Source organism: Micromonospora sp. NPDC023869 (genome assembly GCF_055559695.1).
The window spans coordinates 57,672-114,608 of the sequence record NZ_JBVHKD010000015.1; the positions used below are offsets into that span (position 1 = coordinate 57,672).

Sequence of the window (56,937 nt, forward strand, 5' to 3'; positions counted from 1 at the left end):
GCGCCGCTCAAGGAGTCGGCCGACGCGATCGGCGCCCGGCTGGCCGCGTCCGGCATGACGCCGCTCGCGATCGAGGTGCCGGACGCCGAGGCCGGCAAGCACATCGACGTGGCGGCAGACTGCTGGGACCGGCTCGGCGAGGCCGGCTTCACGCGTACCGACGCGGTGGTCGGGCTGGGCGGCGGCGCCGTCACCGACCTGGCCGGTTTCGTGGCCGCCTGCTGGCTGCGCGGGGTCCGCTGGGTGCCGGTGGCCACCTCGCTGCTCGGCATGGTCGACGCGGCGGTCGGCGGCAAGACGGGCATCAACACCGCCGCCGGCAAGAACCTGGTGGGCGCCTTCCACCCGCCGGTCGGGGTGCTCGCGGACCTGACCACGCTGGACAGCCTGCCCCAGGTTGAGCTGGCCGCCGGCATGGCCGAGGTGGTCAAGTGCGGCTTCATCGCCGACCCGGCCATCCTCGACCTGGTCGAGCGGGCACCGGCGGCGGCCACCGACCCGACCGGCCCGGTCGTGCGGGAACTCATCGAACGCGCGATCCGGGTGAAGGCCGACGTGGTCGCCGGAGACCTGCGCGAGTCGGGCGTACGCGAGGTGCTCAACTACGGGCACACCCTCGCCCACGCGATCGAGAAGGTCGAGGAGTACCGCTGGCGGCACGGTCACGCGGTCGCGGTCGGCCTGGTGTACGCCGCCGAACTGGCCCGGCTCGCCGGCCGCCTGGACGAGCCCACCGCCCGCCGGCACCGTGACGTGGTGACCGCACTCGGCCTGCCCACCGACTACCCGGCCGACGCCTGGCCCCGGCTGTTGGCCACCATGCGGGTGGACAAGAAGGCGCGGGGCAGCCGACTGCGTTTCGTTGTCCTCGACGGGCTGGCCCGCCCCGCCATCCTCGAAGGCCCCGACGACGACCTGCTCTTCGAGGCCTACCGCGCGGTGTCCCAGTGAGTGCGAGGAGTGAGCCGGGTTTGCGAGCCCCGCAGTCGCGAACGAAAGCAGGCTCCTCATGAAGGTCTACGTGCTGAACGGGCCGAACCTGGGCCGGCTGGGCACCCGCCAGGTCGACGTCTACGGCGTGACCAGCTACGCCGACCTGGTCGAACTCTGCGAGTCGACCGGACGGGAACTCGGACTCAGCGTCACCGTCCGGCAGACCGACGCCGAGCACGAACTGCTCGGCTGGCTGCACGACGCCGCGGACGAGGGTGCCGCCGTGGTGCTCAACCCGGCCGCGTGGTCGCACTACTCGATCGCCGTCCGGGACGCCTGCGCGCTGCTGCGCGCCCCGCTGGTCGAGGTGCACATCTCCAACATCCACGCCCGGGAGGAGTTCCGGCACCACTCGGTCGTCTCCGCGGTGGCCACCGGGGTCATCTGCGGGCTGGGCGTGGACGGCTACCGCCTGGCTCTGCACCACCTGGCCACCCACCTCGACCAGGACGGCTGACCCACCAGGGTGCTGTTGCGCCGAGCCCGGCTCGGCCCGGGCCGGCTCGGCCGGGCCGGACAAGCTCGGGCTGCGCCGAGGTGGCCGAGCTGGTTGCTTGCGTCGGCGTTGACGATTCGACCGTGACGATAACCGTGCGTGATGGTCGCACTGGGTGATCGCGTCGGGGTGGCGCCCCTGTTGTCCGGCTGGCCTTTGCTCTGCTTCAACCCACGCAATAGCTCCTGAACAGGGATGATGTGGGGTGCTGTTCCCGGATGCTTGGGCCGATCGACGCGGACTGTGACTGTTGCGTGGGTTGAAGCAGAGCAAAGGCGGCGTAGGGGTGATCTGTGGGCAGCGGTGACGACACTTTCCGTAACCATTGAGCGGTGGAGTGGTCCCTGACCTCGCCCGATCGGCGGGTCCTGATGGCCGCCGGATCGGGGTCGCGGGGTGGGCGGGACGGCGGCGGACAGCGGGTCGGCCGGCGGCTAGTAGACTTGTCAGGTCTGTCCGCCAGCTGATGATCAAGGCAGGAAATGGCCACCACCAACGACCTGAAGAACGGCCTGGTACTCAACCTCGACGGGGAGCTCTGGGCCGTCGTCGAGTTCCAGCACGTCAAGCCCGGTAAGGGTGGTGCGTTCGTGCGTACCACGCTGAAGAACGTGCTCTCCGGCAAGGTCGTCGACAAGACCTTCAACGCGGGCACCAAGGTCGAGACCGCGACCGTGGACAAGCGCACCATGCAGTATCTCTATGCCGACGGCGAGGACTTCGTCTTCATGGACATGGAGACGTTCGACCAGATCACGGTGCCCGGCGGGACGGTCGGCGAGGCCGCCAACTACCTGCTCCCCGAGGCCGAGGCGATCGTGGCCACGCACGAGGGCGTCCCGCTGTACATCGAGCTGTCGACCTCGGTCGTGCTCGAGGTCACCTACACCGAGCCCGGCCTGCAGGGCGACCGTTCGACCGGTGGTAACAAGCCGGCGACCGTGGAGACCGGCGCGACCGTGAACGTGCCGCTCTTCATCACCACCGGTGAGAAGATCAAGGTCGACACCCGCGACGGTCGTTACCTCGGCCGCGCCTCCTGATGGCCGAGGGTCCCAAACAGCAGATGCCGGCGCGCCGCAAGGCGCGCAAGCGGGCGCTGGACGTGCTCTTCGAGGCCGACCTGCGTGATCGTCCGCCGGTGGAGGTGCTCGCCGGTTACATCGAGCGGCTCGACAAGCCGCATCCCGAGCATCTCGGGTACGCGGTCGGTCTGGTCGAGGGCGTGGCCGGGAACCTGGACCGGATCGACGAGCTGATCGCCAGCTACGCCGAGGGTTGGACGCTGGACCGGATGCCGACGGTCGACCGGAACCTGGCCCGGATCGCGGTCTATGAGCTGCTCTACATCGACGAGATCGACGACGCGGTGGCGATCAGCGAGGCGGTGGAGCTGGCCCGGCAGATGTCGACGGACGACTCGCCGCGCTTCCTCAACGGCCTGCTCGGCCGGATCGCCGAGTACGCGACGCGTTGAGCGCCCGGCCGGGCGGCGGCGAAGCCGAGTCGGCCTGCCGGACTACGACAAAGGGGCCCATGCCGGATGGCAGGGCCCCTTTGTCGTCAGGGGTCAGGAGGCGAAGAACGCCCGCGGGTCGGCGACCAGCACGCCGTGCTCGGTCAGGCGCTCGATCAGGCCCGACGGGGAGGCGTCGTAGACGATGGCGAGGGCGCGCAGGTCGTCGGCGCGGATCGACAGCACCCGACCGTTGTAGTCGCCCCGCTGCTGCTGGATGGCGCGGGCGTACCGGGCTACGTAGGCGAGCTCCTCGCTGGCCTCGTCGTAGAGCCGCTCCAGGTCCAGCACGATCTTGCTGGTGGGCTCGTGCCGCACTCCGCTGCCGTCGGGCAGCAACTCCGAGACGGGAACGCGGTAGAACTCGGCCAGCTCGGCCAGGCGGGACACGGTGACGGCACGGTCGCCGCGCTCGTACGAGCCGACCACCACCGCCTTCCAGCGCCCGTTCGACTTCTCCTCCACGCCCTGCAGGGACAGGCCCTGCTGCTGGCGGATGGAGCGCAGGCGGGCGCCCAGAGACTTGGCGTATTCAGAGGGCATTCGGACACTCCCAGTGCTGCTCGGGGTTCTCCCAGCGATCGCTACGGAGCGTGACGGTACGGGGATTCGTACACCCGGTCAAGTGGTCCAGACCTACCGGTTGGAAGCTCCGGGTGAGTTGTCCCGTTCTGCCCGCTGAACCGATACTCGTGCAGTCACGCCGTGCGTGGCCGGGACCACTCGCTCCCGAGGGTGGTCGCGGCGACGACCACTGGTAACGTGGCCGAAGCCCCTCCGCCGGCCGATCTTGACCGGTCCGGAGTACCCGACGTCCTTTAACGACCCGTCCCGTGAGGCGGGGAAGGAGGTCCGCCGTGGCCTACCCATCGGCCGCCCAATCGTCGCCGCCGCGACAACCCTCGGTGAAGGTGATCCTGACCAGCGCCGACGTGCAACGCGTCGTCGACCGGATCGCACACCAGATCCTCGAGAAGACCCAGGGCGCCGCCGACACCGTGTTGTTGGGCATCCCGACCCGTGGCGCACCGCTCGCCCGGCGTCTCGCCGCACGGATCAGCGCCTTCGAGGACGTCTCCGTCCCGGTCGGCGTGCTGGACATCACGCTCTACCGCGACGACCTGCGCCGCAACGCGACCCGGGCGGTCGGCCCGACCCAGCTCCCCGCCGGTGGCATCGACGGCATGCGGGTGGTCCTCGTCGACGACGTGCTCTTCTCCGGCCGGACGGTCCGCGCCGCGCTGGACGCGCTCGGCGATCTCGGCCGCCCGTCGTCGGTGCAGCTCGCCGTGCTGGTCGACCGGGGTCACCGGCAGTTGCCGATCCGCGCCGACTACGTGGGCAAGAACATCCCGACGGCCCTCGCCGAGAGCGTCAAGGTCACCCTCGCCGAGACCGACGGCACCGACGAGGTCCGCCTCTACGGGGAGGTGACCCACTCGTGATCAGGCACCTGCTCTCCGGCGCCGACCTGGACGCCGAGACCGCGACCCAGATCCTGGACACCGCCGAGGAGATGGCCGCGGTGGCCGGGCGTGAGGTGAAGAAGCTGCCCGCGCTGCGCGGCCGGACGGTGGTGAACCTCTTCTACGAGGACTCCACCCGGACCCGGATCTCCTTCGAGGCGGCGGCGAAGCGGCTCAGCGCCGACGTGATCAACTTTTCCGCCAAGGGCTCCAGCGTCGCCAAGGGCGAGAGCCTGAAGGACACCGCGCTGACCCTCCAGGCCATGGGGGCCGACGCGGTGGTGGTCCGCCATCCCGCCTCCGGCGCCCCGCACCGGCTCGCCGACTGGGTCGACGGTTCGGTGGTCAACGCCGGTGACGGCACCCACGAGCACCCCACCCAGGCGCTGCTCGACGCGTACACGATGCGCTCCCGGCTGGGTCGGCTGGCCGGCCTGTCGGTCGCGGTGGTGGGCGACGTGCTGCACTCCCGGGTGGCCCGCTCGAACGTGCTGCTGCTCTCCACGCTCGGCGCGAAGGTGACCCTGGTCGGGCCGCCGACGCTCATCCCGCGTGACATCGCCGCCGCCCTCGCCCCCGGCACCGGCGTCTGCTACGACCTGGACGCGGTGCTGCCGTCGTCGGACGTGGTGATGATGCTGCGGGTGCAGCGGGAGCGGATGGGCGACTCCTACTTCCCGTCCGCCCGCGAGTACGCGCGCCGCTACGGCCTGGACGGCCCACGGATGCGCCGGCTTCCGGAGCACGCGATCGTCATGCACCCCGGTCCGATGAACCGGGGCATGGAGATCACGCCCGAGGTCGCCGACTCGCCCCGCTCCACCATCGTCGAACAGGTCGCCAACGGGGTCTCCGTCCGGATGGCCGTCCTCTATCTGCTGCTCGGGGGGAACAACCGGTGAACTCGTACCTGATCAGGAACGTCAGCGTGCTCGGTGCCGCACCGACCGACCTGCTGATCCGCGACGGCGTGGTCGCCGAAGCCGGCGCGGGGCTCTCCGCGCCGGACGCGACCGTGGTAGACGCCGCCGGGCTGGTCGCCCTGCCCGGCCTGGTCGACCTGCACACCCACCTGCGCGAGCCCGGCCGGGAGGACGCCGAGACCGTCGAGACCGGGTCGCGGTCGGCGGCGCTGGGCGGGTACACGGCGGTCTGCGCGATGGCGAACACCTCGCCGGTGGCGGACACCGCCGGGGTGGTCGAGCAGGTGTGGCGGCTCGGTCGGGAGGCCGGACTGGTCGACGTGCAGCCGATCGGCGCCGTCACCGTCGGGCTGGCCGGTGAGCGCCTGGCCGAGCTGGGCGCGATGGCCGACTCCGCCGCCCGGGTGCGGATCTTCTCCGACGACGGGCACTGCGTCGCCGACCCCCGGCTGATGCGCCGCGCCCTGGAGTACGTCAAGGCGTTCGACGGGATCATCGCCCAGCACGCCGAGGAGCCCCGGCTCACCGAGGGCGCGCAGATGCACGAGGGCGAGGTCTCCACCCGGCTGGGCCTGACCGGCTGGCCGGCGGTGGCCGAGGAGGCCATCATCGCCCGGGACGTGCTGCTGGCCGAGCACGTCGGCAGCCGGCTGCACGTCTGCCACGTCTCCACCGCCGGCAGCGTCGAGGTGCTGCGCCAGGCGAAGGCCCGGGGGGTACGGGTCACCGCCGAGGTGACTCCGCACCACCTGCTGCTCACCGATGTCCGGGCCGAGACGTACGACCCGGTCTTCAAGGTGAACCCGCCGCTGCGGACCGCCACCGACATCGCCGCCCTGCGGGCCGCCCTGGTCGACGGGGTGATCGACATCGTGGCCACCGACCACGCCCCGCACGCGGTGGAGGACAAGGAGTGCGAGTGGGCGTACGCCCGGCCCGGGATGCTCGGGCTGGAGACGGCGCTGTCGATCGCGCTCGACGTGCTCGGCCCGGAGTGGGACCTGATCGCCGAGCGGATGTCCCGTACCCCGGCGCGGATCGCCGGCCTGACCGAGCACGGACACGACCCGGCGCCGGGCGTGCCGGCCAACCTGACCCTGGTCGACCCGGCGGTCCGCCGGGTGATCGAGCCGGCCGAGATGGCCAGTCGTAGCCGCAACACCCCGTACGCCCGGATGACGCTGCCGGGTCGCATCGTGGCGACCTTCCTGCGTGGCGAGGCGACGGTCCTGGACGGAAAGGCTGTCAAGTGAAACGCAGGTCCGCGATTCTCGTCCTGGAGGACGGTCGCACGTTCCACGGCGAGGCGTACGGCAGCGTCGGGGAGACCTTCGGCGAGGCGGTCTTCAACACCGGGATGACCGGTTACCAGGAGACGCTGACCGACCCGTCGTACCACCGTCAGGTCGTCGTGCAGACCGCCCCGCACATCGGCAACACCGGCGTCAACGGCGAAGACGACGAGTCGCGACGCATCTGGGTGGCCGGGTACGTGGTGCGTGACCCGGCCCGGGCCAGCTCGAACTGGCGGGCCACCGGTGGCCTGGAGGACCGGCTGGCGACCGAGGGCATCGTCGGCATCAGCGGGGTGGACACCCGGGCGCTGACCCGGCACCTGCGCGAGCGCGGCGCGATGCGGGTCGGTATCTCCAGCGTCGACGACGACCCACGGGCGTTGCTGGCCCGGGTACGCGAGGCGCCGCAGATGCTCGGCGCGGACCTCTCCGCCGAGGTGACCACGGCGGAGCCGTACGTGGTCAAGGCCGAGGGCGAGCACCGGTTCACGGTGGCCGCGCTCGACCTGGGCATCAAGCGCAACGTGCCGCGTCGGCTCGCCGCGCGTGGGGTGACCACGCACGTCATGTCGGCGCACTCGACCATCGAGGACCTGCTGGCCACCGGGGCGGACGCGGTCTTCTTCTCGCCGGGTCCGGGTGACCCGGCCACCGCCGACGGGCCGGTCGGGCTGGCCCGGGAGGTACTGCGGCGGCGGTTGCCGCTGTTCGGCATCTGCTTCGGTAGCCAGATCCTGGGGCGGGCGCTCGGCTTCGGCACCTACAAGCTCGGCTACGGCCACCGGGGCATCAACCAGCCGGTCCTCGACCGGGTCACCGGCAAGGTGGAGGTGACCAGCCACAACCACGGCTTCGCGGTGGAGGTGCCCGGCGTGACGCCGGGTGCGGTGGTGCCGGACCAGGTGATCGAGACCGAGTTCGGCGGCGTGCAGGTGAGCCATCTCTGCCTCAACGACAACGTGGTCGAGGGGCTGCGGGCCCGCGACGTGCCCGCCTTCACCGTCCAGTACCACCCGGAGGCGGCAGCCGGTCCGCACGACGCGGACTACCTCTTCGACCGCTTCGCCGAGTTGATCGAGGGCCGGACCCACAGCGAGGGGCGTACGAATGCCTAAGCGGACCGATCTCAAGCATATCCTGGTGATCGGCTCCGGGCCGATCATCATCGGGCAGGCCTGCGAGTTCGACTACTCCGGCACCCAGGCGTGCCGGGTGCTGCGCAGCGAGGGGATCCGGGTCAGCCTGGTCAACTCGAACCCGGCCACCATCATGACCGACCCGGAGTTCGCCGACGCCACCTACGTCGAGCCGATCACTCCGGAGTTCGTGGAGCTGGTCATCGCCAAGGAGCGGCCGGACGCCGTGCTGCCCACGCTGGGCGGGCAGACCGCGCTGAACACCGCCGTGGCGCTGCACGAGGCCGGTGTGCTCGACAAGTACGGCGTCGAGCTGATCGGCGCGGACGTCGAGGCGATCCGGCGCGGCGAGGACCGGCAGCTCTTCAAGGACATCGTGGCCAAGGCCGGCGTCCGCATCGGGATCGAGGATCCGGCGGGCCTGGTGCCACGCTCGCGGGTCTGCCACTCGATGGACGAGGTCCGCGAGACGGTCGGTGAGTTGGGCCTGCCGGTGGTGATCCGGCCGTCGTTCACGATGGGTGGCCTCGGCTCGGGCATGGCGCACACCGACGCGGACCTGGAGCGCATCGCCGGTGCCGGGCTGGACGCGAGCCCGGTGCACGAGGTGCTGATCGAGGAGAGCGTGCTCGGCTGGAAGGAGTACGAGCTCGAACTGATGCGGGACCGCCACGACAACGTGGTGGTGGTCTGCTCGATCGAGAACCTCGACCCGATGGGCGTGCACACCGGCGACAGCGTGACCGTGGCACCGGCCATGACGCTGACCGACCGGGAGTACCAGGATCTGCGCGACCTGGGCATTGCGGTGCTGCGTGAGGTCGGCGTGGACACCGGCGGCTGCAACATCCAGTTCGCCATCAACCCGGCCGACGGCCGGATCGTGGTCATCGAGATGAACCCCCGGGTGTCGCGTTCCTCGGCGCTGGCCTCGAAGGCGACCGGGTTCCCGATCGCGAAGATCGCCGCGAAGCTGGCCATCGGCTACACGCTGGACGAGATCCCCAACGACATCACCCTCAAGACGCCGGCCGCGTTCGAGCCGACGCTCGACTACGTGGTGGTGAAGATCCCCCGGTTCGCGTTCGAGAAGTTCCCCGGCGCGGACCCGGAGCTGACCACCACGATGAAGTCGGTCGGCGAGGCGATGAGCCTCGGGCGCAACTTCAGCGAGGCGCTGAACAAGGCGATGCGTTCGCTGGAGACCAAGGCGGCGGGTTTCTGGACCCTGCCCGACCCGGCGGACGCGACCAAGGAGAACACGCTCGCCGCGCTGGGCGTGCCGCACGACGGCCGCCTCTACACGGTGGAGCGGGCGCTGCGGCTGGGCGCCTCGATCGCCGAGGTCAGCGCCGCCTCCGGCGGAATCGACCCGTGGTTCCTGGACCAGATCGCCGGGCTGGTCGAGCTGCGTGCCGAGATCGTGGCCGCGCCGGTGCTCGACGTCGGGCTGCTGCGGCGGGCCAAGCGGGCCGGGCTGTCCGACCGGCAGCTGGCCGCGCTGCGTCCGGAGCTGGCCGCCGAGGACGGGGTACGCCGGCTGCGGCACCGGCTGGACGTGCGGCCGGTCTACAAGACGGTGGACACCTGCGCCGCCGAGTTCGAGGCGAGCACCCCGTACCACTACTCCTCGTACGACTCCGAGACCGAGGTGGTCGGCTCGGTGCGACCAAAGGTGCTGATCCTCGGCTCCGGACCGAACCGGATCGGGCAGGGCATCGAGTTCGACTACTCCTGCGTGCACGCGGTCCAGGCGTTGCGGGAGGCGCCGGCCGGCCCGGCCGGTGGCGGCGGGTTCGAGACCGTCATGGTCAACTGCAACCCGGAGACGGTCTCCACCGACTACGACACCGCCGACCGGCTCTACTTCGAGCCGCTCACCTTCGAGGACGTGCTGGAGGTCTGGCACGCCGAGGACACCTCCGGCCGGGAGGCCGGCGGACCGGGCGTGATCGGCGTGATCGTGCAGCTCGGCGGGCAGACCCCGCTCGGCCTGGCGCAGCGGCTCAAGGACGCCGGGGTACCGGTGGTGGGCACCTCCCCGGAGTCGATCCACCTGGCCGAGGAGCGCGGCGCGTTCGGGTCGTTGCTGGCTCGGGCCGGTCTGCGGGCACCCGCGCACGGCACCGCCACCTCGTACGAGGAGGCGAAGGAGATCGCCGACGAGATCGGCTACCCGGTGCTGGTCCGCCCCTCGTACGTGCTGGGCGGGCGGGGCATGGAGATCGTCTACGACGACGTGACGCTGCGCGACTACATCGGGCGGGCCACCGACATCTCGCCGGACCACCCGGTGCTGGTGGACCGGTTCCTGGACGACGCCATCGAGATCGACGTGGACGCGCTCTGCGACGCCGACGGCGAGGTCTACCTCGGCGGGATCATGGAGCACATCGAGGAGGCCGGCATCCACTCCGGCGACTCCTCGTGCGCGCTGCCGCCGATCACCCTGGCCAGCTCGCACGTGGCCCAGGTCCGCGGGTACACCGAGGCGATCGCCCGGGGCATCGGCGTACGCGGCCTGCTCAACGTGCAGTACGCGCTCAAGGACGACGCGCTGTACGTCCTGGAGGCCAACCCGCGTGCCTCGCGGACGGTGCCGTTCGTCTCCAAGGCCACGGCGGTGCCGCTGGCCAAGGCGGCGGCCCGGATCGCGCTCGGCGCCACCGTCGCGGAGCTGCGCGCCGAGGGGATGCTGCCGGCGAACGGGGACGGTGGCACCCTGCCGCCGGACGCCCCGATCGCGGTGAAGGAGGCGGTGCTGCCGTTCAAGCGGTTCCGCACCCCGGCCGGCAAGGGAGTGGACTCGCTGCTCGGCCCGGAGATGAAGTCGACCGGCGAGGTGATGGGCATCGACACCGCCTTCGGGCACGCCTTCGCCAAGTCCCAGTCGGCCGCGTACGGCTCGCTGCCCACCCAGGGCAAGATCTTCGTGTCGGTGGCGAACCGCGACAAGCGCGGCATGATCTTCCCGGTGAAGCGCCTGGCCGACCTGGGCTTCGAGATCGTCGCGACCAGCGGCACCGCCGAGGTGCTGCGCCGGCACGGCATCGACTGCGAGCTGGCCGCCAAGCACTACGAGGCCGGTGCCGACGACGACGCGGTCTCGCTGATCCGCAGCGGCCGGGTGGCCCTGGTGATCAACACTCCGCAGGGCTCCGGAGCCAGCGCCCGCTCCGACGGGTACGAGATCCGCAGCGCGGCGGTCACCGCGGACATCCCGTGCATCACCACCGTGCCGGGTGCCGCCGCGGCGGTGATGGGCATCGAAGCCCTGATCCGGGGTGACATGCAGGTGCGCCCGTTGCAGGATCTGCACGCCACCCTGCGGGCCAGCCGGTGATCTTCGAGCGGACGCTTCGGCGCGGGCTGTTCCGTATCGGCGGCGGTGACGCCGAGGCGGCACACGAGTGGACGCTGCGCCGACTGGCCGCCCTGTCCGGGCGGCCGGTCGCGCTGGCGGCCCTGCGGGCCCGGTACGCCGTGGCCGCGCCCCGCACGGTCTTCGGGGTGCGGTTCCCCAACCCGGTCGGCCTGGCCGCCGGGATGGACAAGGACGGCGCCGCGCTGCCGGCGTGGCCGGCGCTCGGCTTCGGCTTCGTCGAGGTCGGCACGGTCACCGCGCACCCGCAGCCGGGCAACCCCCGACCGAGGCTGTTCCGGCTACCGGACAGCGAAGCGGTGATCAACCGGATGGGCTTCAACAACGCCGGGGCCGAGGCGCTGGCCGCCCGGCTCGCGGCGCTGGCCCGTCCGCTCGGCGTACCGCTGGGGATCTCGCTGGGCAAGTCGAAGGTGACGCCGCTCGACGAGGCGGTGGAGGACTACCGGGCCTCGTACCGCGCGCTGCGCGGGCACGGCGACTACTTCGCGGTCAACGTCTCCTCGCCGAACACCCCCGGACTGCGCGAGTTGCAGGACCGCGCCCACCTGGACGCGCTGCTGGCCGCGCTGGTGGGGGAGAAGCCGGTGCTGGTGAAGATCGCCCCGGACCTGACCGACGCGGCCATCGCCGAGCTGCTGGAGGTCTGCCTGGCCCGGGGCGCGTCCGGGGTGATCGCCACCAACACCACCCTCGGCCGCGCCGGGCTCGCCCCGGCCGACCAGGCCCGGTCCGCCGAGGCCGGGGGGCTCTCCGGCCGCCCGCTGGCCGACCGGGCCCGGCAGGTGGTCTCCTTCGTGCACGCCGAGACCGGTGGCCGGCTGCCGATCATCGGCGTGGGTGGCATCGTCGACCCCGACGACGCCGCCCGGATGTTCGACGCGGGCGCCAGCCTGGTCCAGCTCTACACCGGTTTCATCTACCGGGGGCCGGCCCTGCCCCGCGCGGTCGCCCGCGCGGCGGCGGCCGCCCCGGCTCCGGCCACGACCGGGTCGTGAATCGGATGAGGCGGCGGCGCCACCCCCGCTCCCGTTCCCGCCGGAGTGGGGGGCCACGAACACCAGGCGCCGCCGCCCCCGCCACGTCGACCTCGGTGCCCTCGCCTCGTCCGGGGCTCTCGCCTATCCCCGGACGCCCGCCTATCCCCGGACACCGCCGTGCCTTCCCGCCCCGGAGTCCGTCCGCGCGCTCGCTGGGCCCGTCCGGTCGCCCGGAGGAGTGCCTCCGCGTGGCCTTTGCTCTGCTTCAACGGACGCATCGGTGGGGCCTGGCCGGTCGGCCGACGGGGTGCCTGCGCGTGGCCTTTGCTCTGCTTCAACCCACGCATCGGTTTCGGCCGAGAACCAGTGCGTGGGTTGAAGCAGAGCAAAGGGGCCACAGGGGAGTGCGGCGCGGGCGCGCGGACGGCGAGTTCCCGCTACCGGAGGCGGGAGCGGGCATGGGCATGGGCAGCGTGGAGAGGGAGGGCGGATGACGCCGGAGGAGATCCTCGCCGCCGACGCGGCGCACGTCTGGCACCCGTACGCGACACTGCCGCCGGCGGTGTCGCCGTACGTGGTGGCGGAGGCCGAGGGCGTACGGCTGCGACTGGCCGACGGGCGCTCGCTCGTCGACGGCATGTCGTCCTGGTGGTCGGCGATCCACGGGTACCGGCACCCGGTGCTGGACGCGGCGGTTACCGACCAGCTCGGCCGGATGAGCCACGTGATGTTCGGCGGGCTGACCCACGAGCCCGCCGTGCAGTTGGCCCGGACGCTGGTCGAGGTGGCGCCGGAGGGGTTGGCGCACGTGTTCCTGGCCGACTCCGGGTCGGTCAGCGTCGAGGTCGCGGTGAAGATGTGCCTGCAGTACCAGCGGGCCGTCGGTCGGCCGGAGCGCCGCCGGCTGGGCACCTGGCGGGGCGGGTACCACGGCGACACGTTCCACCCGATGAGCGTCTGTGACCCCGAGGGCGGCATGCACCACCTCTGGGGCGACGTGCTGCCCCGGCAGGTGTTCGCTCCGGTGCCGCCCGGTGGCTTCGCGTCCGAGCCCGACCCGGCGTACGAGGCGGCGTTGGTGGAGGCGGTCGAGCGGCACGCCCACGAACTGGCGGCGGTGATCGTGGAGCCGGTGGTCCAGGGGGCCGGCGGGATGCGTTTCCACCACCCGCACTATCTGCGGGTGTTGCGCGAGGTGACCCGGGCGCACGGGGTGCTGCTGATCTTCGACGAGATCGCCACCGGATTCGGCCGGACCGGGACGATGTTCGCCGCCGAGCACGCCGGGGTCAGTCCGGACGTGATGTGCGTCGGCAAGGCGCTCACCGGCGGCTACCTGACGCTGGCCGCCGCGCTCTGCACGGCGGAGGTGGCGCGGGGCATCCGCAGCGGCGGAGTTCTGGCGCACGGCCCGACGTTCATGGGCAATCCGCTCGCCTGCGCGGTCGCCAACGCCTCGCTGGGTCTGCTGCGGGCCGGGGACTGGGCCGGTGAGGTGGCGCGGCTCCAGCGGGGCCTGCGTGCCGGCCTGGAGCCGCTGCGGGGCGCGCCGGGCGTGGTGGACGTGCGGGTGCTCGGCGGAATCGGCGTGGTGCAGCTCGACCACGAGGTGGACATCGGTGCCGCCACGGCCGCCGCGGTGGCCGAGGGGGTGTGGCTGCGGCCGTTCCGGGACCTGGTCTACACGATGCCGCCGTACGTCACCTCGGACGCCGATCTGGCACTGGTCGCGACCGGTGTCGCGGCAGCTATCAGGGCGGGCTGAGTAGATCGGCGCGGATCAGGGACACAGGTTGAGTAGACGAGCGCGACAGGTTGAGGACGAGAGGAAAGCTGGCTGATGGAGAGCTTCGGCGCGCGGTTGCACCGGGCGGTCGACGAGCGGGGTCCGCTCTGCGTCGGGATCGACCCCCACCCGGAACTGCTGGCCGCATGGGGGTTGGACGACGATGTCGACGGGCTGCGGCGCTTCGCCGGGACCGTGGTGGACGCCCTCGGTGACCGGGTTGCGGTGGTCAAGCCCCAGTCGGCCTTCTTCGAGCGATTCGGGTCTCAAGGGGTGGCGGTACTTGAGTCAACTATCCGACAGTTACGAGATTCCGGATCGCTCGTTCTGCTGGACGTCAAGCGCGGCGACATCGGCTCGACCGTCCGCGCGTACGCCTCGGCGTACCTGGACCCATCCAGTCCCATGTATGTCGACGCGGTGACCGCGAGCCCCTTCCTGGGCGTCGGCTCGCTCGCCCCGATGTTCGAGCTGGCCGCCGAGCACGGCGGCGGAGTCTTCGTCCTGGCGCTCACCTCCAACCCCGAGGGCGCCTCGGTCCAGCGTGCGCGCGGTGCCGACGGTCGTACCGTCGCGCAGACCGTGATCGACGAGATTTCCCAGCTCAACGCGGGTGCGGAGCCACTCGGGAGCATCGGCCTGGTGGTCGGTGCGACGGTCGGCGAGACCGGCTGCGACCTCTCCGCGGTGAACGGTCCGCTGCTCGCACCCGGGCTCGGCGCGCAGGGCGCCACGGCCGACGATCTACGGGTCGTCTTCGGTTCGGCCCTTACCTCCGTGCTGCCCTCGTACTCCCGGGAGGTGTTGGGAGCGGGCCCACGCCCGGAGGCGCTGCGGGCCGCGGCGGAGCGCGCCGTGGCGGACTGCCGGGCGGCCCTGGCGATGTCATGACTGACTGACGGCTCGGTCACTTTGCGGTGATCATCGCGTGCCCACGTTGCCGAAAGCTCCGTTGACCGCTAGTTTTCCCCGCGCTGGGAACCCCTTGGTTCACAGCGACACCACGTTTCACAGATGCGGCGGTGCGTCCCGCCCGTCGCGATAGGGACCTGAGGAGAACTGGTGCCGCTCCCGTCACTGACCCCTGAGCAGCGCGCAGCCGCGCTGGAGAAGGCTGCGGAGATCCGCAAAGCCCGTGCCGAGCTGAAGGAGCAGCTCAAGCAGGGCAAGACCACCCTCGGAGCCGTTCTTGCGCGCGCCGAGTCCGACGATGTCGTCGGCAAGCTGAAGGTGTCGGCCGTGCTGCAGGCGATGCCCGGTATCGGCAAGATCCGAGCCACCCAGATCATGGAGAAGCTCAAGATCGCCGACAGCCGTCGCCTGCGTGGCCTCGGCGAACAGCAGCGCAAGGCCCTGCTTGGGGAGTTCGCCGCCAACTGAGCACGGCTGCGTGTAGAAACAAGCAGTGAGCTTGGATGACGAGACGCGCCCGGCGGCTCGGCTCACTGTCCTGGCCGGCCCATCCGGCGCCGGTAGGGAGAGTGTCGTCGAGCTGGTCCGGGCGCGTTCTCCGTCTGTGTGGACGCCGCTCGCGGTCACCACCCGGCCCCGCCGGGAGGGCGAGCTGGAGGGCGTCCACCGGCACTTCCTCGCCCCGCTGGAGTTCGACCGTCGGGTGGCCCGGGGCGAGCTGCTGGAATGGAGCCGTTGCGGGGCGTACCGGCGTGGCACGGAGCTGGCGCCGGTCCGGGACCGGCTCGCCGCCGGATCGCCGGTCCTGCTCCCGCTCGACCTCGACGGGGCGCTGCTGGTCCGCGCGGTGGTACCCGACGCGCGACTCGTCCTACTCCATCCGCCCGGCCATCGTCCGGGTGCGACCACCGTGGCGGCTTTCGACCGGAGCGTGTCGCACGACCGCACCGAGCGCGTAGTGGACGAGCTGGTAGGGTTGATCGGTTCTTCATTCCTGGCTCCGGCCCGGCCGCGTCCGCGCGGTTGAGCGCCGGCACCGCGTGACACGCGGTCCGTGCGAAAGACGCAGAGGTTAATCCGTGGGATCCATCGCCAACCCCGAAGGCATCACCAACCCGCCGATCGACGAGCTCCTGGAGAAGACGACGTCGAAGTACGCGCTGGTCATCTTCGCGGCCAAGCGCGCGCGTCAGGTCAACGCCTACTACAGCCAGCTCGGCGAGGGCCTGCTGGAGTACGTCGGCCCGCTGGTCGAGACGACCCCGCAGGAGAAGCCGCTCTCGATCGCGATGCGCGAGATCAACGCCGGCCTACTCACCGCCGAGCCGACCGACCAGCCGTAGGCTCCGCGCGTCGATGAGCGCCCGGATCATCCTCGGTGTCGGCGGCGGCATCGCCGCCTACAAGGCGTGCGAGGTGTTGCGCCGGTTCACCGAGTCGGGCCACCAGGTCCGGGTCGTGCCGACCGCCGCCGCGCTGCGGTTCGTCGGCGCGCCGACCTGGGCGGCGCTCTCCGGTCAGCCGGTCGCCGAGGACGTCTGGTCCGACGTGCACGAGGTGCCGCACGTCCGCCTCGGCCAGCAGGCCGACCTGGTGGTGGTCGCACCCGCCACCGCCGACCTGCTGGCCAAGGCCGCGCACGGCCTCGCCGACGACCTGCTCACCAACACCCTGCTCACCGCCCGCTGCCCGGTGGTGCTGGCGCCGGCCATGCACACCGAGATGTGGGAGCACCCGGCCACCGTCGCCAACGTGGCGATCCTGCGGGCCCGGGGCGTACGCGTCATCGAACCAGCGGTGGGACGGCTGACCGGTGCCGACACCGGTAAGGGCCGGCTGCCCGACCCGGCCGAGATTTTCGCAATCGCCCGCCGTGCGCTCCGCCGAGGCGTCGACGCCCCCGCGGACCTGGCCGGCCGGCACGTCCTCGTCACCGCCGGCGGCACCCGCGAGCCGTTGGACCCGGTCCGGTTCCTCGGCAACCGATCCTCCGGCAAGCAGGGCTACGCGTTCGCCCGGTCGGCGGTCGCCCGGGGTGCCCGGGTCACGCTGATCTCGGCGAACGTCGAGCTGCCCGACCCGGCCGGGGCGGACATCGTCCGCGTCGGCACCACCGGCGAACTGCGCGACGCCACGCTCGCGGCCGCCGTCGACGCCGACGCGGTGGTGATGGCGGCGGCTCCGGCCGATTTCCGCCCCGCGACGTACGCGCCTGGCAAAATCAAGAAGTCGGACGACGGCACCGCGCCCAGCATCGCGCTCGTGACCAACCCGGACATCGCCGCCGAGCTGGGCCGAAGCCGCCGACCGGAGCAACTGCTGGTGGTGTTCGCCGCGGAGACCGGCGACGCCGAAGCCAACGGACGGGCCAAACTCGCCCGTAAGCGGGCCGACCTCATCGTCATCAACGAGGTCGGGCCGGACAAGGTCTTCGGCGCCGAGACCAACGCGGCCACCGTCATCGGCGTGGACGGTTCGGTCACCCGGATGCCCGAACAGTCCAAGGAAGATCTCGCCGACGGGGTGTGGGACCTGGTGGTCGCCCGGCTCGCCGACGGCTCCTCCTGACCACGATCCACCTGCTGACCATCGACCCGGCGCTCGGCGGTGAGTGACTAGACTGCCGCGGAACGACGTCCACAACTTAGGAGTGCCGTGACACGCCGCCTCTTCACGTCCGAATCGGTCACGGAAGGCCACCCGGACAAGATCGCTGACCAGATCAGTGACGGCATCCTCGATGCCCTGCTCACTCAGGACCCGCACAGCCGCGTCGCGGTGGAGACCCTGATCACGACTGGTCAGGTGCACGTGGCGGGTGAGGTGACGACGAAGGCGTACGCCGACATCCCGACGATCGTCCGCGAGACCATCCTCGGCATCGGCTACGACTCGTCCAAGAAGGGCTTCGACGGGGCCTCCTGTGGGGTCAGCATCTCCATCGGAGCGCAGTCGCCGGATATTGCGCAGGGTGTGGATAACGCCTTCGAGTTGCGGACGGGTTCGTCGGAGTCGGCGTTGGATGCGCAGGGTGCCGGTGATCAGGGGATGATGTTTGGTTTTGCGTGTTCGGAGACGCCGGAGTTGATGCCGTTGCCGATCGCGTTGGCGCATCGGTTGGCGCGTCGGTTGTCGGCGGTGCGGAAGGACGGCACGGTGCCGTATCTGCGTCCGGATGGTAAGACGCAGGTGACGATCGAGTACGAGGGTCTGCGTCCGGTTCGGTTGAACACGGTGGTGGTGTCGAGTCAGCATGCTGCGGACATCTCCCTGGAGTCGCTGCTGACTCCGGATGTGCGGGAGCATGTGATCGGGCCGGAGTTGGAGAGTCTGGGGTTGGATGTCGAGGGGTATCGGTTGTTGGTGAATCCGACGGGCCGGTTTGAGATCGGTGGTCCGATGGGTGATGCGGGGTTGACGGGTCGGAAGATCATTGTGGATACCTATGGTGGGTATGCGCGGCATGGTGGTGGGGCGTTTTCGGGTAAGGATCCGTCGAAGGTGGATCGGTCGGCGGCGTATGCGATGCGGTGGGTGGCGAAGAACGTGGTGGCGGCGGGGTTGGCGGAGCGGTGTGAGGTGCAGGTGGCGTATGCGATTGGTAAGGCGCATCCGGTGAGTTTGTTCGTGGAGACGTTCGGTACGGAGACGGTGCCGGTGGCGTCGATCGAGAAGGCGGTATCGGAGGTGTTCGATCTGCGTCCGGCGGCGATCATTCGGGATCTGCATCTGTTGCGGCCGATCTATGGGCAGACTGCGGCGTATGGGCATTTCGGTCGGGAGTTGCCGGACCTGACGTGGGAGAACACGGACCGGGCCGCCGACCTCAAGTCGGCCGCAGGAGCCTGACCGGCGCGAGGAGTGACGACCGGCGACCCGCTGACGGGTCGCCGGTCGCTCGCGTCTGCGTCGACGTGCCGCTGCCGCACCTGGACCGCCTCTTCGACTACCTGGTGCCGTCGGACCTCGCCGACGACGCGGTCCCCGGCGCCCGGGTGAAGGTCCGCTTCGCCGGTCAACTCGTCGACGGCTGGGTGCTGGAGCGGGTCGACCGCTCCGACCACCCGAAACCGCTGTACCTGACCAAGGTGGTCTCGCCGGTGCCGGTGCTGGCCCCCGAGGTGGCGCGGCTGGCCCGGGCCGTCGCCGACCGGTACGCCGGCAGCCTCGCCGACGTGCTGCGCCTCGCCGTGCCACCCCGCCACGCCCGCGTGGAGAAGGAGACCCTCGCCCCGCCCGCCGAGCCGTCTCCGCCCGCCGAGACTCCGACGGCCGGTGCGGCGGCGACGGCCGCCGAAGCGCCCGATCCGGGCGGGTGGCGGGACTATCCGGCCGGGCCTGCGCTGCTGCACGCCCTGGCCGAGGGGCGGGCCCCCCGGGCTGTGTGGTCGGCGTTGCCGGGTGAGGACTGGGCGGCCCGCTACACCACCGCCGTCGCCGCCACCGTGGCCTCCGGCCGGGGCGCGCTCGTGGTGGTCGCCGACGGCCGGGACCTGGACCGGCTCGACGCCGCGCTCACCGCCACACTGGGTGCCGGGCGGCACGTGTGCCTCTCCGCCGCGTTGGGTCCGGCCCGTCGCTACCGGGCCTTCCTGGCCGCCCGCCGGTCCGACGCCCCGGTGGTGATCGGCACCCGGGCGGCCATGTTCGCCCCGGTGGCCCGGCTGGGCCTGGTGGCCATCTGGGACGACGGTGACGACCTGCACGCCGAGCCCCGGGCGCCGTACCCGCACGCTCGTGAGGTGCTGCTCACCCGGGCCCAGCTCGACGACGCGGCGGCGCTGGTGGGCGGCTTCGCGCGTACCGCCGAGGCGCAACTGCTGGTGGAGACCGGCTGGGCCCGGGAGGTGGTCGCGGACCGGGCGGTGCTGCGGGCGCGTACCCCAGCGGTGGCACCGACCGGCGACGACCCGCAGTTGGCCCGCGATCCGGGCGCGGCGACCGCGCGGCTGCCGAGCCTGGCCTGGACGGCCGCCCGGGAGGCGTTGCGGGCGGACCTGCCGGTGCTGGTGCAGGTTCCCCGACGGGGCTACATGCCCTCGGTGGCCTGCCAGGACTGCCGGACCCCGGCCCGCTGCCCGCACTGCGCCGGGCCGCTGGCGTTGTCCTCCGCCGGTCGGCCGCCGGCCTGCCGCTGGTGCGGCCGGGTCGCCGCCGCGTACGCCTGCCCGCACTGCGGGGGACGGCGGCTGCGCGCCTCGGTGACCGGTGCCCGCCGGACCGCCGAGGAGTTGGGTCGGGCCTTCCCGGGAGTGCCGGTGCGTACCTCCGGGCGCGAGGAGGTGTTGGCCGACGTGCCCGGCGGCGCCGGGCTGGTGATCGCCACGCCGGGCGCCGAGCCGGTCGCCGAGGGCGGCTACGGCGCGGTGCTGCTGCTGGACACCTGGGCCATGCTGACCCGGGCCGACCTGCGGGCGGGGGAGGAGGCGCTGCGGCGCTGGGCGGCGGCCGCCGCGCTGGCCCGGCCGGCGGCGGCGGGCGGCCGGGTGGTGGTGGTCGCCGACGGCGCGCTGGCGCCCGTGCAGGCGTTGCTGCGGTGGGACCCGGGCTGGTTCGCCGCCCGGGAGTTGGCCGAGCGGCGGGAACTGGGGTTCCCGCCCGCGGTGCGGATGGCCAGCGTGACCGGGCTGCCGGTGGCGGTGGCCGACCTGTTGGCCCAGGCGCGGCTGCCGGACGGGGCGGAACTGCTCGGCCCGGTGCCGGCCGACGGTGATCGGGAACGGATGCTGGTCCGGGTGCCCCGGGCGCGGGCGGCGGCCATGGCCGAGGCGTTGCACGCGGCGGCGGGGTCGCGGACCGCGCGCAAGGCCGCCGAGCCGGTACGCCTCCAGGTCGACCCGCTCGCACTGTTCTGACGCCATGCGGTGACACTGGGTGACCGTCGGTCGCGACACGTTACGTGATCCTCGCATTGGGTGCCGACGCGCCCGTCCCGAGTTGCGCGCTCGGGAGTCCCGTGGTCAAGGTGGTAGCATCGCCCGTCATGCCGGGGCGCACGGCGAGTCCAGGTCGTGACGCGGCGTCAGGCACGTCGAGTCGGAGTTCTCGCGGGTGGGCGTGGTGGCGGCGGGACCGGGTCGGTCCGGCGCGAAATCGATGACGATCCATTACAGCCGGTGATCAGGGGTGGACCAGTCGTGACCGTTCGTCAGTCGATCGTCTTCAACGGTGACCTCGGCAGCGGCAAGAGCACCGTGTCGGTGGTGATCGCCGAGCGGCTCGGCCTGCGCCGGGTCAGCGTCGGTGACCTGTACCGGCAGATGGCCCAGGAGCGCCAGATGACCGCGCTCCAGCTCAACCTGCACGCCGAACTCGACCAGGCGGTCGACGGCTACGTCGACCAGCTCCAGCGCGACATCGCCGCCTCCGGCGAGAGTCTGGTGATGGACTCCCGGCTGGCCTGGCACTTCTTCACCGACGCGCTCAAGGTGCACATGATCACCGAGCCGGGTGAGGCGGCCCGCCGGGTGCTGCTGCGGCCCTCCGGCCCGGCGGAGAGCTACACCTCCATGGAGGAGGCAAAGGTCAAGCTGCGGGAACGCAGCGAGAGCGAGCGCAACCGGTTCGTGGTCCGCTACGGCGTGGACAAGGCCCGGCTGCGCAACTACGACCTGGTCTGCGACACCACCCGGGCCTCCGCCGACGAGGTGATCGAGCGGATCGTCGACGCGTACGAGGGTCGACTCGCGCCGGCGGTGCTGCGCGCCGCGCCGCCGCTGCTGCTGCTCGACCCGGCCCGGGTCTATCCGACCGAGGACGTCACGGAGCTGCGCGGGCTCTGGGACTCCACGGTCGTCGACGAGGTCGTGGCCGCCGGTGAGACCGCCCTGGAGCCGCTGGAGATCGGCTACACCGGTGAGTACTTCTTCGTGGTGAACGGGCACCGTCGCCTCAGCGCCGCGTTGCGCGGCGGGTTCCGGCTGGTGCCCGGCCGGCTGGTCGCCGAGGTCGACGAGCCCGTGGTCGGTGGGATGAGCGCGGTCGACTACTTCGCCGCGCAGGCCCGGCCCAGCCTGATCCACGACTGGGCGGCCGCCCACGACATCCACCTGCCGCTGCCGGAGCACGCGCTGCTCGGCGGGGACGCGGTGCTGGCGGGGGAGTCCGGCACCGCGGTGTGAACCGCCGCCGTGACGGCGCGGGCATGATGGAGCCTCCCGACCCCGAGGAGGCCGCCATGGACGCCGCCGGCACGCTCGCGCTACTCATGTCGCCCACCGGGCGGGTCGATCCCTATCCGGCGTACGAGCGGATGCGCGCCTTCGGGCACGTCGTCCCGGCCGGTCCGGGGCTGTTCGTGGTGACCGGGTACGCCGAGGCCGACGAGCTGCTCCGGGACTCGCGTTTCCAGGTGCTCGACGGCGACCTGCGGGACCAGGTCCTGCCGCAGTGGCGGGAGAGTCCGGCGCTCTCGTCGATCGCCCGGTCGATGCTGCGGACCAACCCGCCGGACCACAGCCGGATGCGGCGGCTGGCGGCGGGCGCGTTCACCCCGCGCCGGATCGCGGGTATGCGGGACGTGGTGGCCGCCCAGGCCGACGAGCTGATCACGGCGATGGCGGCGGCCGGCCGGGACGGCGCACCCGTCGACTTCATGGCCGAGTTCGCCTATCCGCTCCCGGTCGCGGTGATCTGCGAGCTGCTCGGCGTACCGGCCGCCGACCGTCCGCTGTTCCGGCGCTGGGCGGCCGACCTGACCGGGGTGCTGGAACCCGAGATCACCCCGGCCGAACTGGCCGTGGCCGACGCGGGCGCCACCGAGCTGCGCGACTACTTCACCGAGCTGGTGGAGGCCCGCCGCCGAGCGCCGGCCGACGACCTGACCACCGCGCTGGTGCAGGCGCACGACGCCGGTGACCGGCTCTCCGGCGAGGAGCTGCTGGCCAACCTGGTGGTGCTGCTCGTGGCGGGCTTCGAGACCACCACCAACCTGCTCGGCAACGGCCTGGCGGTGCTGCTGGCGCACCCCCGGGAGGCCGACGTGCTGCGCCGCCACCCGGAGCACGCCCCGGCGTACGTCGACGAGCTGCTCCGCTACGACTCGCCGGTGCAGTTGACCACCCGCACCAGCACCGCGTCCGTACGCCTCGGCGGCGTTGAGGTGCCGGCCGGAAGCTGGACGCTGGTGCTGCTCGGCGCGGCCAACCGCGATCCCCAGCGGTATCCGGAGCCGGGGCGGTTCGACCCGTGGCGGGCCCAGCTCGGTCCGCTCTCCTTCGGGGCCGGTCCGCACTACTGCCTCGGCGCCGGACTGGCCCGGCTGGAGGCACAGGTGGCTTTCCCCACCGTGCTGCGGCGGCTGCCCGAACTGGCCCCCGCCGGTACGCCCCGGCACCGCACCCGGTTGACCCTGCGCGGGTACGACACCCTCCCGGTCACCGTCGTCTGAGCTGGTGCCGCACGCCGATCGTGGTGCGCCGACCGGTACCTCTGCGGGTACTCCGTAGACTGGTACGGCACTCCCGTCCCAGCGTTAAGGAGCCGACCCGCGTGACCGTTCAGCCCATCCGTCTGTTCGGGGACCCGGTGCTGCGCACGCCGGCCGATCCGGTGGTCGACTTCGACGTCGAGCTGCGTACGCTCATCGCCGACCTGACCGACACCATGCGTGAGCAGAACGGCGCGGGCCTGGCCGCGCCGCAGCTCGGGGTGGGCCTGCGGGTGTTCACCTTCGACGTCGACGACGTGCTCGGTCACCTGGTCAACCCGGTGCTGGAGTTCCCCGACGAGGAGGAGCAGGACGGCCCGGAGGGCTGCCTGTCCATCCCCGGGCTGTACTTCGACACCAAGCGGCGGCAGAACGTGATCGCCAAGGGCTTCAACGGCCACGGCGACCCGATGCAGATCGTCGGCACCGGCCTGATGTCGCGTTGCGTGCAGCACGAGACCGACCACCTGGACGGGGTCCTCTTCATCGACCGGCTGGACCAGACCGGCCGCAAGGAGGCGATGAAGGCGATCCGGCAGGCCGAGTGGTACGACGCCGCCGCCCCGCCCACGGTGAAGCTGAGTCCGCACACCGCCGGCAGCCCCTTCGGTCTGGGGCGGTGAGCCGGTGCGCGTGATCTTCGCCGGTACGCCGGCCGTCGCCGTCCCCGCCCTGGCCGCAGTGGCCGCCTCGCGGCACGAGCTGGTGGCCGTGGTCACCCGCCCGGACGCCCCGGCCGGACGCGGTCGTGGCCTGCAACGCTCACCGGTCGGCGCCTGGGCCGACGAGCACGGCGTCGAGGTGCTGACCCCGGCCCGTCCCCGGGAGCCGGAGTTCCTGAACCGACTCCGTGAGCTGGCGCCGGACTGCGTGCCGGTGGTCGCCTACGGCGCGCTGGTGCCCCCGGTGGCGCTGGAGATCCCCCGGCACGGCTGGGTGAACCTGCACTTCTCGCTGCTGCCGGCCTGGCGGGGTGCCGCGCCGGTGCAGCACGCCGTGCTGCACGGCGACGAGCTGACCGGCGCCAGCGTCTTCCAGTTGGAGGAGGGGCTGGACACCGGGCCGGTGTACGGCACCCTGACCGACGAGATCCGACCCGCCGACACCTCCGGCGACCTGCTGGCGCGGCTGGCCGACAGCGGCTCCGGGCTGTTGGTGGCGGTGCTGGACGCGCTGGAGGACGGCACCGCCCGGGCCGAGCCGCAGCCGGCCGACGGTGTCTCGCTGGCCCCGAAGCTGACCGTCGAGGACGCCCGGGTGCGCTGGGCCGACCCGGCCTTCGCGGTGGACCGCCGGATCCGCGCCTGCACCCCGGCGCCCGGCCCGTGGACGACCTTCCGGGACGAGCGGGTGAAGCTCGGCCCGGTCACCCCGGCACCCGACGGGCCCGACCTCAAGCCCGGTGAGCTGTTGGTGGAAAAGGCGCGGGTGCTGGCCGGCACGGCCACCGTCCCGGTCCGTCTCGGCGAGGTGCGGGCGGCCGGCAAGCGGGCCATGCCGGCGACCGACTGGGCACGGGGTGTCCGGGTCGCCACCGGGGAGGAGTTCGCGTGAGGGAGACCACCGCCCGTCGGGGGCCCGAGCGCCGTGGTCCCCGCAGCGGGCGCAACGCCGCGGACCGGCCCCGCCACGCCGCGTACGAGGCGGTCGCGGCGGTGCACCGGGACGACGCGTACGCCAATCTGGTGCTGCCGGCGATCCTGCGCGACGAGGGACTGTTCGGCCGGGACGCGGCCTTCGCCACCGAGCTGACCTATGGCACGCTGCGGCACGTCGGCACGCTCGACGCGATCCTCACCGCCGCCGCCGGACGGGACGTGCAGCGGATCGATCCGCCGGTCCGGGACGCGTTGCGGATCGGCGCCTACCAACTCCTGCACACCCGGGTGCCCGCGCACGCGGCGGTCTCGTCCACCGTCGACCTGGTCCGGGTGGTCGGCCCGGGGGCCACCGGCTTCGCCAACGCGGTGCTGCGCGAGGTCGCCGAGCGCGACAGCGACGCCTGGGTGGCCCGGCTGGCGCCGCCGCTGGAGACCGACCCGATCGGTCACCTCGCGCTCGCCTACAGCCATCCACAGTGGATCGTCCGGGCGTTCTCCGAGGCGCTCGGCGGCGACCTCGGCGAGACCACCCGGCTGCTGATCGAGGACAACGAGCGTCCGCCGGTGCACCTGTGCGCGCGGCCGGGCCGGGCCGACCCGGTCGACCTCGCCGACGAGGTCGGTGGCGCGCCGGGCGCCTTCTCGCCGTACGCGGTCTATCTCGGCGGCGGTGCCCCCGGCGACCTGGCGGCGGTGGCCGACGGCCGGGCGCACGTGCAGGACGAGGGGTCGCAGTTGGTGGCCGACGCCCTCGCCGCCGCGCCGCTGGACGGGCCGGACGGCCGGTGGCTCGACCTGTGCGCCGGTCCCGGCGGCAAGTCGGGGCTGCTCGGCGCGATCGCCGCGCAGCGGGACGCGCGGGTGACGGCGGTGGAGGTGGCCGAGCACCGGGCCCGGCTGGTCGAGAACGCGACCCGGGGGCTGCCGGTGACCGTGCTGAACACCGACGGCCGGCTGGTGGGCAGCGAGCCGAAGCTGCCGGAGGAGCACTTCGACCGGGTGCTTGTCGACGCGCCCTGCACCGGACTGGGCTCGTTGCGTCGCCGTCCGGAGTCGCGGTGGCGTCGTCAGCCCTCCGACCTGCCGGCCCTGACCCGGTTGCAGCGTGAGCTGCTCACCGCCGGGCTCCGGGCGGTCCGGCCCGGCGGGGTGGTGGCGTACGTGACCTGCTCGCCGCACGTGGTGGAGACGCACGTGACGGTCACCGAGGCGGCCCGCCGCTGCGGCGCGCCGGTGGACTTCGTGGACGCCCGGCCGTTGCTGCCGGCCGGCATGCCCGGGCTCGGCGACGGGCCGACCGTGCAACTGTGGCCGCACCGGCACGGCACCGACGCGATGTTCCTGGCCCTGCTGCGTCGCACCGCCTGAACCGTCCGCACCGCCCCCGGCCGCCCGGGGGCGGTGGTGCCCCGCCGGTCAGCCGATCGGCAGGGCCCGGGTGCCGCCACCCTTGACCGACGTGGTCAGGGTGCGGTCGTTGAGCCACAGGAAGCACTGCACCCCACGCTCGCCGTTGCGCCAGTCCGCCTCGGAGGGGTGGTAATAGACCGTGCCGGCGCGGTACTGCATGTCGCTGTCGTCGGGCACCTTGGCGTACTTCGCGATCAGGCCGAGGCAGCCGCGGTGCGCCCGCGCGGTGTCCTTCTCGAACGCCGTGTAGCTGGCGGCCGGGGATTTCCACACCCCGACGAACTCGGCGTGGTGCCGGGCGGTGCACGTCACGGCCGCCATCTCGGTGACCTCGTCACCCTTGGTCTCGGCCCGGAAGCAGCGGTGCCGCAGCGGCGACGACCCGTCCAGCGTGCCGGCCAGGCTGGCGGTGCGGCGGACCGGGGTGGGGGTGTCCAGGGCCTCTGTCTCGTGGGCGTCGCAGCGGAACCAGCGGGCCCCACCGGTCCAGGCCCGGGGCGACGGGAAGACGACGGTCCAGCCGATCCGGGCGGTCCGCCAGTCGCCACCCAGCACGCCGCGTACGGCCCGGTCGCACTCGCGGTACGCGGTGCGCATCGCCCGGCTGCCCGCCTCCGGCGGGGTCGTCCCGGCCGCCTCGGTCAACCGGCCCACGTGCAGCGTCTCGGACCGGTGCGGCTGTGCGCAGTCCACCGGCGCGTACCCGCTGAGGTACCCGACGTCCTGCGGCTGGGTGTGGCAGGTCTGCGCCGCCGGGGTGAACACCTCCGGCGCGGCCATCACCGGCCAGTCGTCGAACAGGTCACCGTCGATGCCGGCCGGTCTGGTGCTGCACGCGGTCAGCGCCAGCGTCACCGCGCCCAGCGCGACCCCGATCCACCACCGTCGCATCCCCCGTCGACCTCCTGCCGGGCGTGACCGTGGACACGGCACGCCACGGTGCGGCAGCATACGGCACCGGGGTCAGGTGACGGGTAGTCCCTGCGGACCGACACCGCGCATCGAGCCGGTCAGCTTGCGGTCGTCGCTCCACAGGAAACACCGCACTCCCCGGTCGCCCTCCTCCCACTCGCGCTGCGACGGCGGATAGAAGATCGAGCCGGCCCGGTACGGCAGGTCGGCGTTGTTCGGCACGTCGGCGAAGGAGGCGATCAGCTCCATGCACCGCTGGTGCGCCTGGGCGGAGGAGGCGACGAACTTCTCCCAGCTCATGTCCTGCTCGACGTAGACACCGACGAACTCGGCGCGGTGCGGTTCGGTGCAGAGCACCGGCGCCATGTAGTTGAGGTTGTCGCCGATCAGCTTCGGGTCGAAGCAACGGTGCACCAGCGGCGAGTCGCCGATCAGGGCGCCGCGCAGACTGCCGGTGCGGTTGACCGCGCGGGTGTTGTCGATGCTGTCGGTCTCGCTCAGGTCGCAGCGGAACCACCGGGCGCCGCCGTTCCAGGCGGAGACCGAGGGCAGCGCGATGTTCATCGTCAGCCGTGCGGTGTGCCAGTCGCCGCCGAGCACCAGGCGGGCGCGCTGGTCGCACTCGGCGCGTGCGGTCCGCAGCGCCGCCGAGCCGGGTTCCGGCCGCCGTCCCTGCGCCGCCGACCCGGTGAACGTGCCCACGTGGACCGCCTCGGCGAGGTGGTTGCGGGCGCAGTCCACCGTCTCGTACGTGCTCGCCTGCACGATCGCGGTGATCCGGGGCAGACAGGCGTCGGTGGCCGGGACGAACATCGTCGGCGCCCGCAGGGCGGGCCAGCCGTTGGTGATGTCGCCGTCCGTGCCGCCCGGCCGCACACAGCCACTGAGCACCATCGCAGCCGCGCCGGCCAGCGCCAGCGCCGCGAGCCACCGTCGCATCGTCCGCCCTTTCCGGGAACCGTCGCCCGGCTGTCGGATCCCGTGCCCACCGGCCTGCACGTTACCGTCACCGTCCCCGATGGAGTGTTGCCGCGATTCGGACTTATGGCCAGTCGAGTTCACGCTTCGTCCGGATCGACTGGTCCGAAGGGGGTCATTCTGCACCAATGGTCACGTCCGAGTCACCGGGTGTCCCCGTTGGTGGCGTGCTGCCGCGACCGTCGGAGGCGTTCGTACACTGGCCCAGTGACCGTACCGCCGCCGATCGTCGCGCCCAGTATCCTCGCCGCCGATTTCGCCCGTCTCGCCGAAGAGGTCCGCGCCGTCGAGGACGCCGCGGACTGGTTGCACGTCGACGTGATGGACAACCACTTCGTGCCGAACCTGACCATCGGGCTGCCCGTGGTGCAGAGCCTGCGGGCCGCCACCCGGCTGCCCTTCGACGTGCACCTGATGATCGAGGACCCGCAGCGGTGGGCGCCCGGCTACGCCGACGCCGGTGCGTACAACGTGACCTTCCACGCCGAGGCGTGTGACGACCCGGCGGCCCTGGCCAAGGACCTGCGCGCCGCCGGTGCCAAGGCCGGGCTGGCGATCGACCGGGACACCCCGATCGAGCCGTACCTCGACCTGCTGCCGAGCTTCGACACGCTGCTGGTGATGACCATCAAGGCCGGCTTCGGCGGGCAGCGGTTCGTGCCGCAGTTGCTGGACAAGGTCCGGCTCGCGCGGCGGCACGTGGACGCCGGCCATCTGGAACTGCGGATCGAGGTGGACGGGGGGATCGCCGCCGACACCATCGAGCAGGCCGCCGCCGCCGGTGCCGACGCCTTCGTCGCGGGCACCGCGGTCTACGGCGCCGACGACCCGGCCGAGGCGGTACGCCGACTGCGCGCCCTCGCGGAGCGCGCGGCGCCCGGAGCCTGAGGTGGAGCCGACCGGGGAACACAAGGACGTGATCCTGGTCGTCGACGACGACCGGGACATCGCCCGATTCGTCGAGGTGAACCTGCGCCTGCACGGCTTCGAGGTGGTGCTCGCCGGTGACGGTCAGGAGGCGCTCGAAGTGATCGAGCGGCAGCGGCCCGACCTGGCCGTGGTGGACCTGATGATGCCCCGGGTGGATGGGCTGGAGCTGACCCGCCGGTTGCGCGCCGACCCGATGACCGCCGCCCTGCCGGTGATCATGCTGACCGCCAAGGGGATGACCGTGGACAAGGTCCACGGGCTCAGTGCCGGTGCCGACGACTACCTGGTCAAGCCGTTCGACACCGCCGAGTTGGTCGCCCGGGTCAGCTCCACGCTGCGGCGCAACAAGGAGTTCCGCGAGGTCTCCCCGCTGACCGGGCTGCCCGGTAACAGCCGCATCCGACGGGAGATCGCCGACCGGATCCGGGTCGGCTCGGACTACGCCGTCGGGTACATCGACGTCGACCGGTTCAAGAGCGTCAACGACCGGTACGGCTTCTCCCGGGGCGACGGCTTCATCTCCGCGCTGGCCCGCAGCCTGCACCGGGCGGTGGTCTCGGTCGCGTTGCCCCCGGCCTTCCTCGGTCACGTCGGCGGCGACGACTTCGTCTTCGTCTGCACCCCGGAACAGGTCCTGCCGCTCACCTCGCGGGTCTCGGCGGACTTCGAGACGGCGGCCGACGCGCTCTACGACCCGACCGACCGGGAACGCGGCTACGTCGAGCTGAAGGACCGGCGGGGCAACATCCGCCGGGCCGCGCTGGTCACGCTCTCCATCGGGGTCTCCGTCTCGGATCAGGACAAACGCCTCACCGACCCCCTGGAGGCGATGACCATCGCCTCGGAGATGAAGACCGTGGCCAAGAGCCAACCCGGCTCGTACGTGGCGGTGGACCGCCGTCGGGGCGTCGCTGACCCCGGTCACCGACATGTGAAGTAGCTCGCCGGGGTGGCGCAGAACCCTGCCAAGCGTGTAAGACTTCCCTCAGTACCCACCACGCGCTGGCGGGACTCGGTGTAATTCCGAACCGGCGGTGATCCACGGTCCGACCGTGGTAAGCCCGCGACCCGGGAGCGGTTCGTCCGCCCGGTGGACCTGGTGAGAATCCGGGGCCGACGGTTGGGGGCGGCAGGTCCGCACCCAGACAGTCCGGATGGGAGACAGCGCGCGGGACGGCACGGGCGTGTGGTTCGCCGGGTTCTCGGCGTCTCCACCGTCTGCCGGGGCGGCTGTGCCGTACCCGGACCTGCGCCGCCTGCTCGCGAGCCGATCTTCCTGCCCGCGCGAGCAGAGCGAGAGGGCAGGGCCAGGTGATGGCGAGCGTCTCCGTCGACGAGGCGATGCGTCGCGCGATCGAGCTCGCGGCGCGCGGGCTCGGCACGACCAGTCCGAATCCGGTCGTCGGCTGTGTCCTACTCGACGCCGACGGCGAGGTGGTCGGCGAGGGCTTCCACGCGTACGCGGGCGGACCGCACGCCGAGATCGTCGCGTTGGCGCAGGCCGGACGGCGGGCCAAGGGCGGCACCGCGGTCGTCACCCTGGAACCCTGTGACCACACCGGCCGCACCGGCCCCTGTAGCTCCGCCCTGGTCCAGGCCGGGGTCGCCCGGGTGGTGATCGCGGTGCCGGACCCCAACCCGGTCGCCACCGGCGGCGCGGCCACCTTGCGGGCCGCCGGGGTCCGGGTCGACCTGGGGGTACGCGGCACCGAGGCGGAGAACGGCAACATCGCCTGGCTGACCGCCATGCGCCGGGGCCTGCCCTTCGTGATCTGGAAGTACGCCGCGACGCTCGACGGCCGCTCCGCGGCGGCCGACGGCACCAGCATGTGGATCACCTCCGAGGCGGCCCGGATGGACGTGCACGCGCTGCGCGCCACCGTCGACGCGGTGGTCGTCGGTGTCGGCACCGTGCTCGCCGACGATCCCCGGCTCACCGTCCGCAACCTGCGCGACGGCAGTCTCGCCATCCGGCAGCCGCTGCGGGTGGTGGTGGACTCGGCGGGGCGTACCCCGGCCGACGCCACGGTCCGCGACGGCGCGGCCCGGACCTGGATCGCCACCGCCGCGGAGGTGGGCACCGGCCCGGACGGCGGGGTGGACCTGTTCGCGCTGATGGCCGCGCTGCACGGGCGCGGGGTACGCGCCGTGCTGCTGGAGGGCGGCCCGCGACTGGCCGGGGCGTTCCTCGCCGCCGGCCTGGTCGACCGGGTCGTCGGCTACCTCGCGCCCCGGCTGCTCGGCGCCGGGCCCGCCGCTCTGGTCGACGCCGGTGTGAGCACCATCGCCGAGGCCATCGACCTGGAACTCACCGACGTTACGCAGATCGGTCCCGACCTGCGGATCACCGCGCTGCCCCGAAAGAGGGAGGGCTAGGCATGTTCACCGGCATCGTCGAGGAACTGGGCGAGGTCGTCGGGATAACCCCGACGGCACAGGACTCGGCCACGGTCGCCGTACGCGGCCCACTGGTCACCTCCGACGCCCGACATGGCGACTCGATCGCGGTCAACGGCGTCTGCCTGACCGTGGTGGAGGTCGACGGCGGGGTGTTCACCGCCGACGTGATGGGCGAGACGCTGCGGCGTACGGCGTTGGGCGCGCTGCGGGCCGGCGACCCGGTCAACCTGGAACGCGCCGCCGCACTGAACAGCCGCCTCGGCGGCCACCTGGTGCAGGGGCACGTCGACGGGGTGGGCGAGGTGCTCTCCCGGGAACCGGCGCCGCGCTGGGAGACGGTCCGGTTCCGGCTGCCCGCCACGCTCTCCAAGTACGTGGTGGAGAAGGGGTCGATCACCGTGGACGGGGTGTCGTTGACCGTGGCCGAGGTCGGTGCCGACTGGTTCTCGGTCGGCCTGATCCCCACCACGCTGTCGCTGACCACGCTCGGCGGTCGGACCGTCGGCGACCCGGTCAACCTGGAGACCGACGTCCTGGCCAAGTACGTCGAGCGCCTGCTCACCGCGCGCTCCACCGGAAGCGGAGTGCCGGCATGACCTTCGACAGTGTGGAGGACGCGCTGGCCGAGATCGCCGCCGGCCGACCGGTCATCGTGACCGACGACGCGGACCGGGAGAACGAGGGCGACCTGATCTTCGCCGCCGAGCTGGCCACCCCGGAGTTGCTCGCGTTCACCGTGCGGCACACCTCCGGCTTCATCTGCGTGCCGCTCACCGAGGACGAGTGCGACCGGCTCGACCTGCCGCCCATGCACCACACCAACCAGGACCGGCGGCAGACCGCGTACACGGTGACGGTGGACGCCCGGGAGGGCGTGAGCACCGGCATCTCCGCGGCCGACCGGGCGCACACCATCCGGCTGCTCGCCGACCCGGCCACCGGCCCGACCGACCTGGCCCGACCCGGGCACGTGGTGCCGCTGCGCGCCCGCACCGGCGGGGTGCTCCGTCGGCCGGGGCACACCGAGGCGGCCGTGGACCTGACCCGGATGGCCGGGCTGCGTCCGGCCGGTGTGCTCTGCGAGCTGGTCAACGACGACGGCACCATGATGCGGCTGCCGGACCTGGAGAAGTTCCGCGCCGAACACTCGCTGACCCTGATCACCATCGCCGACCTGATCGCCTACCGGCGGCGTACCGAGAAGCAGGTGGAGCTGGTCGCGGACGCGCGGATGCCCACCGAGCACGGGGTGTTCCGGGCGTTGGGCTACCGCAGCGAGTACGACACGGCCGAGCACGTGGCGCTGGTGATCGGCGACATCGGTGACGGGAGCGACGTGCTGGTGCGGGTGCACTCCGAGTGCCTGACCGGCGACGTCTTCGCCTCGGTGCGGTGCGACTGCGGGCCGCAGCTCAACGCCGCGCTGGAGCGGGTGGCCCGGGAGGGCCGGGGCGTGGTCCTCTACGTGCGTGGTCACGAGGGGCGCGGCATCGGCCTGTTGCACAAGCTCCAGGCGTACCAGCTGCAGGACCAGGGCCGGGACACCGTCGACGCGAACCTGGACCTGGGCCTGCCGGCCGACGCCCGGGACTACGGCACCGGCGCGCAGATCCTCTACGACCTCGGGGTCCGCACGATGCGGCTGCTGACCAACAACCCGGCCAAGCGGGCCGGGCTGGAGGGCTACGGGCTCACCGTGACCGGCCGCGAGGGCCTGCCGGTGCGCCCGCACCCGGAGAACGTGCGCTACCTGCGCACCAAGCGGGACCGGATGGGGCACCTGCTCGACCTGGACGAGGTGTCGGAGGCCCCGATGGGCCGCCCGGTCGCCGGCAAAGAGATCGGAGCGTAGGGGAGATGGCGGGTTTCGGCGAGCCGGGGGCGACCCCGGTCGACGCGTCCGGGATGACCGTGGGAGTGGTCGCCGCTCGGTGGCACGGTGAGCTGACCGACCACATGCTGGAACGGGCGGTCGCCGCCGCGCAGGCGTGCGGCGCGCGGGCCGTGACGGCCCGGGTGGCCGGTTCGGTGGAGCTGTCGGTGGTGGCGCAGGCGTTGGCCCGCCGCTGCGACGTGGTGGTGGCGCTCGGCGTGGTGATCCGTGGCGCGACCGCGCACTTCGACTACGTCTGCCGCTCGGTCACCGACGGGCTGACCCGCATCGCGCTGGACGAGGGCAAGCCGGTGGCGCACGGTGTGCTCACCGTCGACACCATCGAGCAGGCCCGCGACCGGGCCGGTCTGCCCGGCTCCGCCGAGGACAAGGGCTGGGCGGCCACTGTCGCCGCACTCGACGCGGCGCTGGCCGTCCGGCAGGTCGCCACCGCCGGCAACCAACGCGTCGGCTTCGGCGTCTGACCCGCCCGTCACCCCCACCCACCCGGCGTATCGGTCTCCGTGTCGGTAGCACCAGCGGTGCTACCAGCGGTGCTAGGCTCGGGGCATGACCGCGAAGCGTTCCATCAGCGTTCCTGACGACGTCGCGCAGTGGCTCGACGGTCAGCCCAACGCCAGTGCCGCCATCACTGCGGCCGTCCGCGCGCAGATGGCCGGCGCACAGCTCGACGAGGTGCTGGGCAGGGCGGGCATCGAGGTCACCGAAGCCGGCAAGGCCCGCTGGCGTGACCGCCTCGCCACCCCGATCCCCGACGAGGCACTGGCCGAGGGGCGGCGCCTGCTCGACGAGGCCGCGTGAGCGGCGACCAGGTCGCTGTCGTCCTGGACGCCAGCGCGCTCGCCGCGTACGTCGACGGGCAGGTGGCCGTCGGCGAGCTGATCGCCGAGGTGGCCGACGAAGGCCGCACGGTCGGCGTGCCGGCGGCCTGCCTCGCCGCTGCGTACGCCGCCACCAGCAGCGAGGTCAGCGCGGCACTGCTCACCCTCCTGACCACCACGCCGACCGTCACCGTGCTACCCCTCGGGGCTGAGCCCGGAATCGACGACGCCCGCCAGGTCGGCGTCCTGGCCCGTGCCGCAGGCGGCGACATCGCCCTCGGCCACGCCGCCCGCACCGCCCTCGCTCACCAGGCACACCTGGCCACCACCGCCCCCGAGCCGGCCGCCACCGTCCTGCCCACCGGATGGAGCATCCTCGACCTCGGCAAGGCGTAGGCCGGAACGAGTTCTGGGACGGGACCGGTCAGCGTGGACGCCCCCTGACGTACCGCATGCTCGCTGGTTGCCGGGGACCGCGTCCGGGTCCCCGGCGACGGCGGCTCAGGCCTCGTCCTCGTCCGGGTCGAACTGCTCCCGGACGGCCTGCTCGACCGTCCGCGCGCCCAGCGCGGTGACCACCTGGTTGCGGACGGTGCAGCCGGCCCAGTAGCCGCCGGTGGGCTGTGAGCCCGAGATGCTCATGTAGTCGCCGTCCCACTTCGCGACGTCCTTGTTGACGGATTCGAGGTCGGCCTCGCTCTTGAGGACGTGCGGGATGCCGTTCTTGCTGATGTACATGAAGTCCGTCGGCATATAGATCGTCACATCGTTCACCCCGGCGGCGGCCAGCAGCGTGCCCAGCGTGGTGACGTCGTGCCCGGTGTGGCAGACGAGGAACCAGAGCGTACGGCCGCTGATGCCGGCCGGGGTGAACTTCGCCGTGACGTCCTGCACGAACTCGTCCAGCCAGCGCCCGCCGACCCAGGGCCGGTCCTCGTTGTGCCGGTCGTCGAACGCGTAGCCGGAGTGGGCGAGGACGAGCACCGGCTCGCCGGGTGCGAGCGGGGGTGCGAGCGGGGTCTGCATCTCGGCGATCGTGCTGTTCAGCACGGACCGGGCGGCGTGCGCCGCGACCGCCTCGTTGGCCCGGAGGCGCTTGAGGTCGGCCGCGAACACGCGACTCAGCTTGCTCTTGCTCTCGATGATCCAGATCACCAGGGGGCTCCCGTCGACGAGGGGTGTCGCCCCAGGATGGGGTACCGCTGGTGATCACCCTGTCCGCGATCCGTTACCGATCAGTCGGGAACTGGTCGTGAGCGGCCATCGCCTCCTGCCGGTCGGCCTCCTCGCGCAGGATGGCGCAGTGCAGCCACGCCTCGGGGATGGCGAAACCGTCCACCAGCGTGCGCATCTGCGGGCGCAGCTCCTTGAGCAAACTGTTCACCAGGGCGGTGATCGCCTTGGCGCGGGCCGGGGTGAGTCGGCCGTGCTCCAGGAACCATCCCTTGTGGGCCTCGATGACGCTGAGGGCGTACAGGTCGCAGACGCGGGAGAGCAGGGCCGCGACGGCCGGGTCGCTGGTGGCTTCGATGCCGGCGACGAACGCCTCCAGCGTGACCCGGTCGATGTGCGCGGAGGCGACGGTGAGGACGTGGTCCTGCACGTCGTTGAAGATGTCGAAGGGCCGGTCCCGCTTGGTGCTCGCGCCGTTGCGCAGCCGCCGGACCGCGCCGTCGAGCAGGTGCTTCTCGCGGTCCTCGAAGACGCTGAGCTGCCAACCCCGGTCGGTGACGGCGACCTCCTCGCCCCGGCCGGGTACGGCGCTGACGAGCCGCTCGATGAGCGCCCGCGCGGCGGTACGCTCCAGCACCATCTCGCGGACCTGCTCGGCGACGAAGGACGCCCGCCCCCAGCCGTCCAGCGAACCGAACTCGTCCTTGTAGCCGGTGAGCAGTCCCTTGGCCACCAGTTGCAGCAGGACCGTGTTGTCGCCCTCGAACGTGGTGAACACGTCGGTGTCGGCCTTGAGGCTGGGCAGCCGGTTCTCGGCCAGGTAGCCGGCGCCGCCGCACGCCTCGCGGCACATCTGGATGGTCCGGGTGGCGTGCCAGGTCTGCGCGGCCTTGAGGCCGGCGGCCCGCGACTCCAACTCCCGCTGCCGGTGCTCGTCGACCGGCTCGTCGCTGCCCTGCACCTCGTGGACGACGGCCACCAACTCGGCCTGGGCGAAGTGCAGCGCGTAGGTGGTCGCCAGGGCGGGCAGCAGCTTGCGCTGGTGGGCCAGGTAGTCGTTGAGCAGCACCTCACGGTCGGCGTCGGGGGTGCCGAACTGGCGACGCACGTCGCCGTAGCGGACGGCGATGGTCAGCGCCGACTTGGTCGCCGCCGCTGCCGCGCCGCCCACGCTCACCCGGCCCCGGACCAGGGTGCCGAGCATGGTGAAGAAGCGCCGGGAGTCGTCGGCGATCGGGCTGGCGTAGGTGCCGTCCGCAGCGACCTGGCCGTAACGGTCCAGCAGCATGTCGCGCGGCACCCGGACGTGGTCGAAGCTGAGTCGCCCGTTGTCCACGCCGAGCAGCCCGGCCTTGGGCCCGGCGTCGCCGATCGTCACGCCGGGCATCGGGTTGCCGTCCGCGTCGCGGATCGGCACCAACCAGGCGTGTACGCCGTGCCGCTGCCCGCCGGTCACGAGCTGCGCGAAGACCACCGCCATCCGACCGTCGCGGGCGGCGTTGCCGATGTAGTCCTTGCGGGCGGCCTGGTGCGGGGTGTGCAGGTCGAAGGTCTGCGTCTCCGGGTCGTACGTGCAGGTGGTGCGCAGTTGCTGGACATCCGAGCCGTGACCGGTCTCGGTCATCGCGAAGCAGCCGAGCAGTTCACCGGCGACGATGTCCCGCAGGTGGGCGTCGTGGTGTCGACGGGTGCCGAGCGCCAGCACCGCCCCGCCGAACAGACCCCACTGCACGCCCGCCTTGACCATCAGCGAGAGGTCGACCTGCGCCAGCATCTCACTGGCCACGACCGAGGCGCCGACGTCGGCGCGGCCGCCGTACTCGGTGGGGAAGGACGCCGCCATGCCCAACTCGACGGGCAGCTCGGTGAGCAGTCGACTGATCCGCTCCCGGGCCTGGTCGCCGCTCTCCCCGTACACGGGGAGGAACCGGTCGTCGAGTTTGTCCCGGTGTACGTCGCGGACCTCGGCCCACGGCCCGTCGAGGACCTTCCGCAGGTGGGCGACGTCGACGGGGTCGGACACGGAACGGGGCACGGCTACCTCAACTGACGTCGTCATGGTCGGTTTGTACCCAATCAAGGGTACAAACCTGCCGGTCAGTACAGGTGACCGTCGTCACGATGCCCGGGCGGACTCCGTTCAGCCCGGCAGGCGACCGGCCTCGATGATCCGGGCCAGGAACTGCCGGGTACGCGGCTGCGTGGGCGCGCCGAGCACCTGGGCCGGCGGGCCCGACTCGACCACCCGGCCACCGTCGAGGAAACAGACCTGGTCGGCCACGTCCCGGGCGAAGCTCATCTCGTGCGTGGCCAGCACCATGGTCATGCCGTCGGCCTTGAGGTCGCGGATCATCGTCAGCACCTCGCCGACCAGCTCTGGGTCGAGCGCCGAGGTGACCTCGTCGAGCAGCAGCAGCCGGGGCGAGTTGGCCAGCGCCCGCACGATCGCCACCCGCTGCTGCTGGCCGCCGGAGAGCCGATCCGGGTACGCGTCGGCCCGGTCCGCGAGCCCCACCCGGTCCAGCAGCTCCCGGGCGTGCGCCTCGGCGTCGGCCCGGGACCGCCCGTGCACCCGACGCGGAGCCAGGGTCACGTTGTCCAGCACGCTCAGATGCGGGAAGAGGTTGTACGCCTGGAAGACCATGCCGATGCGGCGGCGTACCCGGTCCGGGTCCACGCCCGGGGCGGTGATCTCCTCGCCGTCCAGCTCGATCGTCCCGTCGTGCAGCTCCTCCAGCAGGTTGACGCAGCGCAGCAGCGTCGACTTGCCGGAGCCGGAGGCCCCGATCAACGCCACCACCCGGTGCTCGGCCACGGTCAGGTCGAGCGAGTCCAGCACCACCCGGCCACCGAACTCCTTGCGCAGCCCCCGACACCGCAACACGTCCACGGTCAGCCTCCGGACTGGCGTCGGGCCGCCCGCAACGTCACCTGGTCGGTGACCGCGATCAGCGGGATGGCGAGCAGGACGAAGAGCACCCCGGCCACGATGTACGGCGTGTAGTTGAACGTCTGGGCGGTGGCGATCTGCGCCGCCCGTACCGCGTCGATCGGCCCGGCCAGGGACACCAGCCCGACGTCCTTCTGCAACGCCACCACGTCGTTGAGCAGCGGCGGCGCCACCCGCCGGACCGCCTGCGGCAGCACCACGTGCCGCATCGTCTGCCGATAGGTCAGCCCCAGCGAGCGGGCCGCCGCGAGCTGGCTGGGATGCACCGACTCGATGCCGGCGCGGAACACCTCGGCCAGGTATCCGCCGTAGGTGAGCACCAGCGCCAACCCGCCCAGCACCAGCACCGGCGGCATGCCCTGCAACCGCAGTCCCGGCACGCCGAGGGTGAGCACGTACAGCACGATGATCAGAGGCAGGCCACGGAACGTGTACGTGTACCCCGCCGCGAGCGCCCGGATCGGGAAGAACACCGGCCCGCGCAGTGTCCGCAGGACGGCGATCAGCAGCCCGAGCAGCAGCGCGCCGATCGCGCAGCAGACCAGCAACCGGACGTTGAGCCAGAGCCCGGCGAGCACCCGGGGCAGCGCGTCCCGGGCGATCTCCGGGTCGAGGAACGATTCGCGTACCCGGTCCCAGCCCGGCGCCCCGGTCACCGCGACCGCGAGCAGCGTGCCGATCACCGCCGTGGAGGCGGCGGCGACCAGCACGCTCAGCACGGTCTGCCGACGGCGGTACGCGTCCCGGGCCCGCTGCGCGGGCGACGGATCGTGGTGGGTGAGGGTGCTCACGTGAGTTCGGGCGCACCCGCCACCTGGGCGAGCCACTGCTGCTCCAGCTGCTTCAGCACACCGTCACCGGCGAGCTGACCGACCGCGCCGCTGACACAGCCGGTCAGCGGCGAGTCCTTGTCCAGCAGCAGCCCGAACGCCTCCGGCGAACCCACCTGCGGGAACTGCCCGACGATCACGGCGTCGTCGATCTCGGCCGAGGTGATGTAGAACGCGGTGGGCAGGTCCACCACCAGCCCGTCGATCTGCCCGTTCTGCAGCGCCTTCTTGGCGTCGTCGTTGCTGTTGTAGACCTGCGGCTCGACCGTCGGCTTCACCAGGTCGGTGATCGCCTGGTAGCTGGTCGTGCCGACCTGGGCGCCGAGCTTGGCATCGCGCAGGTCGGCCAGCGACTTCTTGCCCGCGATCGTGGAGGACTTCAGCGTGATGACCGACTGCCGCACCAGGTAGTACGGCGCGGAGAAGTCCACCGCCCGCTTGCGCTCGTCGGTGATGGAGAACTGGTTGATGTCGAAGTCGAACTCCTTCGGCCCGGGGGCGACGGCGGTGTCGAACTTGACCCGGGTCCAGACCACGTCCGCGCGGGCGTACCCGAGCTTCTCGGCCACCGCGTACGCCACGGCGGACTCGAAGCCCTCGCCGTTGTCCGGCTTGTCGTCGACAAACCACGGCTGGTACGCGGGCTCGTCGGTGGCGATGGTGAGCTTGCCCGGCGTACGGGTGACCAGACTCTCCTTGGTGCAAAACGCCGTCACGGTGGGCATGGGCGCGGGCTCGGCCTGCGGTGCGCAGGCGGCTACCGCGAGCAGCAGGCCGCCGGCGGTGGTGAGGGTGAGGATGCGAGGGGTGCTGACCATGGCGGTCAGCGTACGACCTGCATCGGCGAACGTCGAAGGGGTGTCCCACCATGTCGGTAGGGAATTCCGGTCCCGCCCAGCGGTCGGCACCGACCCGTCCTCACGGCGACCGAGGGCGACTGAGAGAATCCGATTCCGTGAAGACGTTCGAGGAGTTGTTCGCCGAGCTGCAGGCCAAGGCCGCCGCCGGCACCCCGGGCTCCGGCACGGTCGCCGCGCTGGAGAAGGGCGTGCACTTCATCGGCAAGAAGGTCGTCGAGGAGGCGGCCGAGTCGTGGATGGCCGCCGAGCACGAGGGGCCCGAGCGCACCGCCGAGGAGATCTCCCAGCTGCTCTATCAGGTCCAGGTGCTGATGCTGGCCAGCGGTCTCGACCTGAAGGACGTCTACCGACATCTGTGAGTGCCCCGCCGTCGACCTCAACCCGATCGAAGGAGCACTCCGTCATGCTGCGTGTCGCCGTACCCAACAAGGGCGCCCTGGCCGAATCCGCCGCCAAGATGCTGCGCGAGGCGGGCTACCGCCAGCGCACCGACCCGAAGGACCTGGTCTGCCGGGACGAACCCAACGACATCGAGTTCTTCTACCTGCGCCCGAAGGACATCGCCACCTACGTCGGCTCCGGTGACCTGGACGTCGGCATCACCGGCCGGGACCTGCTGATCGACTCCGGCGCGCCGGCCGAGGAGATCGTCGACCTGAACTTCGGCCGGGCCACCTTCCGCTTCGCCGCCCGGCCCGATGACGTCGACGACGTTCGGGAACTCGGTGGGCACCGGATCGCCACCGCGTACCCGGGGCTGGTCGAACGGCACCTGACCGAGCTGAGCGTCAAGGCCGACGTGATCCGGCTCGACGGCGCGGTGGAGAACGCCATCCGGCTCGGCGTCGCCGACGTGGTCGCCGACGTCGTCGAGACCGGCGCCACCCTGCGCCAGGCCGGGCTGGTGGTCTTCGGCGAGCCGCTGCTGCGCTCGTCGGCGGTGCTGGTCCGCCGGGTCGGCGCCGACGCCCACCCGCAGGCCGAGCAGTTGCTGCGCCGGCTGCACGGGGTGCTGGTGGCCCGCCGCTACGTGATGCTCGCCTACGACGTACCCGCCGGGCTGCTGGACCGGGCCAGCTCGCTGACCCCCGGCATCGAGTCGCCGACCGTCTCCCCGCTGCACCGCGAGGGCTGGGTCGCGGTGCAGGCCATGGTGCTGCGCGACGACGTACACCAGATCATGGACGAGCTCTACGACCTCGGCGCCCGGGCGATCCTGGTCACCAACATCCACGCCTGCCGGCTGTGAGGCCGCGCCCGACGGCGCTCGCGCTCGCCCTGGTCACCCTCGGCGGCGTCGCGTCGGCGGCGCAGGGCGCGGTCAACGCCGAGCTGGGGCAGCAGACCGGCAACGCCACCCTGGGTGCGGTCGTCAACAACCTCGGCGGCTGCCTGCTGGTGCTGCTCGGGCTGCTGGCGTTGCCGTCCATGCGGACCGGGCTCGTCGCGCTGCGGCGGGCCCGGCTGCCCTGGTGGTCGTACCTGGGCGGGCTGGGCGGCGCGGCCATCGTGGTGCTCGCCGCCTACGCCGTGCCGGTGCTCGGCGTCGCGGTCTTCACCATCGCCCAGGTCGCCGGCAGCAGCCTCGGCGGGCTGGCCTCGGACCGCTCCGGCCTGGCCCCCGTGGGTCGGCTGCCGCTCACCGCGCCGCGCATCGCCGGGGCGCTGCTCGGGGTGGCCGCGGTGGCCCTGGCGCAGACCGGCCGACCGATCGGTGATCTGGCCGTCGGCGTGCTCCTGCTGGCCGTGCTCGGCGGTGTCGCCGTGGCGTTGCAGGCCGCGCTCAACGGCCGGATCTCCGCCGCCGGTTCGGCCGCCGCCGGAGTCGCGGTCAACTTCGTCGTCAGTACGCCGGTGGTGCTGCTCGTCGCCGCGCTGGCCGGTGCCTTCACCGGCCCGTCCATCAGGTGGCCGAGCGGTTGGCACCTCTACACCGGCGGGTTGCTCGGCGTCGGCATCGTCGCCGCCCTGGTGATCGGCGTCCGCGCGGCCGGCGTCCTGCGCACTGGCCTGGCCCTGGTCGGCGGCCAACTCCTCGGCGCCCTGCTGCTGGACGTGCTGCTGCCGCAGGGCCCCGGCGCCCGGCTGCCGGTCCTGGCCGGCGCCGTGCTCACCCTGCTCGCCGTGCTGGTCGCCAGTCGCGGCCCCCGCGCCGCCACCGCCCCGGCCACCGGCACCCCACCACCACCTCCGGCCCCACCTGCGTCCCCGGTCCCGCCACAGTCCGGTCCGCCGGTGCCGGAGCGGTCGCCGTCGGGTCCGCTGTCGGCCGGTCCGCCCTCGGTCGCCGGGGCCGGGACCGACGGGGACGACGGAGCGGTCCGTGTGGCGCCGGACGACACGCCGGTGCCGAATGGCAAACTGGGCCCATGAGTGAGCGGCAGGACGCGACGCAGGCCAGTGCCGGCACGAGCGAACGCGACCCGGCGGGCGGCACCGACCGGGTCCGCCTGCAACCGCGCCGCATCCGGCTGGTCTGCTGGATCTCGGCGGCCGTACTGGTCGTCGTGTTCGCCCTGATCGCCACCACGCTGACCGGCCCCACCGGCAACGGTTACGGCACCTTCCAGCGCGGCGACCAGTTCGCCATGATCGGGCTCGGTGTCCTCTTCGCCCTCGGCACGCTGCTGTTCACCCGCCCCCGGGTCGAGGCCGACGCCCACCGCATCCGGGTCCGCAACATCATCGGCTCGTACGAGCTGCCCTGGGAGGTCGTCCGCGGCGTCCGCTTCGACCGGGGCGCACCGTGGGCCGCCCTGGAGCTGTACGACGACGACCTGCTGCCGGTGGTCGCCCTCCAGGCCGCCGACAAGCAGCTCGCCGTCGACGGCGTCCGTGCCCTGCGCCGCCTGCACCAGGCGCACCTCACCGCCGTCACCGAGCGCGCCACCCGCTGACCCGCCTCTGCCGCGTGCTGGTTGTCCTGGTCGGTCGCTGTCGCACCGGCCGAACCGCTGCCACGCGGCCGGCCGTCACGCTGCGTCGCCTTCGCCGCTGCACTCGTGTGGTCGGCGGCCTGTCGAGCTGACCGCACGAACGGATCGCCCCGGGTCCGGCCCTCGGTGATGGCGTCGACGGTTCAGCTCGACAGGGCCCGGACCAGACCACCAACCGGCGCGCGGACGACAGACCATCAGCGCAGGCGGGTGGATCAGCGCGGGCGGAGCGAAACAGGGGCGGGTCGGTTTGGGGGCGTGGTTACCGACGGTGTAGTGTGGTCGAGTCGACCAAGCTGTCCGCGTTGCGCGGGCGGCTATGAAAGTGGGGCGCCTGCTCCCACCCGAGTCGCCGACTACGGCGGCCGGGTCCGGTCTCCGGTTCCGGGCATGTCCCGGGCCGGGATGCGCGATCCTGTGATCGTGCCGACCGGTCGAGCGGGCCCTGGCATGCGCCGGGGCCTTCTGCTTTCCGGGTCGGTTCCCAACCGGGAGCCGCCGGGTCGGCCACGCATGAAGAACCGACTCGAGGAGGCCCCATCAGCGTCGAACCACGCGTGAACGAGCAGATCCGGGCACGTGAGGTCCGACTGGTCGGCCCCGAGGGTGAGCAGGTGGGCATCGTCCCGCTGGAGCGCGCCCTTCAGCTGGCCGCGGACGTCGATCTGGACCTGGTCGAGGTTGCGCCCATGGCGCGCCCGCCGGTGTGCAAGCTCATGGACTTCGGCAAGTTCAAGTACGAGAGCGCACTCAAGGCGCGCGAAGCGCGGCGTAATCAGCAGCAGACCGTCATCAAGGAGATGAAGCTCCGGCCGAAGATCGATCCGCACGACTACGAGACCAAGAAGGGTCACGTGGTGCGGTTCCTCAAGGCCGGCGACAAGGTCAAGGTGACGATCATGTTCCGCGGTCGCGAGCAGAGTCGCCCGGAGCTGGGTTACCGGCTCCTGCGTCGGCTGGAGAGCGAGATCTCGGAGCTGGGGTACGTCGAGGCCGCTCCGAAGCAGGACGGTCGAAACATGATCATGGTGCTCGCGCCGCACCGCGCCACCAAGGCCGCCGCGGTCGCCGCGGTCGCCTCCCGGGGCGGAGCGCCCCGGGACCGGGCAGCGGAGGATTCCGCCGCGCCGGAGGCCGGCGAGACCGCAGCAGCCGGTGACACCGGCACCGTCGCCGACAACAGCGGCGAGTAACAGGGGAGAAGACGTTCCACATGCCGAAGATGAAGAGCCACACGGGGACGGGCAAGCGGGTCCGCGTGACCGGTAAGGGCAAGATCATGAAGCAGCAGGCCGGTCTGCGCCACAACCTGGAGAAGAAGTCCTCCACCCGCACCCGGCGGCTGACGGGCCTGGTCGAGGTCGCCAAGTCCGACGTCAAGCGCCTCAAGAAGCTGCTCGGCCGCTGACGCGCGCCAACCTGAGTCCAAGAAGGAGTTGAGATGGCACGCGTCAAGCGGGCTGTGAACGCCCAGAAGAAGCGCCGTACCCTGCTGGAGACCGCGAGTGGCTACCGCGGTCAGCGCTCCCGGCTGTACCGCAAGGCCAAGGAGCAGGTGCTGCACTCGATGCAGTACGCCTACCGGGACCGTCGCGACCGCAAGGGCGACTTCCGGCAGCTGTGGATCCAGCGGATCAACGCGGGTGCCCGTGCCAACGGGATGACCTACAACCGCCTGATCCAGGGCCTGCGCCTGGCCGGCATCGAGGTCGACCGCAAGATCCTGGCCGACATGGCGGTCCACGACGCTCCGGCGTTCGCGGCGATCGTCGAGCTGGCCCGGGCCGCGGTCAAGGCCGAGGGCACCGGCGGCGCGCCGGCTCAGGCCGCCTGATCCCCGCACAACGCAGTGAGGCGTCCCCACGACCGGGGGCGCCTCGCGCGTGTGTGGTGAGGACGACATGACCTTCACGCCGCGTACCCCCCGGGTGGTCGCCGCCCGCCGGCTCCACCGCCGCCGGGACCGCGAGGCCACCGGCCGGTTCCTGGCCGAGGGGCCGCAGGCGGTCCGCGAGGCCCTGGCACGTCCGCGTACGGTGCGGGAGCTGTTCGGCACCCCGGCCGCCCTCGACCGGTACGCCGACCTCGCGGCCGCCGCCGCCCGGGACGACGTACCCGTCTCCGAGGTGACCGAGGAGGCGCTCGCCGCGCTCGCCGAGACCGTCGCACCGCAGGGACTGGTCGCCGTCTGCGAGCACGTCGACGTACCGCTGGAGACCGCCCTGGCCCGAGGCCCGCGCCTGGTCGCCGTACTCGCCGGCATCCGTGACCCGGGCAACGCCGGCACCGTGCTGCGGACCGCCGACGCGGCCGGGGCCGCCGTGGTGGTCTTCGCCGGGGAGGCGGTCGACCCGTACAACGGCAAGTGTGTCCGGTCCTCGGCCGGCAGCCTGTTCCACGTCGACGTGGTCCGCGAACGCGACCCCGCCGAGGTGGTCGTCGCGGCGCGGTCCGCCGGGCTGACCGTGTTCGCCGCCACCGGGCACGGCGCCGACGACCTCGACGACCTGGCCGACGCCGGTCGGCTCGCCACGCCCACCGCCTGGCTGTTCGGCTCCGAGGCGCACGGCCTCCCCGCCGAGCTGGTCGAGGCCGCCGACGCCCGGGTCCGGGTGCCGCTGCACGGGCGTGCCGAGAGCCTCAACCTGGCTGCGGCTGCGGCGGTCTGCCTGTACGCTTCGGCGAGAGCGCAGCGCTGACCTCACACCCCACAAGGAGAGCGGCCCCCATGGTGAACGCGACCTGGCGTTCCTTTAGCCAGCCCGCCGGTGTCGGCGGGCGGCGGGCCTGACCTGCTCCCCACGCGACTCCCACCGGCGGGCTGCGGCGCAGCCGCGCGTCCGTAGACTCGCTTCGCCGCCCGTGAGGGCCGGCACCGCCGTGAGGGAGTGCCCGTACGCCATGAGCTACCGCAACGATCCGTACGACCCGAAGCAGGTCGCCCTGCTCGACCCGGCCGCCCTGGCCGAGGCCGTGACCGAGGCCGAGAAGGCGTTCGCCGCCGCCGGTGACCCCGACGCGCTGGCCGCGGTGCGCCCGGCGCACCTCGGTGACCGCGCCCCGGTCTCGCTGGCCCGCCGGGAGATCGGCGCGCTGCCGCCGGCCGCCAAGTCCGACGCCGGCAAGCGGGTCAACGAGGCCCGCCGTGCCATCGAGCAGGCCCACGCCGCCCGCGCCGAGGTGTTGGAGCGTGAACAGGCCGAGCGGGTGCTGGTGGAGGAGCGCGTCGACGTGACGTTGCCCTACGACCGGCGGCCGCGTGGCTCCCGGCACCCGATCAGCCAGCTGACCGAGCAGATCAGCGATCTGTTCATCGGGATGGGCTACGAGGTGGCCGAGGGACCCGAGGTCGAGTTGGAGTGGACCAACTTCGACGCGTTGAACATCGGACCGGACCACCCGGCGCGCGGCCTGATGGACACCTTCCACATCGCACCCACCGAGGAGTCCGGGCTGGTCCTGCGGACCCACACCTCGCCGGTGCAGGCGCGGACCATGCTGACCCGCAAGCCGCCGATCTATGTGGTCGTGCCCGGCCGGGTCTACCGCACCGACGAGTTGGACGCCACCCACGCGCCTGTCTTCCACCAGGTCGAGGGCCTGGTGGTGGACAAGGGCATCACCATGGCCCATCTGCGCGGCACCCTGGACCACTTCGCCCGGGCGATGTTCGGCGAGGGTGCGCGGACCCGCTTCCGGCCGCACTACTTCCCGTTCACCGAGCCGTCGGCCGAGTTCGACGTGTGGTTCCCGGAGCACCGCGACGGCCCCCGTTGGGTGGAGTGGGGCGGCTGCGGCATGGTCAACCCGCGGGTGCTGCGCGCCTGCGGCATCGACCCGGAGGTCTACTCGGGGTTCGCGTTCGGCATGGGCATCGACCGCACGGTGATGTTCCGGCACGGGGTCAGCGACATGCGGGACATGGCCGAAGGTGACGTGCGGTTCACGCGCGCGTTCGGGGCCGGGGTGTAGGGCGACGGGTTCGAGTCACGGAGACGGTGGTCACAAGTCATGCGAGTTTCTGTCAGTTGGCTGCGGGAGTACGTCGACCTCCCGGCCGACCTGCCCGCCGCCGACCTGGAGCGGGCCCTGGTCGACCTCGGTATCGAGGTCGAGTCGATCGTGGACCTGGCCGACACGGTCCAGGGGGCGCTGGTGGTCGGTGAGGTCCTCGAGATCGAGGAGCTGACCGGGTTCAAGAAGCCGATCCGGTTCTGCCGGGTCGACGTCGGCGCCGCCAACGGCACCGGCGAGCCGCAGGAGATCGTCTGTGGGGCGCGCAACTTCGCCCCGGGCGACCGGGTGGTGGTGATCCTGCCCGGTGGTGTCCTGCCGGGTGGCTTCGCCATCGGCGCCCGCAAGACGTACGGGCGCAACTCCAACGGCATGATCTGCTCGGAGCGCGAGCTGGGCCTCGGCGACGACCACGACGGCATCGTGGTGCTGCCCGAGGGCACCGCCGCCAAGCCCGGCGACGACGCCCGACCGGTGGTCGGCCTCGACGACGTCGTGGTGGAGGTGGAGATCACCCCGGACCGGGGTTACCAGATGTCGCTGCGGGGTCTGGCCCGCGAGTTGGCGCTGGCCCTCGGGGTCGGCTTCCGGGACCCCGGTCTGGTTCCCGCGCCGGCCGGCACGGACGCACCGGCGTACCCGGTCGAGGTCCGGGACACGGTCGGCTGCGACCGGTTCGCGGCCCGGCTGGTGCGTGGCGTGGACCCGACCGCGCAGAGCCCCGACTGGATGCAGCGGCGGCTCACCGTCGCCGGCATCCGCACCATCTCGCTGCCGGTGGACATCACCAACTACGTGATGCTGGAACTCGGCCAGCCGATGCACGCCTTCGACGCGGACCGGATCACCGGCGCGCTGGTGGTCCGACGGGCCGAAGCGGGCGAGAAGCTGACCACGCTCGACGGGGTGACCCGGGCGCTGGCGCCGGAGGACATGGTCATCTGCGACACCGGGGCGCCGAACCCGCTCGCCGGTGAGGGCGTGCCGATCTCGCTCGCCGCCGTGATGGGTGGCGAGACCAGCGAGGTGGTGCCCGGCACCGTCAACGTGCTGTTCGAGGCCGCGCACTGGGACCCGGTGATGGTCGGGCGCACCGCCCGCCGGCACAAGCTGTTCAGCGAGGCCGCGAAGCGCTGGGAGCGGGGCGTGGACCCGGCCCTGCCGCTGGTCGCGATCGAGCGGGCGGTACGGCTGCTCACCGAGTACGCGGGCGGCACCGTCGCCGACGAGGTGCTGGACATCGACCACGTCGCACCGCGTACGCCGGTGGTGCTGCCGGTCGACCTGCCCACCCGGCGGGTCGGCGTCCAGTACCCGCCGGCCCGGGTGGTGGCCCTGCTGGAACAGGTCGGGTGCACCGTCGCCCGGGGCGCCGACCGGCTCGCCGAGGACGCGGGCGAGGTGGGTGCCGTGGCCGGTGTCGAGGCGCTCAGCGTCACCCCGCCGACCTGGCGGCCCGACCTGACCGATCCGGCCGACCTGGTCGAGGAGGTGGCCCGCCTCGACGGGTACGACAAGGTGCCGTCGGTGCTGCCGACCGCGCCGCCCGGGCGGGGGTTGACCGCGCGGCAGCGTCGTCACCGCGCGGTGTGCCGCTCGCTCGCCGAACGCGGCTTCGTCGAGGTGCTGGCGCACCCGTTCGTGGCGGCCGAGCTGGCCGACCAGCTCGGGCTGCCCGCCGACGACCCGCGTCGCCAGGCGGTCCGGCTCGCCAACCCGCTGTCCGAGGAGGAGCCGCTGCTGCGGACCGCGCTGCTCGGTCCGCTGCTCGGCATCGTCCGCCGCAATCTGGGCCGTGGCCTGCGGGATCTGGCGGTGTATGAGACCGGCACGGTGTTCCGTGCGCGTCCGGGTGTCGGACGTCCGCCGGTGATGGGCGTCGACCGGCGTCCCACCGACGAGGAGTTCGCCGCCGCCGACGCGGTCGTCCCGGACCAGCCCCGGCACGTCGCGGTCGTGCTGACCGGCGACGTCGAGCCGGCCGGCTGGTGGGGCGGGGGTCGGGCCGCCGGCTGGGCGGACGCCGTCGAGGCGGGTCGGGCGGTGCTCGCCGCCGCCGGGGTGCCGCAGGACAGCATCGAGGTGCGGGCCGCCGAGTACGCCCCCTGGCATCCCGGCCGGTGCGCCGCGTTGCTGGTGGACGGCACGGTGGTCGGTCACGCCGGTGAACTGCACCCGACGGTGCTCGCCACGCTGGAACTGCCCCGCCGGACCAGCGCCATGGAGCTGGACCTGGACGCGTTGCCGGAGGCGCCCGTGGCGCTCGCACCGACGGTGTCCGGCTTCCCGCCGGCGCTGATCGACGTGGCGCTGGTGGTGGACGAGTCGGTCCCGGCGGAGTCGGTGCGGCAGGCCCTCACCGAGGGCGCCGGTGACCTGCTGGAATCGGTGCGGCTGTTCGACGTGTACGCCTCCGACCAGTTGGGCGCGGGCCGCAAGTCGTTGGCGTACAAGCTGACCTTCCGCGCATCCGACCGGACGCTGACCGTCGAGGAGGCGGTCGCCGCCCGGGACGCCGCGGTGGCCCGTGCCGCCGAGCGCTTCCAGGCGACCCTGCGCGGCGCCTGACAAAGATGAAAGGAAGGGTCCCCTCCTAACGCCTCGTGCATAGGAGGGGACCCTTCCTAACATCCGGTGGTGCTCCGGTCAGGTCTCGTCGTCGAGGCAGCCGAGGGTCCGCAACCCGTCCAGGTCACGGACGGTCATCCGCCGGTAGTCCGTGTCCACCAGGCCCTCGTTGCGCAGCTCCCGGAGACTCTTTTGGATCGAGGTCTCGGAGGCGCCGCAGATCGTGGCGAGCTCCGACTGGGTCAGCCGGACGTCGATGACGACCCCGCCCGCCGCCTGCCGGCCGTGGGTGCGGGACAGCTCCGCCACCACCCTGGCCACCCGGATCGTCACCGGGTAGGAGGTGAAGTCGATCCGCCGCCGGTTGGACCAGCGCAACCGATCCGAGACCATCGCGGCGAGTTCGAGCGCGGCGTCGGGATGGCCCTTCAGGAACGCACGGAAACGGTCGGACGGGATCACGCTGAACCGGGCGGGCCCGCAGGCGGTGACGGTCGCCGAGCGCGGCTGATCGTTGAGCGCCGACATCTCCCCGACCAGGTCGCCGCCGACCCGCAGGGACAGCAGCGCGGTACGTCCGTCGGCCAGCGCCGCGGTCACCTTCGTCAGACCGTCCTCGATGAGGATCAGGTGGGACTCCCGCAGGCCCTCGTGGATCAGGATCTGACCGGCCGGCACCCGGCGGCGGACCCCGAGATCCAGGAGAGCGGCCCGTACGCCAGGACCCAGTCGCTGAAGAAAGGTGCCGTGAGGCCACTCCGGAATCTGGGGTGGATCTCGCCGCATCAAGGCTCCCACTCTGCTCAGCCAACGACAGCGGTCGAAGCGTAACCGGTCGCCTACGATCTTCGGCGCCCGCCGGAGCAGAGCCGCCGTGAGCAGGTAGCCGACCAGCAGACCGATGGTCGGCAGCAACTCCAGCTCCAGCCCCAGGAGCAGGTCGATCGGGACCGTCCACATACGGCGAGTACACCGTGCCGCGCCGACCGCAATGCCCGCACAGGACGGGATGACGGTTGGTCGACAACCGATGCGATGCCGTACTTCTACGGGGTCTGCGCCTGTCGTCGCGGCTTGGATGTCCCCTGGTGCCAGGACCGGCAGGGTGTGGTGACGAAGGGGAGACGACATGCGACATCCGGAGCGGCGGATGCTGATCTGCGTGGACATGGAGCGCTACAGCGGGCGCGGCAACGTCCAGCAGTACGAGGCGCAGCAGGACTTCCACCGCCTGCTGCGGGAGGCGGCCGCAGAGGTCGGCCTGCAACGGGAGGGCTGGACGACGCAACAGTCCGGTGACGGCGAACTGGCGATCCTGCCGCGCGAACTGCCCGAGGCACATCTGATCGGCCGGTTCGTGCCGGAGCTGAACCGCCGGCTGCGTCGCCACAACGTCAGCCGACTCCCGTCGGCCCGCATCCGGCTGCGGATCGCGGTGCACCAGGGCATGGTGCACCTGGACGGGGCCAACGGCTTTCCCGGCCAGGCGGTCGTACTGGTGAGCAGGCTCTGCGACGCCGCACCGGTCCGCCGTGCGCTGGCCGCGTTCCCGGACGCCGGGATCGCGCTGGTGGTCTCCTCGGACATCTATCGCGACGTGGTCACCGAGTATCCCGAGCAGATCCGCCCGGACCGGTTCCAGCGGATCGACGTGCGCATCCCGGACAAGCGGTTCGAGGCCCAGGCATGGCTCTGCGTCGTGGACGAGGACATCGCCTCGTGGACGGGCGGTGAGTCGCCGGAGCCGTCCGGTGAGGTGGGAGAGAGCAGGTCGGAAGAGGCGGCGGGGGCGGGTGCCGGGCGGGGTGGTGCCGCCGCGTACCGGACCCCGGATCCGTCGGCCGGCGGGATCCGCACCGGTGACATCCGAGTCGACGGCCAGAACGCGGTGGGACACGGCGCCATGGCGATCGGCTCGGTGGGGCGGGACGTCCATCTTCGTCCTGGCACAGACCGATGATCGACCCGAACCCGCCGTCGGCGCCACACGACACCGTGCCCGGCCCCACGCCGGACACGCCGGAGTCCGCGCCGGAGAGCGGTGAGGCTTCACCGCCGGTCGACGACGGTCCGACACCGGAGGCCGGTGCGGGCACGTCGGGGTCGGCGGAGCCGACCGAGCCGGAGGACGTCGAGGATCCGCTGGATCCCGGCGACGTGCTGCGCCGACTGGCGGGTCTGCTCGGCGGCGTGGCCGGCGTCGAGGTGGGCGACGTCCTGGTGCGGGGACAGAACGCCACCGGCCACGGCGCGATGGCGATCGGCACGGTCAACGTCACCGCGACAGCGGCGCAGGCGGGTCGCGTCTGGGCCGAGACGCTCAGCGCGACCATCGTCGGGGACGTGGTGTACGGCTACGCCCCGGCCGCCAGTGACCAGCAGCTCGACCGTGTGCTGAAGCAACGGCACGTGGTGTGCCTGTCCGGCCCTGCCGGCAGTGGTCGCTTCACCTCGGCGCTGGTCGGAGCAGCCCACCGGCACGGCCTCGACCGGGTCGGCGTGCTCGGTGTCGCGCAGCCCGCCGATTTGCTCGGTGGTGCCACCGGCCCCCGGTCGGGGTGCGGGTACGTCCTGCGGCTCACCGACGAGGCGGTGCTCGGTGTCGACGGCTACACGTTGGTCCGGTTGGCGTCGCGGGCCGAGACCGAAGGGGTGACGCTGCTGCTGGTCGGTGACTTCTCCCGACGGGCCCGGGATCTCGGCGGGCACGTGATCGAGCATCGACCGGCGCCGGCCGGGGAGGTGTTCCGCGCCCGCCTGCGACGGGAACTGGCCGGACGCTGCGTCGGCTTCTGCGCCGACCGCTGCGACGGGGAGTGCCTGGAGCGGTACGTGGAGGAGGAGTGCGCGCGCCATCCGCTGCTCTCCGCCTATCTCGCCGCCGAGCCCCGGTCGCGTGAGGTGGTGCCGGTGGTCGAGGCGATCGCCCGGACGCTGCCCCGCGCCGGCCAGCTCACCGACCGACTGGCGCAGTTGCTTCCCCAGCAGCTTCGTGAGCGCGCCGCGCGCATCCTCGATCCGCAGGACGACGTCGGCCGCTCGGTGGGCTGGACCGATGAACAGGTACGCGCGTTCCGGCTCTCCTGTGCGGTGTTGGCGGGGCTGTCGACGGCGGAGATCCGGCTCGCCGCCGGCCGACTGGTGGCGGCCGAGACGCCGGAGCGTCCGCCGGGGGCCGTCGTGCCGGAGCGGGCACCGGCTGTCGCGGTACGGCTGCGCGGCGCCGCGCTCGACGACCTGCTCGGGACCACCCTGCGTGCCGCGGTGGTGGTGGATCCGGCCGACGGATGGTCCGCCGGTGGCGTACGGGTGCAGTTCGCGGCGGGCAGTGAGGATCTGCGATCGGCGGTGCTCGACGTCGCGTGGGCCGAGTGGTGGCCACCGGAGGTCCTGCTCGGCTGGCTCGCCGACCTGGTGCGCACCGACCTGCCGGAGGTGCGCCAGGCTGCGGCGGGGGCGATCGGCTGGTCTGCCGGTCGGGACGTCCGGGCGGCCCTGGACACCGTGCGGGACCTGGCCCGGGACCGGCGGGCCGGGGTGCGGCAGGCCGCCGCGATCATCCTGGTCGCGATGGCCCTGCAGCCTCGCCTGCGCCAGCGGGTACGGGTCGAGTTGGACGGCTGGGCCGCCGGGACGGCCGCTCATCTGCGCGACACCGTGGCCCGCGCCCACGAACTGGGGTTGGCCCGTCTCTGGCCGGACGCTGCCCTGGTCCAGCTGCGGATGGTCGCGTCGGCGCGGATGCAGCGGTGGAACAACTCGGTGTCACGCGGGCTGGTCGAGGTGTACCAGGGTGGGAACGCCGCCGCGCTCATCCCCGACCTGGCCGAGTGGACCCGGTCCAGCGACCGGGAGGTGCGGCTGCACGCCGCGCGGACCCTCCGGGTGCTGGCGGAGCGGTGGGCGCCGGCACCTCGGGAGCAGTGGCCGGAACTGCTGGACCTCACCCGGGCGGAGATCGTGTCCCGGCACGACCTGGCCGAGCTCTGGGCGACGGCGTTGAGCCTGCCGGAGACGGCGTACCGCGCCTGGCGGACGCTCGGCTTCTGGCTGGACCGGGCCGACGGTCAACCCGAGGTCGCCGGAGACGTGCTGGCGCTGCTGCGGCTCGTGCTGGCCGGACGGCCGCCGCTGCGCCGCAGGCTCGACCACCAGTTGCGGCACGTGTGGCGTCCGGTCATGCCGCGCAAGCCGCTGCTCGACGATGTCGGACGACTGATTCGTGAGGACAGCCGATGACCACTCCATCCCCTGGTAACCCGCATGTTCGTCATTCCCTACCCCGTCAGCCGCAACGTTCGTGGTGGCAGCGGATCTTCTCGCCGATGCCCGTACCGCCCCCGCCCACGCCTCGGCCCGCGCCGGTGCGGGTCACCTTCCGGCAGGACGTGCCGAAACCGATGCTGGTGCCGGCGAAGGGCGAGGCCTTCGACTTCTGCCTGTACGTGGCCTACCTCTGGACGGCGTCGAACATGCCCTTCGAGGAGTTGCAGATGCGGGCCGAGGGCCTGTTGCCCTGGGCACGGAGCATCGTCCGGGAGCGGGTGATCGACCTGGCCCGCGAGTACGAGCCGCACCGGGCCCACGATCTGGAGCGGGCGCTGAACAACGTGTTGATGCACCAGCGGTGGCCGCAGGACGGGGGAAGTCTGCCGCAGTTCGGGGTACGCCTGCGGGTCAGCCCGGAGGAGCGGGTACGCGAACGGCTCCGCCCGTACTGGGAGGAGCGGATCAGACTGGAGTGCGACCACGAACTGCAGAAGATCCGGGCCCGCCAGGCCGACGAGTTGACCCGCCGCTGGGGCGCGGTGCTGCGGGATCTCGAGGACGACCCGGTCACCGCCCACGCGGCGGCTCTGGCCGGGCAGCAGTTCGCCGAGATCTTCCGGCGCTACGTCGAGGAACGCCGGGGCAGCGTGCCGGACCTGGTGCGGCTGCTGCGGGAGGCGGTCAAGGGGCACAACGACCTCGCTCTCGGGCCGTCGGAGTACACGCAGGCGTGGGACGTGGCCCTGCGCACGTACGAGCGGCAGCACGGATTGTCCGAACAGGTCACCTGAGGGGTTGAGGCGCTCGCAGAGATGTTAGGAAGGGTCCCCTCCTATGCACGAGGCGTTAGGAGGGGACCCTTCCTTGCATCCAGGGCAGAGATCGGCCGAAAGGCGCGTATCGATAGCTGTTTGGTTACCCGCGAGTCACGTCCGAGCGGTTAGCCTGCTTGGATTCCGCGCACCGAGGCCGATCGCCCCGCCACCCCCACGGGAGTCCCCTCATGTCCGACGAGCCACCCTCCGCGGTCGACGTCTGCATAGTCGGTGGTTGTGGCCGGGTCGGCCTGCCACTGGGCATCGCCTTCGCCGCCCGTGGGCTCTCCGTCGTGCTGTACGACCTCAACGCCGACGCGGTCGACACCGTCAACGCCGCCACGTTGCCGTTCGCCGAGGCGGGTGCCGCCGCACCGCTGGCCGAGGCGGTCGCCACCGGTCGTCTCCGGGCCACCACCGACCCGGCGGCGGTGGGCCTCTCCGAGCATCTGGTGGTCGTCGTGGGGACCCCGGTCGACGAGCACCTCAACCCGGATCTCGGCGCTGTGCCCCGGGCTCTCGAGCGGTGCGCCGAGCACCTGCGGGACGGGCAGCTCGTGGTGCTGCGCAGCACCGTCTATCCGGGCGTGACCGCGCTGACCGAGAAGCTGCTGGCCGCCAAGGGGGTGCACGCCGACGTCGCCTTCTGTCCGGAGCGGATCGCCGAGGGCCACGCGATGACCGAGCTGTTCGCGCTGCCGCAGATCGTCGCCGCGCGTACGCCGGAGGCACAGGCTCGGGCGGAGCGGTTGTTCCGGCACCTCACCGAGCAGATCGTGCCGTTGCAGCCGGAGGAGGCGGAGCTGGCGAAGTTGTTCACCAACACGTGGCGCTACATCAAGTTCGCCACCGCCAACCAGTTCTGGATGATGGCCAACGACGTCGGGCTCGACTTCGCCCGGATCCGGCACGCGGTGGCGTACGACTACCCGCGCGCGGCGGACCTGCCGATGCCGGGGTTCGCCGCCGGACCGTGCCTGTTCAAGGACACCATGCAGTTGGCCGCGTTCAACCGGAACAACTTCGTGCTCGGCCACTCGGCGATGCTGATCAACGAGGGGCTGCCGCTGTACCTGGTGTCCCGGTTGGAGGACCGCTTCGACCTGGCCGCCTCGACGGTGGGCATCCTCGGGATGGCGTTCAAGGGCGGCAGCGACGACCCTCGGGAGAGCCTGGCGTACAAGCTGCGCAAGATCCTGGCCTTGAAGACCCGGGAGACGCTCTGCACCGACCCGTACGTGGTCGACGAGCGGTTCCTCGACCTGGACGAGGTGCTGCGCCGCTCGGATCTCCTGGTGATCGCGGCTCCGCACGAACAGTACGCCCGCCTCGACACCGACCGACCGGTGATCGACATGTGGGGCCTGACCGGGCAGGGGGTGCGGGTGTGAACCCGCGCGTCTCGGTGATCGTGCCGGTCTACGACGAGGGCGGGGCGATCGTCCGCTGCCTGGAACGGATGCTGCGGGAGCTGATGCTCCCCGCCGAGGTGCTCATCGTGCACGACCAGCCCGAGGACACCACGGTGCCGTACGTCGAGCAGATCGCGCGGACCGATCCTCGGGTGCGGGCGGTGCTGAACACCTACGGCCGGGGACCGGCCAACGCGATCCGGTTCGGCATCGACGCGGCCCGGGCGCCGGTCGTGGTGGTGACGATGGCCGACGGCTGTGACGACCCCCGGCAGATCGACGAGCTGGCCCGGCTGGTGGACCGTGGGGTGGTGGTCGCGGCGGCGTCCCGCTACATGCCGGGCGGCCAGCAGGTCGGCGGTCCACGGTTGAAGCGGCTCATGTCCCGCTGGGCGGGCCGGAGCCTCTACACCTTCGCCCGGGTCGGCACCCGGGACGCCACCAACAGCTTCAAGGCGTACGACACCGCGTTCGTGCGGGAGGTCGGCATCGAGTCGCGGACCGGGTTCGAGATCGGGCTGGAGTTGACCGCCAAGGCGACCCGGCTGCGGCTGCCGGTGGCGGAGATCCCGACGATCTGGCTGGACCGGCCGCTCGGCGAGTCCCACTTCGACCTGGGGCGCTTCCTGCCGGGCTACCTGCGTTGGTACTTCTTCTCCTACGGTCGACGGCTGAGCCGGGAGAAGCTGGCCGCCCGGCGCGGTCCGGCGGTCGTGGCGGTCCCGCGCGGCACCGAGTACGACAAGCGCGGCACCGAGTACGAGAAAACGGCTTAGGAGCGTACGTGGCGAAGGTCCTGGTAACCGGTTCGGCCGGCTTCATCGGCGGCTACCTGGTCTCCGAGTTGCTCG

The 56,937-nt window shown here is 72.3% G+C and carries 55 protein-coding genes, 1 pseudogene and 1 riboswitch (2 of these 57 running past the window's edge); of the genes and pseudogenes, 47 read left to right on the top strand and 9 right to left on the bottom strand.

Annotation, left to right across the window (positions count from 1 at the left end; translation table 11 throughout):
- The 4 genes from aroB to nusB form a co-directional block, all read left to right on the top strand.
- On the top strand, nt 1-951 hold the 3' portion of the coding sequence (aroB, locus tag ACZ31C_RS28925; RefSeq protein WP_465797985.1) for a 3-dehydroquinate synthase. 126 nt of this gene lie to the left of the window's left edge; the window shows 951 of its 1,077 coding nt (coding positions 127-1,077); the start codon falls outside the window, past its left edge; the stop codon is at nt 949-951.
- A gap of 58 nt (nt 952-1,009) precedes the next feature.
- Nucleotides 1,010-1,450, top strand: coding sequence for a type II 3-dehydroquinate dehydratase (gene aroQ, locus ACZ31C_RS28930; protein ID WP_131053402.1), 441 nt, complete (start codon nt 1,010-1,012; stop codon nt 1,448-1,450).
- A 521-nt stretch (nt 1,451-1,971) separates the two neighbouring features.
- The gene (gene efp, locus ACZ31C_RS28935; protein ID WP_131053401.1) at nt 1,972-2,532 is read left to right on the top strand and encodes an elongation factor P; all 561 of its coding nucleotides are present in this window, start codon (nt 1,972-1,974) and stop codon (nt 2,530-2,532) included.
- Nucleotides 2,533-2,555: 23 nt separating this feature from the next.
- A complete protein-coding gene (nusB, locus tag ACZ31C_RS28940) occupies nt 2,556-2,966 on the top strand; it encodes a transcription antitermination factor NusB (RefSeq protein ID WP_176093304.1) in 411 nt (136 codons plus the stop codon).
- A 93-nt stretch (nt 2,967-3,059) separates the two neighbouring features.
- On the opposite strand, the gene bldD is transcribed toward nusB, so the two are convergent.
- Nucleotides 3,060-3,548 carry a transcriptional regulator BldD gene (bldD, locus tag ACZ31C_RS28945; RefSeq protein ID WP_117229180.1) on the bottom strand — a complete coding sequence of 163 codons (489 nt, stop codon included), beginning with the start codon at nt 3,546-3,548 and terminating at the stop codon, nt 3,060-3,062.
- A 314-nt stretch (nt 3,549-3,862) separates the two neighbouring features.
- Between bldD and pyrR the strand changes: the two genes are divergently transcribed.
- The 19 genes and pseudogenes from pyrR (at nt 3,863) to ACZ31C_RS29040 (ending at nt 26,282) form a co-directional block, all read left to right on the top strand.
- Complete coding sequence (gene pyrR / locus ACZ31C_RS28950; RefSeq protein WP_350694977.1) at nt 3,863-4,450, top strand: bifunctional pyr operon transcriptional regulator/uracil phosphoribosyltransferase PyrR; 588 nt, start codon at nt 3,863-3,865, stop codon at nt 4,448-4,450.
- Nucleotides 4,447-5,373: an aspartate carbamoyltransferase catalytic subunit gene (locus tag ACZ31C_RS28955; RefSeq protein ID WP_350694976.1), complete on the top strand. Its 927-nt coding sequence runs from the start codon at nt 4,447-4,449 to the stop codon at nt 5,371-5,373. Before pyrR ends, ACZ31C_RS28955 begins: the two co-directional genes overlap by 4 nt.
- Complete coding sequence (locus ACZ31C_RS28960; protein WP_396751380.1) at nt 5,370-6,647, top strand: dihydroorotase; 1,278 nt, start codon at nt 5,370-5,372, stop codon at nt 6,645-6,647. Before ACZ31C_RS28955 ends, ACZ31C_RS28960 begins: the two co-directional genes overlap by 4 nt.
- Entirely contained in the window at nt 6,644-7,804 is a 1,161-nt protein-coding gene (gene carA, locus ACZ31C_RS28965) for a glutamine-hydrolyzing carbamoyl-phosphate synthase small subunit (protein WP_465797986.1), read from the top strand. Before ACZ31C_RS28960 ends, carA begins: the two co-directional genes overlap by 4 nt.
- Complete coding sequence (gene carB / locus ACZ31C_RS28970; protein WP_465797987.1) at nt 7,797-11,168, top strand: carbamoyl-phosphate synthase large subunit; 3,372 nt, start codon at nt 7,797-7,799, stop codon at nt 11,166-11,168. Before carA ends, carB begins: the two co-directional genes overlap by 8 nt.
- Nucleotides 11,165-12,205 carry a quinone-dependent dihydroorotate dehydrogenase gene (locus ACZ31C_RS28975; RefSeq protein WP_465797988.1) on the top strand — a complete coding sequence of 347 codons (1,041 nt, stop codon included), beginning with the start codon at nt 11,165-11,167 and terminating at the stop codon, nt 12,203-12,205. Before carB ends, ACZ31C_RS28975 begins: the two co-directional genes overlap by 4 nt.
- A gap of 472 nt (nt 12,206-12,677) precedes the next feature.
- Entirely contained in the window at nt 12,678-13,952 is a 1,275-nt protein-coding gene (locus tag ACZ31C_RS28980) for an adenosylmethionine--8-amino-7-oxononanoate transaminase (protein WP_465797989.1), read from the top strand.
- Nucleotides 13,953-14,027: 75 nt separating this feature from the next.
- Nucleotides 14,028-14,864: an orotidine-5'-phosphate decarboxylase gene (gene pyrF, locus ACZ31C_RS28985; protein WP_465797990.1), complete on the top strand. Its 837-nt coding sequence runs from the start codon at nt 14,028-14,030 to the stop codon at nt 14,862-14,864.
- Nucleotides 14,865-15,035: 171 nt separating this feature from the next.
- Nucleotides 15,036-15,353 carry an integration host factor, actinobacterial type gene (mihF, locus tag ACZ31C_RS28990; RefSeq protein WP_117229171.1) on the top strand — a complete coding sequence of 106 codons (318 nt, stop codon included), beginning with the start codon at nt 15,036-15,038 and terminating at the stop codon, nt 15,351-15,353.
- A gap of 25 nt (nt 15,354-15,378) precedes the next feature.
- Nucleotides 15,379-15,912, top strand: a complete 534-nt coding sequence (locus ACZ31C_RS28995; RefSeq protein WP_465797991.1) for a nucleoside/nucleotide kinase family protein — start codon at nt 15,379-15,381, stop codon at nt 15,910-15,912.
- A gap of 52 nt (nt 15,913-15,964) precedes the next feature.
- Nucleotides 15,965-16,228 carry a DNA-directed RNA polymerase subunit omega gene (gene rpoZ, locus ACZ31C_RS29000; RefSeq protein ID WP_007075826.1) on the top strand — a complete coding sequence of 88 codons (264 nt, stop codon included), beginning with the start codon at nt 15,965-15,967 and terminating at the stop codon, nt 16,226-16,228.
- A gap of 13 nt (nt 16,229-16,241) precedes the next feature.
- A complete protein-coding gene (gene coaBC / locus ACZ31C_RS29005; protein ID WP_465797992.1) occupies nt 16,242-17,453 on the top strand; it encodes a bifunctional phosphopantothenoylcysteine decarboxylase/phosphopantothenate--cysteine ligase CoaBC in 1,212 nt (403 codons plus the stop codon).
- An 87-nt stretch (nt 17,454-17,540) separates the two neighbouring features.
- Entirely contained in the window at nt 17,541-18,734 is a 1,194-nt protein-coding gene (gene metK / locus ACZ31C_RS29010) for a methionine adenosyltransferase (RefSeq protein WP_465797993.1), read from the top strand.
- Between the two features lie 65 nt (nt 18,735-18,799).
- On the top strand, nt 18,800-20,740 hold the full coding sequence (locus tag ACZ31C_RS29015; RefSeq protein ID WP_465797994.1) for a primosomal protein N': 1,941 nt from the start codon (nt 18,800-18,802) through the stop codon (nt 20,738-20,740).
- Between the two features lie 282 nt (nt 20,741-21,022).
- On the top strand, nt 21,023-22,006 hold the full coding sequence (locus ACZ31C_RS29020; protein ID WP_465797995.1) for an AAA family ATPase: 984 nt from the start codon (nt 21,023-21,025) through the stop codon (nt 22,004-22,006).
- A gap of 56 nt (nt 22,007-22,062) precedes the next feature.
- Nucleotides 22,063-23,332, top strand: a pseudogene (locus tag ACZ31C_RS29025) (cytochrome P450).
- Nucleotides 23,333-23,375: 43 nt separating this feature from the next.
- Complete coding sequence (gene def / locus ACZ31C_RS29030; protein WP_465797996.1) at nt 23,376-23,936, top strand: peptide deformylase; 561 nt, start codon at nt 23,376-23,378, stop codon at nt 23,934-23,936.
- Between the two features lie 4 nt (nt 23,937-23,940).
- Complete coding sequence (gene fmt, locus ACZ31C_RS29035) at nt 23,941-24,867, top strand: methionyl-tRNA formyltransferase (RefSeq protein WP_465797997.1); 927 nt, start codon at nt 23,941-23,943, stop codon at nt 24,865-24,867.
- On the top strand, nt 24,822-26,282 hold the full coding sequence (locus tag ACZ31C_RS29040; RefSeq protein WP_465798036.1) for an RsmB/NOP family class I SAM-dependent RNA methyltransferase: 1,461 nt from the start codon (nt 24,822-24,824) through the stop codon (nt 26,280-26,282). Before fmt ends, ACZ31C_RS29040 begins: the two co-directional genes overlap by 46 nt.
- Nucleotides 26,283-26,330: 48 nt before the next feature.
- Here ACZ31C_RS29040 and ACZ31C_RS29045 read toward each other — a convergent pair whose 3' ends face one another.
- Complete coding sequence (locus ACZ31C_RS29045) at nt 26,331-27,215, bottom strand: septum formation family protein (RefSeq protein WP_465797998.1); 885 nt, start codon at nt 27,213-27,215, stop codon at nt 26,331-26,333.
- A gap of 72 nt (nt 27,216-27,287) precedes the next feature.
- The gene (locus ACZ31C_RS29050; RefSeq protein ID WP_396751926.1) at nt 27,288-28,175 is read right to left on the bottom strand and encodes a septum formation family protein; all 888 of its coding nucleotides are present in this window, start codon (nt 28,173-28,175) and stop codon (nt 27,288-27,290) included.
- Nucleotides 28,176-28,421: 246 nt separating this feature from the next.
- On the opposite strand from ACZ31C_RS29050, the gene rpe reads away from it, so the two are divergent.
- The 8 genes from rpe to ACZ31C_RS29090 all read left to right on the top strand — a co-directional run bounded on the left by rpe (nt 28,422) and on the right by ACZ31C_RS29090 (nt 34,655).
- Entirely contained in the window at nt 28,422-29,102 is a 681-nt protein-coding gene (gene rpe / locus ACZ31C_RS29055; RefSeq protein ID WP_350700120.1) for a ribulose-phosphate 3-epimerase, read from the top strand.
- Nucleotide 29,103: 1 nt separating this feature from the next.
- The gene (locus tag ACZ31C_RS29060; RefSeq protein ID WP_396751924.1) at nt 29,104-30,084 is read left to right on the top strand and encodes a response regulator; all 981 of its coding nucleotides are present in this window, start codon (nt 29,104-29,106) and stop codon (nt 30,082-30,084) included.
- Nucleotides 30,085-30,141: 57 nt separating this feature from the next.
- Nucleotides 30,142-30,314, top strand: a riboswitch (FMN riboswitch).
- A gap of 144 nt (nt 30,315-30,458) precedes the next feature.
- On the top strand, nt 30,459-31,520 hold the full coding sequence (ribD, locus tag ACZ31C_RS29065) for a bifunctional diaminohydroxyphosphoribosylaminopyrimidine deaminase/5-amino-6-(5-phosphoribosylamino)uracil reductase RibD (protein WP_396751922.1): 1,062 nt from the start codon (nt 30,459-30,461) through the stop codon (nt 31,518-31,520).
- Nucleotides 31,521-31,522: 2 nt separating this feature from the next.
- A complete protein-coding gene (locus ACZ31C_RS29070) occupies nt 31,523-32,140 on the top strand; it encodes a riboflavin synthase (protein WP_465797999.1) in 618 nt (205 codons plus the stop codon).
- A complete protein-coding gene (locus tag ACZ31C_RS29075) occupies nt 32,137-33,396 on the top strand; it encodes a bifunctional 3,4-dihydroxy-2-butanone-4-phosphate synthase/GTP cyclohydrolase II (protein ID WP_465798000.1) in 1,260 nt (419 codons plus the stop codon). Before ACZ31C_RS29070 ends, ACZ31C_RS29075 begins: the two co-directional genes overlap by 4 nt.
- Nucleotides 33,397-33,401: 5 nt before the next feature.
- On the top strand, nt 33,402-33,902 hold the full coding sequence (ribH, locus tag ACZ31C_RS29080; RefSeq protein ID WP_465798001.1) for a 6,7-dimethyl-8-ribityllumazine synthase: 501 nt from the start codon (nt 33,402-33,404) through the stop codon (nt 33,900-33,902).
- 85 nt (nt 33,903-33,987) lie between these two features.
- The gene (locus tag ACZ31C_RS29085) at nt 33,988-34,239 is read left to right on the top strand and encodes a hypothetical protein (protein WP_396751910.1); all 252 of its coding nucleotides are present in this window, start codon (nt 33,988-33,990) and stop codon (nt 34,237-34,239) included.
- Complete coding sequence (locus tag ACZ31C_RS29090; RefSeq protein WP_465798002.1) at nt 34,236-34,655, top strand: hypothetical protein; 420 nt, start codon at nt 34,236-34,238, stop codon at nt 34,653-34,655. The genes ACZ31C_RS29085 and ACZ31C_RS29090 overlap by 4 nt, the downstream gene beginning before the upstream one ends.
- A gap of 105 nt (nt 34,656-34,760) precedes the next feature.
- On the opposite strand, the gene ACZ31C_RS29095 is transcribed toward ACZ31C_RS29090, so the two are convergent.
- From ACZ31C_RS29095 to ACZ31C_RS29115, 5 genes are all read right to left on the bottom strand, one after another.
- Nucleotides 34,761-35,414, bottom strand: coding sequence for a hypothetical protein (locus ACZ31C_RS29095; RefSeq protein WP_465798003.1), 654 nt, complete (start codon nt 35,412-35,414; stop codon nt 34,761-34,763).
- Between the two features lie 73 nt (nt 35,415-35,487).
- On the bottom strand, nt 35,488-37,491 hold the full coding sequence (locus ACZ31C_RS29100; RefSeq protein WP_465798004.1) for an acyl-CoA dehydrogenase family protein: 2,004 nt from the start codon (nt 37,489-37,491) through the stop codon (nt 35,488-35,490).
- Between the two features lie 81 nt (nt 37,492-37,572).
- Nucleotides 37,573-38,322: an amino acid ABC transporter ATP-binding protein gene (locus tag ACZ31C_RS29105; protein WP_396751901.1), complete on the bottom strand. Its 750-nt coding sequence runs from the start codon at nt 38,320-38,322 to the stop codon at nt 37,573-37,575.
- Between the two features lie 2 nt (nt 38,323-38,324).
- Nucleotides 38,325-39,173: an amino acid ABC transporter permease gene (locus tag ACZ31C_RS29110; RefSeq protein ID WP_396751898.1), complete on the bottom strand. Its 849-nt coding sequence runs from the start codon at nt 39,171-39,173 to the stop codon at nt 38,325-38,327.
- Nucleotides 39,170-40,030 (bottom strand): ABC transporter substrate-binding protein, encoded by an 861-nt coding sequence (locus ACZ31C_RS29115; protein ID WP_465798005.1) that lies wholly within the window; start codon nt 40,028-40,030, stop codon nt 39,170-39,172. Before ACZ31C_RS29115 ends, ACZ31C_RS29110 begins: the two co-directional genes overlap by 4 nt.
- Before the next feature lie 137 nt (nt 40,031-40,167).
- Here ACZ31C_RS29115 and ACZ31C_RS29120 point away from each other — a divergent pair, with 137 nt between their 5' ends.
- From ACZ31C_RS29120 to pheT, 10 genes are all read left to right on the top strand, one after another.
- Nucleotides 40,168-40,431 carry a phosphoribosyl-ATP diphosphatase gene (locus tag ACZ31C_RS29120; RefSeq protein ID WP_088947482.1) on the top strand — a complete coding sequence of 88 codons (264 nt, stop codon included), beginning with the start codon at nt 40,168-40,170 and terminating at the stop codon, nt 40,429-40,431.
- 44 nt (nt 40,432-40,475) lie between these two features.
- On the top strand, nt 40,476-41,321 hold the full coding sequence (gene hisG / locus ACZ31C_RS29125; protein WP_465798006.1) for an ATP phosphoribosyltransferase: 846 nt from the start codon (nt 40,476-40,478) through the stop codon (nt 41,319-41,321).
- Nucleotides 41,318-42,445 carry a DMT family transporter gene (locus tag ACZ31C_RS29130; RefSeq protein ID WP_465798007.1) on the top strand — a complete coding sequence of 376 codons (1,128 nt, stop codon included), beginning with the start codon at nt 41,318-41,320 and terminating at the stop codon, nt 42,443-42,445. Before hisG ends, ACZ31C_RS29130 begins: the two co-directional genes overlap by 4 nt.
- A complete protein-coding gene (locus ACZ31C_RS29135; protein ID WP_465798008.1) occupies nt 42,442-42,969 on the top strand; it encodes a PH domain-containing protein in 528 nt (175 codons plus the stop codon). The genes ACZ31C_RS29130 and ACZ31C_RS29135 overlap by 4 nt, the downstream gene beginning before the upstream one ends.
- 596 nt (nt 42,970-43,565) lie before the next feature.
- Entirely contained in the window at nt 43,566-44,201 is a 636-nt protein-coding gene (gene infC / locus ACZ31C_RS29140; RefSeq protein WP_350700095.1) for a translation initiation factor IF-3, read from the top strand.
- A 20-nt stretch (nt 44,202-44,221) separates the two neighbouring features.
- Nucleotides 44,222-44,416 (top strand): 50S ribosomal protein L35, encoded by a 195-nt coding sequence (gene rpmI / locus ACZ31C_RS29145; RefSeq protein WP_117230163.1) that lies wholly within the window; start codon nt 44,222-44,224, stop codon nt 44,414-44,416.
- A 33-nt stretch (nt 44,417-44,449) separates the two neighbouring features.
- A complete protein-coding gene (gene rplT / locus ACZ31C_RS29150; protein WP_117230164.1) occupies nt 44,450-44,842 on the top strand; it encodes a 50S ribosomal protein L20 in 393 nt (130 codons plus the stop codon).
- A gap of 67 nt (nt 44,843-44,909) precedes the next feature.
- A complete protein-coding gene (locus tag ACZ31C_RS29155; RefSeq protein ID WP_449955892.1) occupies nt 44,910-45,707 on the top strand; it encodes a TrmH family RNA methyltransferase in 798 nt (265 codons plus the stop codon).
- Between the two features lie 202 nt (nt 45,708-45,909).
- Nucleotides 45,910-46,980 carry a phenylalanine--tRNA ligase subunit alpha gene (gene pheS / locus ACZ31C_RS29160; RefSeq protein WP_465798009.1) on the top strand — a complete coding sequence of 357 codons (1,071 nt, stop codon included), beginning with the start codon at nt 45,910-45,912 and terminating at the stop codon, nt 46,978-46,980.
- A 39-nt stretch (nt 46,981-47,019) separates the two neighbouring features.
- Complete coding sequence (gene pheT / locus ACZ31C_RS29165; protein ID WP_465798010.1) at nt 47,020-49,590, top strand: phenylalanine--tRNA ligase subunit beta; 2,571 nt, start codon at nt 47,020-47,022, stop codon at nt 49,588-49,590.
- Nucleotides 49,591-49,668: 78 nt separating this feature from the next.
- Here the strand turns inward: pheT and ACZ31C_RS29170 are convergent, their stop codons facing one another.
- The gene (locus ACZ31C_RS29170) at nt 49,669-50,550 is read right to left on the bottom strand and encodes a Crp/Fnr family transcriptional regulator (protein WP_465798011.1); all 882 of its coding nucleotides are present in this window, start codon (nt 50,548-50,550) and stop codon (nt 49,669-49,671) included.
- 169 nt (nt 50,551-50,719) lie between these two features.
- Here ACZ31C_RS29170 and ACZ31C_RS29175 point away from each other — a divergent pair, with 169 nt between their 5' ends.
- The 6 genes from ACZ31C_RS29175 to ACZ31C_RS29200 form a co-directional block, all read left to right on the top strand.
- A complete protein-coding gene (locus ACZ31C_RS29175; RefSeq protein WP_465798012.1) occupies nt 50,720-51,550 on the top strand; it encodes a hypothetical protein in 831 nt (276 codons plus the stop codon).
- Nucleotides 51,547-53,829 (top strand): hypothetical protein, encoded by a 2,283-nt coding sequence (locus ACZ31C_RS29180; RefSeq protein WP_465798013.1) that lies wholly within the window; start codon nt 51,547-51,549, stop codon nt 53,827-53,829. The genes ACZ31C_RS29175 and ACZ31C_RS29180 overlap by 4 nt, the downstream gene beginning before the upstream one ends.
- Before the next feature lie 86 nt (nt 53,830-53,915).
- Nucleotides 53,916-54,650 (top strand): hypothetical protein, encoded by a 735-nt coding sequence (locus ACZ31C_RS29185; protein ID WP_465798014.1) that lies wholly within the window; start codon nt 53,916-53,918, stop codon nt 54,648-54,650.
- Between the two features lie 212 nt (nt 54,651-54,862).
- Nucleotides 54,863-56,065 carry a nucleotide sugar dehydrogenase gene (locus ACZ31C_RS29190; protein WP_465798015.1) on the top strand — a complete coding sequence of 401 codons (1,203 nt, stop codon included), beginning with the start codon at nt 54,863-54,865 and terminating at the stop codon, nt 56,063-56,065.
- A complete protein-coding gene (locus tag ACZ31C_RS29195) occupies nt 56,062-56,862 on the top strand; it encodes a glycosyltransferase family 2 protein (RefSeq protein WP_465798016.1) in 801 nt (266 codons plus the stop codon). The genes ACZ31C_RS29190 and ACZ31C_RS29195 overlap by 4 nt, the downstream gene beginning before the upstream one ends.
- Nucleotides 56,863-56,870: 8 nt before the next feature.
- A protein-coding gene (locus tag ACZ31C_RS29200; protein ID WP_465798017.1) for an NAD-dependent epimerase/dehydratase family protein crosses the window boundary here: on the top strand, nt 56,871-56,937 show its start. Its footprint extends 959 nt past the window's final position; the window shows 67 of its 1,026 coding nt (coding positions 1-67); the start codon lies at nt 56,871-56,873; its stop codon lies beyond the right edge, outside the window.

What these genes read in the sequence shown, in the direction of transcription:
- aroQ (WP_131053402.1), top strand. Translation starts at nt 1,010, where the DNA reads ATGAAGGTCTACGTGCTGAACGGGCCGAACCTGGGCCGGCTGGGCACC.
- efp (WP_131053401.1), top strand. Translation starts at nt 1,972, where the DNA reads ATGGCCACCACCAACGACCTGAAGAACGGCCTGGTACTCAACCTCGAC.
- nusB (WP_176093304.1), top strand. Translation starts at nt 2,556, where the DNA reads ATGCCGGCGCGCCGCAAGGCGCGCAAGCGGGCGCTGGACGTGCTCTTC.
- bldD (WP_117229180.1), bottom strand. Translation starts at nt 3,548, where the DNA reads ATGCCCTCTGAATACGCCAAGTCTCTGGGCGCCCGCCTGCGCTCCATC.
- carB (WP_465797987.1), top strand. Translation starts at nt 7,797, where the DNA reads ATGCCTAAGCGGACCGATCTCAAGCATATCCTGGTGATCGGCTCCGGG.
- ACZ31C_RS28980 (WP_465797989.1), top strand. Translation starts at nt 12,678, where the DNA reads ATGACGCCGGAGGAGATCCTCGCCGCCGACGCGGCGCACGTCTGGCAC.
- pyrF (WP_465797990.1), top strand. Translation starts at nt 14,028, where the DNA reads ATGGAGAGCTTCGGCGCGCGGTTGCACCGGGCGGTCGACGAGCGGGGT.
- coaBC (WP_465797992.1), top strand. Translation starts at nt 16,242, where the DNA reads ATGAGCGCCCGGATCATCCTCGGTGTCGGCGGCGGCATCGCCGCCTAC.
- ACZ31C_RS29045 (WP_465797998.1), bottom strand. Translation starts at nt 27,215, where the DNA reads ATGCGACGGTGGTGGATCGGGGTCGCGCTGGGCGCGGTGACGCTGGCG.
- ACZ31C_RS29050 (WP_396751926.1), bottom strand. Translation starts at nt 28,175, where the DNA reads ATGCGACGGTGGCTCGCGGCGCTGGCGCTGGCCGGCGCGGCTGCGATG.
- ribD (WP_396751922.1), top strand. Translation starts at nt 30,459, where the DNA reads ATGGCGAGCGTCTCCGTCGACGAGGCGATGCGTCGCGCGATCGAGCTC.
- ACZ31C_RS29070 (WP_465797999.1), top strand. Translation starts at nt 31,523, where the DNA reads ATGTTCACCGGCATCGTCGAGGAACTGGGCGAGGTCGTCGGGATAACC.
- ACZ31C_RS29075 (WP_465798000.1), top strand. Translation starts at nt 32,137, where the DNA reads ATGACCTTCGACAGTGTGGAGGACGCGCTGGCCGAGATCGCCGCCGGC.
- ribH (WP_465798001.1), top strand. Translation starts at nt 33,402, where the DNA reads ATGGCGGGTTTCGGCGAGCCGGGGGCGACCCCGGTCGACGCGTCCGGG.
- ACZ31C_RS29085 (WP_396751910.1), top strand. Translation starts at nt 33,988, where the DNA reads ATGACCGCGAAGCGTTCCATCAGCGTTCCTGACGACGTCGCGCAGTGG.
- ACZ31C_RS29100 (WP_465798004.1), bottom strand. Translation starts at nt 37,491, where the DNA reads ATGACGACGTCAGTTGAGGTAGCCGTGCCCCGTTCCGTGTCCGACCCC.
- ACZ31C_RS29115 (WP_465798005.1), bottom strand. Translation starts at nt 40,030, where the DNA reads ATGGTCAGCACCCCTCGCATCCTCACCCTCACCACCGCCGGCGGCCTG.
- hisG (WP_465798006.1), top strand. Translation starts at nt 40,476, where the DNA reads ATGCTGCGTGTCGCCGTACCCAACAAGGGCGCCCTGGCCGAATCCGCC.
- ACZ31C_RS29135 (WP_465798008.1), top strand. Translation starts at nt 42,442, where the DNA reads ATGAGTGAGCGGCAGGACGCGACGCAGGCCAGTGCCGGCACGAGCGAA.
- rpmI (WP_117230163.1), top strand. Translation starts at nt 44,222, where the DNA reads ATGCCGAAGATGAAGAGCCACACGGGGACGGGCAAGCGGGTCCGCGTG.
- rplT (WP_117230164.1), top strand. Translation starts at nt 44,450, where the DNA reads ATGGCACGCGTCAAGCGGGCTGTGAACGCCCAGAAGAAGCGCCGTACC.
- ACZ31C_RS29155 (WP_449955892.1), top strand. Translation starts at nt 44,910, where the DNA reads ATGACCTTCACGCCGCGTACCCCCCGGGTGGTCGCCGCCCGCCGGCTC.
- pheS (WP_465798009.1), top strand. Translation starts at nt 45,910, where the DNA reads ATGAGCTACCGCAACGATCCGTACGACCCGAAGCAGGTCGCCCTGCTC.
- pheT (WP_465798010.1), top strand. Translation starts at nt 47,020, where the DNA reads ATGCGAGTTTCTGTCAGTTGGCTGCGGGAGTACGTCGACCTCCCGGCC.
- ACZ31C_RS29170 (WP_465798011.1), bottom strand. Translation starts at nt 50,550, where the DNA reads ATGTGGACGGTCCCGATCGACCTGCTCCTGGGGCTGGAGCTGGAGTTG.
- ACZ31C_RS29175 (WP_465798012.1), top strand. Translation starts at nt 50,720, where the DNA reads ATGCGACATCCGGAGCGGCGGATGCTGATCTGCGTGGACATGGAGCGC.
- ACZ31C_RS29180 (WP_465798013.1), top strand. Translation starts at nt 51,547, where the DNA reads ATGATCGACCCGAACCCGCCGTCGGCGCCACACGACACCGTGCCCGGC.
- ACZ31C_RS29185 (WP_465798014.1), top strand. Translation starts at nt 53,916, where the DNA reads ATGCCCGTACCGCCCCCGCCCACGCCTCGGCCCGCGCCGGTGCGGGTC.
- ACZ31C_RS29190 (WP_465798015.1), top strand. Translation starts at nt 54,863, where the DNA reads ATGTCCGACGAGCCACCCTCCGCGGTCGACGTCTGCATAGTCGGTGGT.